The 57,671-nt window shown below is 54.6% G+C and carries 52 protein-coding genes, 3 tRNA genes and 1 pseudogene (1 of these 56 running past the window's edge); 22 read left to right on the top strand and 34 right to left on the bottom strand.

Annotation, left to right across the window (positions count from 1 at the left end; genetic code table 11):
* The 3 genes in view from ACFPDR_RS17305 to ACFPDR_RS17295 are tightly spaced (each overlapping or abutting the next) and all read left to right on the top strand, a layout consistent with a single transcriptional unit that may run on beyond the window.
* Nucleotides 1-1,360, top strand: partial view of an aspartate aminotransferase family protein gene (locus ACFPDR_RS17305; protein WP_035269489.1) — the 3' portion only. The gene continues 20 nt to the left of window position 1, outside the view; only the last 1,360 of its 1,380 coding nucleotides appear in the window; the start codon falls outside the window, past its left edge; its stop codon occupies nt 1,358-1,360.
* Nucleotides 1,357-2,418 carry a peptidogalycan biosysnthesis protein gene (locus ACFPDR_RS17300; RefSeq protein ID WP_035269491.1) on the top strand — a complete coding sequence of 354 codons (1,062 nt, stop codon included), beginning with the start codon at nt 1,357-1,359 and terminating at the stop codon, nt 2,416-2,418. Before ACFPDR_RS17305 ends, ACFPDR_RS17300 begins: the two co-directional genes overlap by 4 nt.
* Nucleotides 2,400-3,302, top strand: coding sequence for a hypothetical protein (locus tag ACFPDR_RS17295; protein WP_239054926.1), 903 nt, complete (start codon nt 2,400-2,402; stop codon nt 3,300-3,302). Before ACFPDR_RS17300 ends, ACFPDR_RS17295 begins: the two co-directional genes overlap by 19 nt.
* 201 nt (nt 3,303-3,503) lie before the next feature.
* Here the strand turns inward: ACFPDR_RS17295 and ACFPDR_RS17290 are convergent, their stop codons facing one another.
* From ACFPDR_RS17290 to ACFPDR_RS17245, 10 genes are all read right to left on the bottom strand, one after another.
* Nucleotides 3,504-3,896, bottom strand: coding sequence for a DMT family transporter (locus ACFPDR_RS17290; protein WP_035269494.1), 393 nt, complete (start codon nt 3,894-3,896; stop codon nt 3,504-3,506).
* Nucleotides 3,897-3,905: 9 nt separating this feature from the next.
* Nucleotides 3,906-4,265 (bottom strand): EamA family transporter, encoded by a 360-nt coding sequence (locus ACFPDR_RS17285; protein WP_035269496.1) that lies wholly within the window; start codon nt 4,263-4,265, stop codon nt 3,906-3,908.
* The gene (locus ACFPDR_RS17280) at nt 4,262-5,188 is read right to left on the bottom strand and encodes an alpha/beta hydrolase (RefSeq protein ID WP_239054925.1); all 927 of its coding nucleotides are present in this window, start codon (nt 5,186-5,188) and stop codon (nt 4,262-4,264) included. The genes ACFPDR_RS17285 and ACFPDR_RS17280 overlap by 4 nt, the downstream gene beginning before the upstream one ends.
* On the bottom strand, nt 5,185-5,892 hold the full coding sequence (locus tag ACFPDR_RS17275) for an MtnX-like HAD-IB family phosphatase (RefSeq protein WP_239054924.1): 708 nt from the start codon (nt 5,890-5,892) through the stop codon (nt 5,185-5,187). Before ACFPDR_RS17275 ends, ACFPDR_RS17280 begins: the two co-directional genes overlap by 4 nt.
* Entirely contained in the window at nt 5,885-6,796 is a 912-nt protein-coding gene (locus tag ACFPDR_RS17270) for an efflux RND transporter periplasmic adaptor subunit (protein ID WP_052159257.1), read from the bottom strand. Before ACFPDR_RS17270 ends, ACFPDR_RS17275 begins: the two co-directional genes overlap by 8 nt.
* A gap of 1 nt (nt 6,797) precedes the next feature.
* A complete protein-coding gene (locus ACFPDR_RS17265; protein WP_376911606.1) occupies nt 6,798-7,526 on the bottom strand; it encodes an ABC transporter ATP-binding protein in 729 nt (242 codons plus the stop codon).
* Between the two features lie 16 nt (nt 7,527-7,542).
* The gene (locus ACFPDR_RS17260) at nt 7,543-8,676 is read right to left on the bottom strand and encodes an ABC transporter permease (RefSeq protein ID WP_376911605.1); all 1,134 of its coding nucleotides are present in this window, start codon (nt 8,674-8,676) and stop codon (nt 7,543-7,545) included.
* Complete coding sequence (locus ACFPDR_RS17255) at nt 8,673-10,046, bottom strand: efflux transporter outer membrane subunit (protein ID WP_376911603.1); 1,374 nt, start codon at nt 10,044-10,046, stop codon at nt 8,673-8,675. Before ACFPDR_RS17255 ends, ACFPDR_RS17260 begins: the two co-directional genes overlap by 4 nt.
* A gap of 108 nt (nt 10,047-10,154) precedes the next feature.
* Entirely contained in the window at nt 10,155-11,315 is a 1,161-nt protein-coding gene (locus ACFPDR_RS17250; RefSeq protein ID WP_376911601.1) for a sensor histidine kinase, read from the bottom strand.
* Complete coding sequence (locus ACFPDR_RS17245) at nt 11,300-12,070, bottom strand: response regulator (protein ID WP_080747977.1); 771 nt, start codon at nt 12,068-12,070, stop codon at nt 11,300-11,302. The genes ACFPDR_RS17250 and ACFPDR_RS17245 overlap by 16 nt, the downstream gene beginning before the upstream one ends.
* A 55-nt stretch (nt 12,071-12,125) precedes the next feature.
* Here ACFPDR_RS17245 and ACFPDR_RS17240 point away from each other — a divergent pair, with 55 nt between their 5' ends.
* The 3 genes from ACFPDR_RS17240 (at nt 12,126) to ACFPDR_RS17230 (ending at nt 14,404) form a co-directional block, all read left to right on the top strand.
* On the top strand, nt 12,126-12,362 hold the full coding sequence (locus ACFPDR_RS17240; protein WP_247966221.1) for a hypothetical protein: 237 nt from the start codon (nt 12,126-12,128) through the stop codon (nt 12,360-12,362).
* Between the two features lie 105 nt (nt 12,363-12,467).
* Nucleotides 12,468-13,910, top strand: coding sequence for a catalase (locus tag ACFPDR_RS17235; protein WP_063690085.1), 1,443 nt, complete (start codon nt 12,468-12,470; stop codon nt 13,908-13,910).
* Nucleotides 13,911-14,014: 104 nt separating this feature from the next.
* Entirely contained in the window at nt 14,015-14,404 is a 390-nt protein-coding gene (locus ACFPDR_RS17230; protein ID WP_060186797.1) for a VOC family protein, read from the top strand.
* Between the two features lie 112 nt (nt 14,405-14,516).
* On the opposite strand, the gene ACFPDR_RS17225 is transcribed toward ACFPDR_RS17230, so the two are convergent.
* The 15 genes from ACFPDR_RS17225 to argE all read right to left on the bottom strand — a co-directional run bounded on the left by ACFPDR_RS17225 (nt 14,517) and on the right by argE (nt 29,294).
* The gene (locus ACFPDR_RS17225; RefSeq protein ID WP_268378748.1) at nt 14,517-15,224 is read right to left on the bottom strand and encodes a TetR/AcrR family transcriptional regulator; all 708 of its coding nucleotides are present in this window, start codon (nt 15,222-15,224) and stop codon (nt 14,517-14,519) included.
* A 36-nt stretch (nt 15,225-15,260) separates the two neighbouring features.
* The gene (locus ACFPDR_RS17220; protein ID WP_035269503.1) at nt 15,261-16,136 is read right to left on the bottom strand and encodes an oxygenase MpaB family protein; all 876 of its coding nucleotides are present in this window, start codon (nt 16,134-16,136) and stop codon (nt 15,261-15,263) included.
* Between the two features lie 23 nt (nt 16,137-16,159).
* Nucleotides 16,160-17,368, bottom strand: a complete 1,209-nt coding sequence (locus ACFPDR_RS17215; protein WP_376911599.1) for an FAD-dependent monooxygenase — start codon at nt 17,366-17,368, stop codon at nt 16,160-16,162.
* A gap of 93 nt (nt 17,369-17,461) precedes the next feature.
* Nucleotides 17,462-18,079, bottom strand: coding sequence for an isochorismatase family protein (locus ACFPDR_RS17210; protein WP_376911598.1), 618 nt, complete (start codon nt 18,077-18,079; stop codon nt 17,462-17,464).
* Nucleotides 18,076-19,116: a 2,5-dihydroxypyridine 5,6-dioxygenase gene (locus tag ACFPDR_RS17205; protein WP_226349076.1), complete on the bottom strand. Its 1,041-nt coding sequence runs from the start codon at nt 19,114-19,116 to the stop codon at nt 18,076-18,078. The genes ACFPDR_RS17210 and ACFPDR_RS17205 overlap by 4 nt, the downstream gene beginning before the upstream one ends.
* A 19-nt stretch (nt 19,117-19,135) precedes the next feature.
* Nucleotides 19,136-19,963, bottom strand: coding sequence for an alpha/beta fold hydrolase (locus ACFPDR_RS17200; RefSeq protein WP_376911597.1), 828 nt, complete (start codon nt 19,961-19,963; stop codon nt 19,136-19,138).
* Between the two features lie 8 nt (nt 19,964-19,971).
* On the bottom strand, nt 19,972-20,700 hold the full coding sequence (locus ACFPDR_RS17195) for an ABC transporter ATP-binding protein (protein ID WP_035269507.1): 729 nt from the start codon (nt 20,698-20,700) through the stop codon (nt 19,972-19,974).
* Nucleotides 20,697-21,455 (bottom strand): ABC transporter ATP-binding protein, encoded by a 759-nt coding sequence (locus tag ACFPDR_RS17190; RefSeq protein ID WP_115634665.1) that lies wholly within the window; start codon nt 21,453-21,455, stop codon nt 20,697-20,699. The genes ACFPDR_RS17195 and ACFPDR_RS17190 overlap by 4 nt, the downstream gene beginning before the upstream one ends.
* The gene (locus tag ACFPDR_RS17185) at nt 21,448-22,407 is read right to left on the bottom strand and encodes a branched-chain amino acid ABC transporter permease (protein ID WP_321291130.1); all 960 of its coding nucleotides are present in this window, start codon (nt 22,405-22,407) and stop codon (nt 21,448-21,450) included. Before ACFPDR_RS17185 ends, ACFPDR_RS17190 begins: the two co-directional genes overlap by 8 nt.
* On the bottom strand, nt 22,408-23,283 hold the full coding sequence (locus ACFPDR_RS17180; protein WP_035269511.1) for a branched-chain amino acid ABC transporter permease: 876 nt from the start codon (nt 23,281-23,283) through the stop codon (nt 22,408-22,410).
* Nucleotides 23,284-23,327: 44 nt separating this feature from the next.
* Complete coding sequence (locus ACFPDR_RS17175) at nt 23,328-24,458, bottom strand: ABC transporter substrate-binding protein (protein ID WP_226349074.1); 1,131 nt, start codon at nt 24,456-24,458, stop codon at nt 23,328-23,330.
* A gap of 625 nt (nt 24,459-25,083) precedes the next feature.
* Nucleotides 25,084-26,055 (bottom strand): tripartite tricarboxylate transporter substrate-binding protein, encoded by a 972-nt coding sequence (locus tag ACFPDR_RS17170; protein ID WP_026483987.1) that lies wholly within the window; start codon nt 26,053-26,055, stop codon nt 25,084-25,086.
* A gap of 30 nt (nt 26,056-26,085) precedes the next feature.
* Complete coding sequence (locus tag ACFPDR_RS17165) at nt 26,086-27,090, bottom strand: ornithine cyclodeaminase family protein (RefSeq protein WP_321217695.1); 1,005 nt, start codon at nt 27,088-27,090, stop codon at nt 26,086-26,088.
* Between the two features lie 2 nt (nt 27,091-27,092).
* The gene (locus ACFPDR_RS17160; RefSeq protein WP_035269514.1) at nt 27,093-28,067 is read right to left on the bottom strand and encodes a threonine ammonia-lyase; all 975 of its coding nucleotides are present in this window, start codon (nt 28,065-28,067) and stop codon (nt 27,093-27,095) included.
* A 30-nt stretch (nt 28,068-28,097) separates the two neighbouring features.
* Nucleotides 28,098-29,294, bottom strand: coding sequence for an acetylornithine deacetylase (gene argE, locus ACFPDR_RS17155; RefSeq protein ID WP_257112746.1), 1,197 nt, complete (start codon nt 29,292-29,294; stop codon nt 28,098-28,100).
* Between the two features lie 109 nt (nt 29,295-29,403).
* Between argE and ACFPDR_RS17150 the strand changes: the two genes are divergently transcribed.
* The 4 genes from ACFPDR_RS17150 to ACFPDR_RS17135 all read left to right on the top strand — a co-directional run bounded on the left by ACFPDR_RS17150 (nt 29,404) and on the right by ACFPDR_RS17135 (nt 33,252).
* Entirely contained in the window at nt 29,404-30,006 is a 603-nt protein-coding gene (locus ACFPDR_RS17150; protein WP_022983402.1) for a helix-turn-helix domain-containing protein, read from the top strand.
* A 316-nt stretch (nt 30,007-30,322) separates the two neighbouring features.
* Nucleotides 30,323-31,696 (top strand): tRNA uridine-5-carboxymethylaminomethyl(34) synthesis GTPase MnmE, encoded by a 1,374-nt coding sequence (gene mnmE, locus ACFPDR_RS17145; RefSeq protein WP_376911594.1) that lies wholly within the window; start codon nt 30,323-30,325, stop codon nt 31,694-31,696.
* A gap of 101 nt (nt 31,697-31,797) precedes the next feature.
* Entirely contained in the window at nt 31,798-32,673 is an 876-nt protein-coding gene (gene dinD / locus ACFPDR_RS17140; protein WP_376911593.1) for a DNA damage-inducible protein D, read from the top strand.
* Between the two features lie 189 nt (nt 32,674-32,862).
* Nucleotides 32,863-33,252, top strand: coding sequence for a DUF6180 family protein (locus tag ACFPDR_RS17135; RefSeq protein ID WP_060186804.1), 390 nt, complete (start codon nt 32,863-32,865; stop codon nt 33,250-33,252).
* Between the two features lie 126 nt (nt 33,253-33,378).
* On the opposite strand, the gene ACFPDR_RS17130 is transcribed toward ACFPDR_RS17135, so the two are convergent.
* Nucleotides 33,379-33,849 carry a hypothetical protein gene (locus tag ACFPDR_RS17130; protein ID WP_376911592.1) on the bottom strand — a complete coding sequence of 157 codons (471 nt, stop codon included), beginning with the start codon at nt 33,847-33,849 and terminating at the stop codon, nt 33,379-33,381.
* Nucleotides 33,850-34,080: 231 nt separating this feature from the next.
* On the opposite strand from ACFPDR_RS17130, the gene ACFPDR_RS17125 reads away from it, so the two are divergent.
* Complete coding sequence (locus tag ACFPDR_RS17125; protein ID WP_376911590.1) at nt 34,081-37,383, top strand: autotransporter outer membrane beta-barrel domain-containing protein; 3,303 nt, start codon at nt 34,081-34,083, stop codon at nt 37,381-37,383.
* Nucleotides 37,384-37,410: 27 nt separating this feature from the next.
* On the opposite strand, the gene ACFPDR_RS17120 is transcribed toward ACFPDR_RS17125, so the two are convergent.
* From ACFPDR_RS17120 to ACFPDR_RS17105, 4 genes are all read right to left on the bottom strand, one after another.
* Complete coding sequence (locus ACFPDR_RS17120; RefSeq protein WP_035269538.1) at nt 37,411-38,163, bottom strand: DUF4880 domain-containing protein; 753 nt, start codon at nt 38,161-38,163, stop codon at nt 37,411-37,413.
* A 280-nt stretch (nt 38,164-38,443) separates the two neighbouring features.
* Nucleotides 38,444-39,469: a hypothetical protein gene (locus ACFPDR_RS17115; protein ID WP_060186806.1), complete on the bottom strand. Its 1,026-nt coding sequence runs from the start codon at nt 39,467-39,469 to the stop codon at nt 38,444-38,446.
* 157 nt (nt 39,470-39,626) lie between these two features.
* Nucleotides 39,627-40,415 (bottom strand): PhzF family phenazine biosynthesis protein, encoded by a 789-nt coding sequence (locus tag ACFPDR_RS17110; protein WP_060186807.1) that lies wholly within the window; start codon nt 40,413-40,415, stop codon nt 39,627-39,629.
* A 270-nt stretch (nt 40,416-40,685) separates the two neighbouring features.
* Nucleotides 40,686-41,039 carry a MarR family transcriptional regulator gene (locus ACFPDR_RS17105; protein WP_021447165.1) on the bottom strand — a complete coding sequence of 118 codons (354 nt, stop codon included), beginning with the start codon at nt 41,037-41,039 and terminating at the stop codon, nt 40,686-40,688.
* Between the two features lie 562 nt (nt 41,040-41,601).
* Between ACFPDR_RS17105 and ACFPDR_RS17100 the strand changes: the two are divergent.
* Nucleotides 41,602-42,509: pseudogene (locus ACFPDR_RS17100) on the top strand (pyridoxal-phosphate dependent enzyme).
* Between the two features lie 217 nt (nt 42,510-42,726).
* Here ACFPDR_RS17100 and ACFPDR_RS17095 read toward each other — a convergent pair.
* From ACFPDR_RS17095 to ACFPDR_RS17085, 3 genes are all read right to left on the bottom strand, one after another.
* Complete coding sequence (locus tag ACFPDR_RS17095; RefSeq protein WP_170978580.1) at nt 42,727-43,728, bottom strand: DUF4105 domain-containing protein; 1,002 nt, start codon at nt 43,726-43,728, stop codon at nt 42,727-42,729.
* Nucleotides 43,729-43,925: 197 nt separating this feature from the next.
* Nucleotides 43,926-44,774, bottom strand: coding sequence for an archaetidylserine decarboxylase (gene asd, locus ACFPDR_RS17090; protein WP_009458320.1), 849 nt, complete (start codon nt 44,772-44,774; stop codon nt 43,926-43,928).
* A gap of 220 nt (nt 44,775-44,994) precedes the next feature.
* Nucleotides 44,995-46,362 (bottom strand): diguanylate cyclase, encoded by a 1,368-nt coding sequence (locus ACFPDR_RS17085; RefSeq protein WP_035269543.1) that lies wholly within the window; start codon nt 46,360-46,362, stop codon nt 44,995-44,997.
* Between the two features lie 1,475 nt (nt 46,363-47,837).
* Between ACFPDR_RS17085 and ACFPDR_RS17080 the strand changes: the two genes are divergently transcribed.
* Complete coding sequence (locus ACFPDR_RS17080; protein WP_376911587.1) at nt 47,838-48,896, top strand: metallophosphoesterase; 1,059 nt, start codon at nt 47,838-47,840, stop codon at nt 48,894-48,896.
* A gap of 486 nt (nt 48,897-49,382) precedes the next feature.
* Nucleotides 49,383-49,598, top strand: a complete 216-nt coding sequence (locus tag ACFPDR_RS17075) for a hypothetical protein (RefSeq protein ID WP_115634645.1) — start codon at nt 49,383-49,385, stop codon at nt 49,596-49,598.
* A gap of 466 nt (nt 49,599-50,064) precedes the next feature.
* On the opposite strand, the gene ACFPDR_RS17070 is transcribed toward ACFPDR_RS17075, so the two are convergent.
* Complete coding sequence (locus tag ACFPDR_RS17070; RefSeq protein WP_203145277.1) at nt 50,065-51,237, bottom strand: methionine aminotransferase; 1,173 nt, start codon at nt 51,235-51,237, stop codon at nt 50,065-50,067.
* Nucleotides 51,238-52,125: 888 nt separating this feature from the next.
* Here ACFPDR_RS17070 and mnmG point away from each other — a divergent pair.
* The 8 genes from mnmG to ACFPDR_RS17030 all read left to right on the top strand — a co-directional run.
* On the top strand, nt 52,126-54,042 hold the full coding sequence (gene mnmG / locus ACFPDR_RS17065) for a tRNA uridine-5-carboxymethylaminomethyl(34) synthesis enzyme MnmG (protein WP_376911584.1): 1,917 nt from the start codon (nt 52,126-52,128) through the stop codon (nt 54,040-54,042).
* Nucleotides 54,039-54,710 carry a 16S rRNA (guanine(527)-N(7))-methyltransferase RsmG gene (gene rsmG, locus ACFPDR_RS17060; RefSeq protein ID WP_035269551.1) on the top strand — a complete coding sequence of 224 codons (672 nt, stop codon included), beginning with the start codon at nt 54,039-54,041 and terminating at the stop codon, nt 54,708-54,710. The genes mnmG and rsmG overlap by 4 nt, the downstream gene beginning before the upstream one ends.
* Nucleotides 54,711-54,712: 2 nt before the next feature.
* Nucleotides 54,713-55,528 (top strand): ParA family protein, encoded by an 816-nt coding sequence (locus ACFPDR_RS17055; RefSeq protein WP_021447168.1) that lies wholly within the window; start codon nt 54,713-54,715, stop codon nt 55,526-55,528.
* Nucleotides 55,529-55,557: 29 nt separating this feature from the next.
* Nucleotides 55,558-56,496 carry a ParB/RepB/Spo0J family partition protein gene (locus tag ACFPDR_RS17050; RefSeq protein WP_009462421.1) on the top strand — a complete coding sequence of 313 codons (939 nt, stop codon included), beginning with the start codon at nt 55,558-55,560 and terminating at the stop codon, nt 56,494-56,496.
* A 486-nt stretch (nt 56,497-56,982) separates the two neighbouring features.
* A tRNA-Tyr gene (locus ACFPDR_RS17045) sits at nt 56,983-57,069 on the top strand.
* 56 nt (nt 57,070-57,125) lie between these two features.
* Nucleotides 57,126-57,199, top strand: a tRNA-Gly gene (locus ACFPDR_RS17040).
* A gap of 37 nt (nt 57,200-57,236) precedes the next feature.
* A tRNA-Thr gene (locus ACFPDR_RS17035) sits at nt 57,237-57,311 on the top strand.
* 43 nt (nt 57,312-57,354) lie between these two features.
* Nucleotides 57,355-57,671, top strand: a 317-nt coding sequence (locus ACFPDR_RS17030; protein WP_376911581.1) for a GTP-binding protein, incomplete at its 3' end; no start/stop codon positions are given.

Raw genomic sequence — 57,671 nt, 5'->3', positions numbered from 1 at the left:
CCTGCTGGCTGACGAAGCCCGTTACTGCTCATTTGGCGATACCGTTCACTACGTAGACCCACCTAAAGTCTTTACTGGCTGCGACGGCAGCTATTTGTTTGACGACGACGGCAAATCCTATCTGGACTTGCAAATGTGGTATTCGGCCGTGAACTTTGGCTACCGCAACAAGCGTCTGGACGATGCCCTGCGCAATCAGCTGGACACTTTGCCACAGGTCGCCAGCCAATATCTGCACCCCACCAAGATCGAACTGGCCCGCTTTATTGCTCAGGACGCCGAGCAAAAATGGGGCCAGGCTGGCCGCGTGCACTTCAACGTGGGTGGCGCACAGGCGGTGGAAGACTCCCTGAAACTGGTACGCAACGCCTCCCAAGGCAAGAGCCTGATGTTCGCCTTTGAAGGGGGTTACCACGGCCGTACCCTGGGTGCCTCGGGCATTACCTCCAGCTACCGTTACCGCCGCCGCTACGGCCACTTTGGTGACCGCGCCCAGTTCATTCCCTTCCCATACCCTTTCCGTCGCCCCAAAGGTATGACGTCCGAAGAGTACGCGGACTCCATCGTGCGTGATTTTGCCCGCAAGTTCGAGAACGAGTACCACGCCATCTGGGACCCCAAAACCAACCAGTGCGAGTACGCCGCGTTCTATGTGGAGCCCATTCAGGGCACCGGCGGTTATGTAGTGCCACCTGCCAACTTCTTCAAAGGTCTGAAGCAGGTCCTGGACCAGCACGGCATTTTGATGGTGGTCGATGAGATTCAGATGGGCTTCTGGCGTACCGGCACGCTATGGTCAATCGAGAACTTTGGCATCACGCCTGATGTGCTGGTATTTGGTAAGGCCCTGACCAACGGTCTGAACCCACTATCCGGTATCTGGGCTCGTGAAGAACTGATCAACCCCACCGTGTTCCCACCCGGCTCCACCCACTCGACCTTTGCCTCCAACCCGCTGGGTACGGCCGTTGGTCTGGAAGTCATGAAGATGACGCACGAAGTTGATTTTGGTCGACAGGTCCGTGACTCCGGCGCCTACTTCCTGGACGGGCTGCGCGATCTGCAGAAACGTCATCCCGAAATTGGTGATGTGGACGGCCTGGGGCTGGCCCTGCGCGCAGAAATCTGCACGACCGATGGCTTCACTCCCAACAAGGCACTGCTCGATCGCATGGTGGATATCGGCCTGGCAGGTGATCTGGATTACCAGGGCGAAAAGCGCGGCCTGGTGCTGGACGTAGGCGGCTATTACAAGAACGTAATCACCTTCGCTCCATCGCTGAACATTACGCGCAGCGAGATCGACGAAGCCATGGTTCTGCTCGATCAGCTGATCACCCGCGCCAAGCAGTCTCAATGAAGCCACGCTTGCTGAACGCACTAGAACCAGCAGGACTGGTGCAGCGCTTCCTGTCCTATCCCCCCGAGGGGTTTACGGCACTGGACGAGCTGCCCATGCCTGCCTTCCAGGCACCGTTTGAGCTGTTGACCACGGCTGATGATGCACTCAAGGAACGGGTGCGTCGTTGGCCGGGTCACTCGTGGTGGCAGCGTTTCCTGACGGTACGTACTGCCTTTGTCGGCACGACCGTCAGCGAATACGCCTGGCTGCCTTCCGAGCCCGATGTGCAGGGGCTTGCCAAAACCGTGCGCGACAAGCTTGGGCGACACTATGCGCTGACTATCATCAAGGACTTGCCGGCAGACTCGCCCTTATTAAGTGCCCACGCCAATGCGCAGACCAATGCCCTGGTCAGCGCTTGCGTGGAACAGGGTTTTATCCCGCTGCAAGGCCAGGCGCTGGCCTATGTACGCATTGATTTCCCCGATACGGATACCTACCTGTCCCGCCTGCCCAAAGATGCGCGTCGCTACCTGACCCGCAAGCTGCGCAAGCGCAATCAGCTTCGTATTGAACAAGTCCAAACCGGCAAAGCTTTTGCCAGCGAGCAACGAGTCGATCAGTACTACACCTTGTACCGCAGCGTGTATGCCCAAAGCGAGATTCACTTTGACCTGCTCAGCAAGGAGTTTCTGGCGTCGGTGCTGCGCGATGAGTCATCCAAAGGACTGGTTTTCGAGTACTACCGCGCGGACTCCAATGAGTTGATTGGCTGGAATCTGTGCTTTGAGCATGAGGGCCGATTGGTCGACAAATACATAGGGCTGTCCTATCCCGGCTCGCGGGAGCTCAGTCTGTATTTCGTCAGCTGGATGGTGAACCTGGAATACGCACTGGCGCAGGGCCTTAGCCACTACATTGCGGGCTGGACGGACCCCGGCGTCAAAGCGCTGCTGGGCGCGGACTTTACCCCAACGCGTCATCTGATTTACGTGCGTAACCCGGTCTTGCGCGCCCTTGCTCGGCGCTTGCTGGGACACTTTGAAATGGACAAAACATGGCTGAAAGCGACCTGATCCGCCCGCCTGTCGTACTGGATACGGACAGCTCGGTTGGCCCCTTGCCCGGTGAAATCCGCCTGGCACTAAGCGAGGACTGGCGCGAGGCATTACGCTTTGGATGCAGACGCCACACCCTGTTTGAAGGTATGAAACAGCTGACACCCGCCATGCCCGAACCTGGAGCACATGGGCCTGTGTTTCTGGGTAGCGGGGACTTCCATCACTTGAGCTGGCCGCTGATTCTGCGCTGCCTGTCCAAGCAGGAACAGCCAGTGGATGTCGTGGTGCTGGATAACCACCCCGACAATATGCGCTTTCCCTGGGGCATCCATTGCGGCTCCTGGGTGCATGAAGTGGCCAAGCTGACGCAAGTGGCCCAAGTGCATGTGATCGGCATTACCTCCGGAGACATAGGCTTTGGCCATGTTTGGGAACACCATCTGGGTGCGCTCTACGCCCGCAAGGTCACGTACTGGAGTAGTGGGGTAAACGTGAAATGGGCCAGCCGGCTGGGGCTGGCCTCCTGCTTTCGCCGATTCCCGGATCTGGACACGCTGGTACTTGCAGCCAGCGAACATCTGGCCCAGTCCCCCAGGCAGGTGTACGTCAGCATTGATAAGGACGTCTTCGCCCCCGAGGTTCTGCGCACCAATTGGGATCAAGGGAAAATGCAGGAGCCGCATCTGCGCAGTCTGCTCAAAGCCGTGCGCGGACGCATCATAGGCAGCGACGTGACGGGCGATGTCTCTACCTGGCAGTACCGCAGTGCCTGGAAGCGCTGGCTAAGCACAGCAGACGGGCAAAGCACCGAACGCCAGCAAGCTGATCTGCCACGTTGGCAGGCACGCCAGCATGAGTTCAATCTACAGCTGACTCGCTGGCTGCACGAGCTCCGGTAAAAATCCTCCAGATCTCCCTTACGGCCTGCATGCTGCTCGGAATCGACTGGCTCATAGCAGTCCGCAATGGGCACTGTGTGTCCGGGCTCCTGCCTGAGGGGAGCTTTTTTGCCAGGGGCGCCGAGCCTTGGTGCAGCCCGGCGGTCCCCAAGCTTCACCTTCGGTTTGTGCCCCCAAGGGGGCTTCTTGTATTGCAGGTACTCAAACTGACTTGTGTTGCTGCGCCTGTTTGGACTCGCTAAGTGCCAGACACACAATACCGCCCAAGATAAAGAGGGTTCCCAGAATCTGTGGCCAGGCAATTTGCTCGTTGAACAAATACGCCGATACCGCCAGCACCGCCACAATCTCCAGATGTGACGCGGCAAAAGCCGGGCCTATGGGGGCCTTCTTGAGCAAGGTCAGCCAGCAGAAAAAGGTGCCGATATAGCCGATGAAGGCGCCATAAATCCACGGCTGGCTAAAGACCCGCGCCAGCCATTCCCAGGATGCCTGCAAAGGCAAAGCATGCTCTCCGGCCAGCTTGAAGCTGATCTGCGCCAAAGTGTCGAAAGCCAGCAGAACCAGAAAACCGATGATATAAAAACGCCGCATATCGGCCTCCTAGCCTTTCAAGCCCACAATACCCACACCAATCGACACCAGCAAAATCCCCAGCACCCGTAAAGGCGTCAGGCTTTCCCCAAACAAGATGCGGCCAAACAGCATCACGATCACAATGCTGATCGAGCCCATCAAGACACCATCGGACAAGGGCACTAAAGACAAGAAGGCCAGCCACACAACAAACTCAACGAGGTAGCAGGCTATTCCCACCCAAAGCCAAGGGCGGCTGAACATGCGCTGCCAACGGTCCAGCCCCTGCCTGTCACCTGGATCCGCGGCAGCCGCTTTGAAAGCCAATTGCCCACCGCTATCGACCAGCACATTGCAGATCCACAAAGCAATCACCAAAGGGCTCATGACCGCCGGGTCCCACAGCCAGCAGCATCAATAGCCGTCACAAAATCCACCACGCGCGCAATCACCTGCCTGCGTTCGCGATCAATGGTAATCATGTGATAGCTGTCCTGCAGCAAGCACAATTCCACCGGCGCGTGACGCACGCCATCCACGATCTCGTAGGCATTTCCGACTGCGGCAATATCATCATGCTGGGCATGCATGACCAGGCAGGGTGCACGCACCTTGTCCAGGTTCTTGCGTACCCGCGCCGACAAGGCATGCATCTCGATCACGGCCCACCAAGGGTTCCCGGGTAAACCGGCAGCGGCACTGTCTCCACTATTCATCTGACTGACGATGCGTGCCCGCAAGGCTTCGTCCTTGATGCCATAAGGAGGCTGCTCCATGAACACACTGCGTCGGCCAATACCCAAGGCCCGTAACCAAGGCAGGATGAAAGAGAACTTGGTGTACGTGGGCATGCTCCAGCCGTCATAACGAAAGGTGGGGGACAGAGCCACCACCCCCGATATTTGCTCGGGACGCCGCTGAGCCAGCCCCAGAGCCAGTACCGCCCCCATGGACAGGCCACCGGCCACCACACGATCTACATAACGCGCCAGCAAATCGGCACCACGACAGACGCTGCTCAGCCAGTTTTGCCAGCGTGTCGACACCAGTTGATCCATGGACCCGCAATGTCCTGCCAACTGCACCGCGTAGACCGTAAAACCCTGACGATTCAGCCCTCGGGCCAGCACACGCATTTCATTCGGTGTGCCCGTCAAGCCATGAATCAGCAGCACGCCAGTGCGCGCATGTGCGCCGTGGCCCCACAGCAAATACTCATGCGACAACAGTTCGTCCGGTCGAGACGTCAGACCTTGTTCAGCCAATTCAGGCAGGCTGGAGAAAGCCGGGTGCAAAGCCGCGTCACTCATACCACTGACCTTAAATCCGGAGTGTGCAGCAAGGAGGGCAGCAGGGCGATCGCCTGGCTGAAGTCCTCGAAAGGGGTATGCGCAATACCGCGCTCCTGGCAATAGTCCTGCAAACGACCTTTAGCCAGAACAAAATCCGCCTTGGCCGCCACACAAAAATCCGAGCTGCCATCGCCGATGTACAGCACGCGCTGGCTCTGAGCATGTGCCTGGGACAGATGGCCACACTTGCAATTCGCACTGGCGCAATCCAGCCTGTGCCAAGGCGTATCCAGCCGCCAGCGACGTGGCCCCTGCACTTCCAGACAATTAGCCAGCACCGGCAAGCCGCGTAAGCCTTCGCGGCCCAGCAGGTAGTGAATGGCATAATCCAGACCATCACTGACGATCTGCAAGGGCACACCCAAGCGCTTGGTGACAGCAACAAACTGCGCAAAAAACGGGTCAATTCCAACCTCATCCAGACAGCTGTGCAGCTCGGCCACACTCATGTCCAGCAAGGCAACTTGCCCGCACATGCAATCGTGCGAGCCAATCTCGCCACGCTCCCACGCCTCCTCCAGCTCCTGCCAGCCGGGCATGCCGTGCCGATTCAGCAAGGTGTCGGCCACATCCTGCAGGCTGATCGTGCCGTCAAAGTCGCACTGTATTCGCCACTGCCCTGTTTGCATGGCGGATTTGTAATTAAGGAGCATTTCATTCATGGAAAATCACCCTGACGTTCTGTCCTACCCGAGCCTGAGCCGCTTCATCAAAAGCCAGCACGGCCTCGACCACACGCACCGGGCCGCGCTGGGAGTCGTCCTGCAAACGGCCTTCACCGTAGACCGGGCTGATACGCAGCACATGGGCCGAAGGCAGGGCAGTCGTTTGACCACTGCCTTCGGTATCAAAGACCACACGGGCTTTCATGCCCACCTTGACCTGTTCCACATAGGCCGCATTCAGCTCCACTCGCAATTGCAAGGGACGGGCGGGCAACAGCGTGGCCATCACCTCCCCGGCTTGTACAAAACTGCCCTGACGGACAGCAAGACTGACAATCTCACCGGCCTCGGGAGCGAGCAATGCAAACTGCGCCAATTGAGCCTTTTGCTGCTTGCCCTGAGCGCGCGCCAGCTCCACATCTGCCTGGGCAATCTCGACTTCGGTACGGGCCTGCCGCAATCGTTGCTGAGCCTGGTCCGCCTGTTGGGGCTGAGCCGCGCCAGCGCGTGCCGCCGTGGCATAACGCTGAGCAGCTTGCTGCACGGCGGGCAGGGCAGCCTGGGCGGCACGCAAACGTGCCTGGGCCAAGGCCAGACGGGCCTGGGCAGTCTCTACTTGCGCCAGCTCTACACCATCACGCAAAGCAAACAAGGATTGGCCCACTTGCACCGTATCGCCTTCACGCACCGCCTGTTCGGACACCACGCCGGATACCGGCATTGCCAGCTTGAGCAGGCCGCCTTCCACCTCTACCTTGCCACGCGCAATGGCAATGTCACGCAATCCACTGGAAGCGGTCTGTACAAGAGGTTCCGGGGGGCGTTTGGAGCACGCTGCCAACATCACACATGCCGCAATCAAGGCCCAGCGCCAGCGTCCTGGAGACGCATTCATCATCATTTCACTCCTGTGTATGTTCCGGACTACGCCGATCACTGCGAATAGCCCCGTCTTCCATGCCCACCACCCGATCTGCGTGACGAACCACACGTGGGTCATGACTGACACACAGCACGGTGGCGCGATGCTTGCGGGCGAAGCGGTGCAAGATGTCCACGACACGCTGCCCGTTCTCGGCATCCAGAGCACTGGTAGGTTCATCGGCAAACAGGAGCTGCGGCGTCTTGGCAATCGCCCGGGCAATGGCCACCCGCTGCTTTTCCCCGCCCGATAGCTGCGCCGGACGCATATGCGCGCGATGCAGCAGCCCTACCTCTTCCAAAGCCTGATACGCCAGCTCTGCACTGGTAGGGGCGTTCATGCCCAAATAGCCCAAGGGCAATTGCACTTGCTCCTGTGCGGTCAGCGCGGGAAACAAGTTGAAGCCCTGGAACACAAAGCCGGTGTGCTGCAGGCGGAAATCATCCCGTTCACGGCGGCTCATTTCTGCCAGGTTCTGGCCCAAGGCAAAGGCCTGCCCCTCATCGGGTTGCTGCAGCCCGGATAGCAAGGCCAGCAAGGTACTTTTGCCGCAACCGGACGGGCCGGACACCAAGGTCAGCTCGCCTGCATGAACCGCCAACGACAGGCGATTGAGCACACGCAGTTGCACTACCCCCGTCAAAAAGGATTTACCCAGGGCAAGGGCATTCAGGCTGGGTTCGCCACTCGGGGGCAAGGACGTAGTCATGGTCTGTTTTCCTGAATCAGCGCAAGAGCAGGGACGGATCGGTACGCCACAAGACACGGACTGCCATCACACTGGAGAGCAAGGACATCAGGCCTACCAGCACGGCGCAGGCCAGTGCCACTAAAGGGGTCATCGCGACCGGTACGTGATACAAAGCTGCCAGGGCCAACAGTGCTGAACTGATCACCGCGGCCAGCACCATACCCATTCCACCCACCATGCACGACTGCTCGATCACCACCCTGGCCAACGCCGTACGGCTGGCTCCCAAGGCATTCAAGGTGGCGTATTCGCGGGCAGACCCGGCCACCACTGCGGCAAAGGACTGGTTCGTAATCACGGCGCCAACAAGACACACAATCAAGGCCATGAACAACACCGCCATGCCTGCGCCGGTATCCAGCAACCAGTAGCGTTGCGAGCGTGAGGCAAACTGGTCAGCCGTCCAGACTTCATAGGGACCAAAAGCCGTTGTGCCATCGTTAAGCCTGGCCTGCACCAGCTCGGGGGCGATGCGAGTGCGAGCCACGTAATACGTACTGCCACGCATATCAGGCTCCCCCTTGACCTCTCGGGCGGTATCCACTGAAGCCAACACATTCACACCACCCAAACCCCGCAAACCGCGCAGCAAGCCCACGACACGAACCGGTTTGCCATTGATCCAGGCGCGGCTGACATCTCGATTCAATCCCAAGGTCTGCAGATCCGCCTCGTCCACAATCACCGCACCGGGTTCCCGTAAACGAGCGCGCATATCGGCACCTAATAGCTGGTCAAACATCATGGCCCCGTCACTGACCGACACGCCCGACAAATAAACCGAAACGCTGCCGCTATCACTGGCTTGGGCCCGCCAATCACCATCCACCCATTCATAGGGTTCGACGTCAAGCACATCGGGGTCCATGCGCAAACGCATGGCCACATCGGGGTCAATGGACTGCCCGAAATTCACGCTTTGTGTACCGGGATAGCCCACCCACAAGTCCGCCGACGAGGCTTTGACGTAAATGGCCGCTGTCCCAAAAATCCCCAGCACCAAGGCCGCTTGCGCCACCAGCATCAAGCCGGAAAAGCCCACAGCCAGCACGACGGGGACAAAGCGCCGCCACTCGTAAACCAGGGTTTTACGTGCCAGTGCGATCATGGCTCTTGCTCTTGCGGCAAAGGCGCACCGCCCAAAGCCTTGTACAAAGCCACAAACGCCAGCACACGGCTATCCTGTGCCAGTTCCAGATCAGCCTGCGCCTTCAAATGGGCACGGCGCGCCTGCAGTAACTCCAGTTCGCTGGACAGGCCCAGGCCTACCAAGGTTTGTTGACGTATTTGCCCCTGTCGCAGCACCTGGCTGGCTTGCTGCAAGGTTTGAATACGGCTTTGCTGATTCACCAACGCTGCCAAGGACTGCTCCACTTCAGATACCGCCGTGACCACCGCTTTGCGATAGCCCAGCAAGGCGGCATCCAGCTCCTTTTCGCTAGCCCGCACACGGGCACGACGTGCCCCCCAATCCCACAGAGGGATATCCAGCATGGGACCAATAGACGGCACCGAATCCGTGCTGGTGCGCATATTGCGGGTGATGTTGTAGGAATACAGGATGGAGCCGCCCAAACGCAGTCGAGGGTACAGAGCCGAACGCGCTACTCCGACTTGGGCGGCAGCCTGCAACACCTCGGCCTGGGCCATGCTGATGTCGGGTCGAATACGAACCAGATCCGCCGGTACTTGGCGCAAGGTAAATGTTTGAGGCAAGCGCGCCTGGGCACCCATTGCCCACAGAAAATCAGGTTGATCACGCCCCAACAGCAAAGCCAGGGCACGAGCGGCTCGATCCGCACGCTCTTGCAAGTTCAGGTACTGATCCCTGGTTTGAGTCTGGGTCAGGCGGGCCTGCTCCAGCGCCTCGTATGAACCCAGATGGGTTTGCCAGCGCACTTGAGCCAAGGACAGGGCCTGTTCATCCAGCTTGGCCGTCTCTTCCAGCAAGGCTTGTTGACGACGGGCTTGAGCCAGGTCCATGTAATTGCGTACCACGGAGGCGATGACCGTCACGCGCATGCTTTGCAAGTCAGCCTGTGCATAGCCCAGATCCGCCATCGCTTTCAGCCGGGCATTTTCCATGGCACCAAACAGGCCCAGCTCCCACACCATATCCAGGCTCGCATGGAAATACATATCCTGTGCGGGTACGTCCTGCACCGGATGGGCGTCCGCATTCAAAGCGGGCAGAAATTTGCTGCTCCAGCGCTCGGTGATCTGGCGTTCACCCTGAACACGGCTGAACATTTGCGCCAGATCCAGATTCTGGGCCAGGGCCTCTTGTACCAAGGCGTCCAGCTGCGGGTCGCCCAGCACATGCCACCAGGCACGTAGCTCAACCACTGGCCCTTCATTGGCGACCTGGCTATCCCACTCCTGCGCCTGGGGGCGCGACAAATCCGGGACGAGAGGCGCAAAGCAACCCGACAGTAAGGCGGCACACCATAGCGCCGGAAAAAGACGAAGAATGGACAACAGGGCAGCCACTCCCAAGCACGAAATAAGAGATGGCTACAGCATGCACGGGCCACGTTGCGTAGCCGTGCACAAATGATGGAGAAATGATGGAGATAGAAATGCGGCTTAATTCGCCGTGCTGCGATTCACCAGCGGAAAGCGCATTTGTACGCTGGCACCACCCCGTTTGGAGGTTCCAACGATGACAGTGCCGCCTTGCTGTTCAACCAGCGCCTGCACAATCGACAGGCCCAAACCCGAAACATGGCGTTTGCTGCCCGGTTCTTGAGCAAAGCGTTCGAAAGGGCGGTCACGCATGGATTCAGGCAAGCCGGGGCCCGCATCATTAATCGACAAGGTGGCATGGCCTTCGCTAAGCTCCAGCGAAATCCCCACCCAGCGCCCTTGGGCGGCGTAGCGAAGACAGTTCTCCAGCAAATTGCCAATAATCTGCCGCAAACGGTCCGGGTCCACCAGGACGCAAGCAGGCACTGGCGGCAAGTCAGCCTCCAGCTCAAAACCCTTTTCCTGCAGGCGGGCATCAAAACGATCCAGTTCTTCCGCCACCAGCGGCACCAGATCCAGTTGCTCGCAATACAAGGACAATCGCCCCGCAGAGGCCAGGGAAATCGTATGCAGATCGCTGACCAAACGGCCCAGATGCAAAGATTGCTGTAACAAGCCGTGCATTTCCTGCTCGGTGCCGGGAATGACCCCATCCACAATAGCGTGCAAGCGGGCACTTAACACCGCCAAAGGGGTGCGCAGCTCGTGCGACAAAGAGGCCACCGTCATGCGCCGTTCACGGTCCAACGCTTCCAGCGAATCAATCATGTGATTGAAGTCGCGCACCATCTCGGCCATTTCACCGCGTGCCTGGCCTTCATGCGCACGCACGGTAAAGTCGCCTACCGCCACCCGGTTGGCCGCCTCCGCCATGGACTCCAGAGGCTGCATTACCCGGCGCGATACCCAAAACCCCGACACCAGCCCAAAGGGCAGGCCTATCATCAGAGTAAAAAGCAAGGTCAGGTATTCGCGAGTCCAGGGATCACCCTGCCAGTACTCGCCATAAATCTGCATGGCACGTGGGCCTTCTTCCAGACCCTGCACCACAAGCTGGTCATACTCCAGGCGAATATCGGTGGGAAGAGAGCGGTAAAAGCGATCCTCCTCGTACTTCCAGAACAGCAGCTGGGTGATGGCCAGCACAGACAGGGTGACCACAATCGCGATGGCCACCGCCAAGCCAAAGCGAACCCAGATTCGGTCTAGTATTCGCGCCATAAGCGATAGCCCACTCCACGTACGGCCTCGACCAGCTCGCCCTGGCCTACCACCTGCAGTTTGCGTCTTAACTTGGAGATGTGGGAGTCAATCACCCGCTCCATCGCATTACTTTCAGGCAAACATTGCTCAATCAGATAGTTACGGGAAAAGCAACGACGCGGCTGGGCCGCCAGGCAGGCCAGCAAGCGAAATTCCGTGACGGTCAGCGGCAAGGGCACAACCCGATCCCCCTCCACATGCACCAAGGCCACGTGATCCTGCTCATCAATTTCCAGGCTACCCACACGGATACGAGTGCTGGGTGCAACAGCGCCGCTGCGTCGCAGCACGGCGCGGACACGGGCCACCACCTCCGCCGGATTAAAAGGCTTGATGACATAGTCATCCGCCCCCAAACGCAGGCCCAGAAGCTTGTCCACATCATCGGCCAATGCCGTGACCAGGATCACCGGGGTTTGACCCGCGTTACGGATGGCACGCAATACATCCAACCCGTCCACACCGGGCAGATGAATGTCCAGCAACACCATGTCCGGGCGCAGATCCCGGAACAATTGCAAAGCCTGAAACCCATCACCCGCTATCGCTGTACGCAAGCCATCGCGGCGCAGATAGGCATCCAGCACACTGGCAATATCGGGTTCGTCTTCCACCACTAGCACCAGTTTTTGCAAGGTGGCATCACGTGTAGATGCTGTGTGAGAGAGGGTGTCGCCAAAGGAATGGCCACCGGTCTTGGGGGGAAAATTCATAAATTATCGTTGTCCTGAGTCCTGCTAGGCGGCACCCCGACCAGGGGCAGAAGGCATGAAAACGGGCTTCTCAAAGCTGGGCCCATTTAGTACACCGCAGTACGCCGCAGGCGGCTGGGTGGATGATACACCTGCCCGAAATACTCTGTCCAACGGCGTAAAAGGCCCGTATTTACAAACATTTATCAACTTTTCAGATTCTGCTCATAGAAATTTCATGCGCAGCGTTTCTACTTACCGCTATGATCGGGATGAAAACCGTCTTGATAGCAAAAAGCTATACGTTCACTAAAATCATTTGATTTAACTATTTCGACCAAGGCAAGTAGACTGATCTCAACTTCTTAAAACGACCCGCCCCCCCCTCGGTTCGGGTCAGCTTCAACGGAGAAACACAATGAGCAATAAAACCCTGACGACCGCCGCTGGCCGCCCTGTTGAGGAGAACCAGAACTCCATGACGGCAGGCCCTCGTGGTCCCGTCCTGATGCAGGATTATTGGCTGCTGGAGAAGCTGGCTCACTTTGATCGAGAACGCATCCCGGAGCGTGTCGTACACGCCAAAGGCTCGGGCGCTTTCGGTACCTTTACCGTCACGCACGACATCACGCAGTACAGCATGGCCAAGGTCTTCAAGCCAGGCAGCCAGACCCCCGTTTTCTTACGTTTTTCCACCGTAGCTGGTGAAGCAGGAGCCGCCGATGCAGAACGCGACGTTCGAGGATTTGCCCTCAAATTCTATACAGAAGACGGAAACTGGGACCTCGTGGGCAATAACACTCCTGTCTTCTTTATACGGGATCCACTGAAGTTCCCCGACTTCATCCACACACAGAAACGCGACCCTCGCAGCCACCTGCGCAATATGAGCGCCGCCTGGGATTTCTGGTCCTTGTCGCCCGAATCCTTGCACCAGGTCACCATCTTGATGAGCGACCGCGGTTTGCCCTGTAACCTGCGCCAGCAGCACGGCTTTGGTTCGCACACCTACAGCCTGATCAACGACAAGGGCGAGCGCCACTGGGTGAAGTTCCACTTCAAATCCCAGCAGGGCATTGCCAACTACACCAATGAAGAAGCCGCCAAAGTCGTGGGCCAGGACCGCGAGAGTTCGCAGCGCGATCTGTACGAGAACATTGAAAAGGGCAACTTCCCTCGCTGGGCGCTGCGCATTCAGATCATGACCGAAGAGCAGGCACGCACCTACCACATCAACCCCTTTGACGTGACCAAGGTCTGGCCACATGGCGACTTCCCGCTGATCGATGTGGGCATGCTGGAGTTGAACGAGAACCCCACCAACTACTTTGCCCAGGTGGAGCAAGCCGCCTTTACGCCTGCCAACCTGGTGCCCGGCATTGGTCACTCGCCCGACCGCATGCTGCAAGGTCGTATCTTTTCCTACGGCGACACCCAGCGTTACCGTCTGGGCGTGAACCACGGGCTGCTGCCAGTGAACGCACCGCGTTGCCCGTTCCACAGCTACCACCGCGATGGCGCCATGCGTACTGGCGACAATAACGGCGGCACGATCAACTACGAGCCCAACAGCCAAGGCGAATGGCAACAGGCTCCCCGTAGCGAACCGCCTCTGGCGCTGGACGGCCAGCCGGCAGATCACTGGGATCACCGCGTGGATGAGGATTACTACTCGCAGCCCGGCAATCTGTTCCGCCTGTTCAACGACGAGGAAAAGCAGCGTCTGTTCAGCAATATTGCCGACGCCATGGCGGGTGTTCCCAAGGAAATCATCGAGCGTCAGCTGGGCCACTTCACCAAGGCAGACCCTGCCTACGGTGCCGGTGTAAGGGCAGAACTGACAAAACGCGGTCAGCTTTAAACCCTGACCGGGCTGTTTAAGCCATCAAAGAATCGGCTCCCCATCTACAATCGGGGAGCCGATTTTTTTTGCACTGGCCCTGCGTTTTCCTATCGAGCCCCACCATGAAATTTGGCTACACCATCATCTACGTTCCCGACGTCGGCCAGGCACTGGATTACTTTAACCGCGCGTTTGGTTTGTCCACCAAAATGCTGCATGAAACCGGCTTGTACGGTGAGCTGGAAACCGGCCAAACCACCTTGGCCTTTGCGGGGGAAATGCTGGCCTACATGAACTACCCCAAAGGGCATTTGTCGACTCACGCATCCGACGTGCCGTTGGCCATTGAAATCGCCCTGGTCTGCGACGATGTGCCTGCAGCTCATGCCAAGGCACTGGCGGAAGGGGGCACGGAACTGGCGCCACCACAGAACAAGCCATGGGGGCAGATGGTGTCTTATGTGCAGACGCCAGAGCGTGTTGTGGTGGAGTTGTGTACGCCGGTTAAATAATCGAAAACGCCAGCAAAATTTGCTGGCGTCGGCCCTGATGGCGAGAAAGGACAAGTGTCATTTCAATGCAAAGAGTTCAACAGGGTCCCTGGTCGACATGCAGGTGCCCGGTTCAAGCCTTGCCAGGCAAGACAACCGGCGCAGCCAGCAAACCGGCAGAGACAAAGGCAATGATCTGCTCAAGAATCTCGTCGGTATTGTTGGGGTCACAGATACCTGGCGCCAGCTCTTCCAGCCGGTGGGTATCGGAGAAGGCATACATATAGGCCCCAATCATCAGGACCACACGCCAGTACACATCTTTAGCCTGCAACTCCGGCAATATTTCTTCCAGGATCTGCACATACGCACGTGTTGAGCCGTCGTAGGCTTCATTACGCAGTTTGTAGGAAATCTCGGCCGGCTCGGTGTGCAAACGTGCTTGCAGCCGCAAGAAGCGGCGGCCTCCGGGTGTCTCGCGCAAGGCTATCGTGGGTGCCAAAAACGCGCGCACCACATCATCGACCAGAACCTTGCCCTCTTGATCGCGCAGAACATGCAAGCGCCGTAAACGTTCATCGGAAATGGTTTTGCCTCGGCGGATGAACACGGCCTCAAACAGGCCGTATTTGGAACCAAAGTAGTAGTTGATCAAGGCTTGGGTCACAGCCGCCTTTTGAGCGATGACGCGCAATGTGGTCCCGGCATAGCCAGTCTCGGAAAACTCTTCCTCGGCGGCGTCCAGAATTCGCTCTGACGTGTTGTCACCTACCCCTTCCGGGCGTCCAGGCTTATCCCGCTTGACCCAGGAGCTATCCGACGACAAAGTTACACGACCCATATTTGCCTCAAAATTTGATTCATTCTTATCTACCAGCTAAGCCAGATTGGCGACGCGACGCCGCGCCCGATGCACGGAACCGTTACGTGTGGCCCAACGCAAGACGCCAGCAACGCTGTTCACCACCTTGCGACGCCACCACATGGATGCCGTGCTGGGGCGATGCTCAAAACAGCGTTGAGCCCACTCTGGCAACATATCCAATGCCGCTAACAGAAACACCCTGGCAACCCAAGCCTTGGGCCCCTTAAACAGGGTATGTGAAGACATTAAAATTGTAGCCACTTCCCGGGTTCGCGCATCAACCCGTAATTGCGGACCGGCCTGGGCAAACAGCTCCCTCAAGCTTGCCGCATCCATGACCAGCCCATCCGCCCCCAGCAACACAGCAACTTTCGAGTATTGTGCAACATAGCGATCCTGCTGCTCCGGCGCCAGTCTGGCATTACGCCAGCGCATATGGGATTGCAGAAAACAGTAGGCCTGCGTGTGATGCACCCAACGCAGCAACTCCGGGTCATTGGCATCGTAAGGCGTGCCATCCGGCAAATACCCGTGTACGTGCTCGTGCACCCGCCGTACCTGATCAATGCAACGCTCAGCCTGCTCCGTACCCGCATAACTGACTGCCGAGATGAACTGCGCCGTTCGACTCAAGCGCCCCTGCATATCCTGGCGAAAGCGGGAATGATCCCAGACCCCGGCCAATACCTTCGGGTCCAGCATCTGCAAACACAATGCAGAAATCCCCCCGAGCATCATGGAGGTGAAATCTGCATGCACTTGCCACACAGCCGACTGTGGGCCAAACAAGCCGGGGTCGCCCGCAGGCGTCGTAAAGTCTACCGGGCTGCCTTGCAGACCGGTAATGATGTGAATCTGGTTCTCAACATACTGACGTATCGACAACAAGACGCTCCCTCCGGCCCTACCCATTAAACCTGTAATGCTTTCGGCTGAAAGTCAGTAGCATTATATGAATAAACCCAGTCCGTCTTGATGCCGCCCGCGTGCGGGTTTTTCTTCTGCTGCTCACGGTATTCGGCATCACGCTTGGCCTTGGCTTCGCTATCGGACAGGTGATAGGTGCGGCCGCGCTCACGTGCTTCCAGTTGCACCCGGCTGGTACGTGGCAAGCGTTCTGCTTCATAAAGCGACAAGGCGGTGTCCAGATCATCTGGCAAAGCGGCTAGCGCAACCGCCAACACGTAGGCGTCCTCGATAGCCATTGCCGCACCTTGAGACAGGAAGGGCAGCATGGGATGCGCCGCATCGCCCAGCAAAGTCACACGGCCCGACGACCATTTAGTCATAGGGTCACGATCGAACAGCCCCCAGCGATAGACATCCGTCACACGCTCGAACAGCTTGACGATATTGGGGTGCCAGTCCTTGAAATCCTGCAGCATTTCCTGCTGGGTACTGCGCGCATTCCAGGACTCCTCCACCCAGCTGGCCGTTTCATTCACCGCCACAATATTGACGGCCTTGCCGCCGTTCACGTAATAGGTCACCACGTGGCTTTTAGGACCCAGCCAGAAGGAAGACTCAGGTGCGACGAAATCAGGCATTTCATCAAAGGGCACAACGGCCCGGTAGCACATATTGCCGGTGAACTTGGGTTCTTCCTCCCCGAAGATGGAGCGACGTACTTCCGAACGTACGCCATCAGCCCCCACAATCAGATCGGCCTCAAAACTAGAGCCGTCAGCAAAATGCGCCACCGCCTTGCCGTCTTGCTGCGACACCCCGGTGCACTGCGTGTTGAAGGTGACCGTTGTTGTATCCAGAAGCTCGGTCAGCAAATGATGCAGGTCCGCGCGATGCACGTGAAAGAACTCTGCGCCATACAGCTGCGGGCAATCGCTCTTTAAAGGGATACGGAAACTTTCCTCTCCAGTGGACCAATCACGCCCCACCAAAGCCTCGGGCAAGAAACCCACCTTGGCCAGCGCATCGTGGGCGCCCAAAGCGTTGAGCACCTTGACCGCATTCGGAGTCATTTGAATCCCGGCACCGACCTCTCCAAAGGCGGCGGCACGCTCAAACAAATGTACTTCGATGCCGCGTTGCTCCAGGGCTGCTGCCAAAGTCACGCCGCCAATACCACCGCCTATCACACCTACTTTCAACGTTTTTTTCATGCTGTACATCCTCGGTGTTTGGGCCTTGGGCAGCCCAAACCTCCTCAATTAATTAAACAAATAAATAATAAATAAGCAAAAAAACAGATAAGCCTAGATCACCAGCAAGGGGCGCAAGTCTGCATACGGACGAACCTCGCCGTACTTCTGTTGAATATCAAACAGGCTCGCATCATGAGGCTCCTTGGCTCGGTCACCCACGCAATCTGCCAGGACAAAAGGGCGCAAGCCGCAGGACATGGCATCTACGACGGAGGCACGTACGCACCCGCTTGTGGTTGCGCCAGCAATCAGCAAGGTTTGCACCGCCCGTTCCGCAAACCAGGCAGTCAGAGCCGTTCCAAAGAAGGCCGATGGAACCGTTTTACGCACGACCAGCTCACCCGGTGCAGGCTTCAGGGCATCGACAATGGCACTGGCTGGATTGTTCTCTCGCAACTGCACCAAACCGGGGACTTTCAGGCCGAATACATTACGGTCGGCGCTGTCATCGGCAAAGACGATGCGGCTGTGCGCCACCGGCCAGTTCTGTGCCCGCGCATCCGCCAGAACCGTGCGCGTTTGCTCAATGGCTTCCAGAATATTTCCACCGCCAAATGCTTGAGGGTCCGCAAAACCGTTAACGAAATCCACAATTAACAGCCCGACATTGCCTTCAAGCTCCAGCCCTTGCCCAAATCCCTGTCGCTCGTAAACACTCTGGCTGCTCATGCCAACTCCTCCACAAGCTTGCCCTCCCGAACGGTCTCGCAACCATCTACGGTCACGGTGCAAGCACGCAGCGGAATATCGATGTGGCAAGCCGTCGTGCGGTCGCCCCCGACCTCATTATTGGGGCCAAAAGAGAACAAGAAATTGCCCGCATAGGCACGGGCATCCATGCCCAAGGTTTGCTCTTTGTCGTAAAGGCCAAGCGTGGACCAGTGAGCACGGGGCTGCAAACCCCAGCCTATGTGGGACATGGCGTAAGCCTCAGGATCATTGAACGAGGCCATGTATTCGCGCAGCAGCTCGGCATCCAACCCACCCTCAATCGAGGTCACCACACCATTCTCGACTGTCATGGTGATCGGGTCAGCCGCATAGGACTTCATGGGCAACAAGATGTCGCCACGATCAATCACGATGCGGCCATGAGCCTGACCTTCGTTTGGCCAAGTCAGGATAAAACCGCTGGGCCAGTGATCCCAGCGCCCCGGCTCATCCACAAAGCCGTATTCCTTTACTACCGGGTACTGCCCCAAAGGCATGACCAGATCCGTACCTGCCCTGGACGTGGCCCGCATTTCACGAGCGCCCTGTAGCACCTGTGCCGAACGCTCCACACGCTCCTTGTCCTGCAAGGATGGCACCATACGCACCAGCACCTCGGGCGGTTCGGCTGCCAAGAGAATTTTGGTGCCCGACTTCAAAATCTCATGCTGTTCGGGAGAGAACAGCAAGGTCATCAGATCCAGCACCAAATCACTCGCCTTGAGGGCGGCAATCGCTGCTGGATTACCCGTCAGCGGAGTCGTGCCCAAGTAAGCCAGAAGGTCGCGGCTCAATGCTTTTTCTGCGTTTACAGGCAGCAAGTCCACCTGCATCTGGGTTGCCCCCAAAGATGCCACGGCCAGCTTGGCGGTAGCCAAGGTTTGAGGATGGGTATGCGAACTGGTCAGAATGGTGACCATCTGCCCCGGCTTCACTCCAGAAAGACTCAGCACCTCATTCCAGGCCTGAACCATTTGATGATCAGATACAGCCATCTTCCACTCCTGTTTCTTGTTAAAAGGTAAGGCCCAGAAAGGTGCCCAATGCGCGATAAAAGCCTTCCTCGTCATCCCAGGGGATCATATGCCCAGCGTCTGGTACACGTAAGATCTGCAAGTCAGGCTTCAAGGACTGCGCCTCTTCAATATCCTCATCGCGAATGACATCCCCCTTGCCCGCCACCATCAGGGCCACCCTCCAATCATTAAGCTGGCTGAAGTCCGGGAACGCATCGTCGGTGTGGAACCACTCATAGCTGTCCGTCACCGCGCGCACATCGCAGGTGTGCAGCCACTGGGCGCGCAGCGCCAGTTGCTCGGGAGTCCAGGTCGGGCAAAACTGCCGCATCTGCTCGGCGCTCATACCTTGTTGAGCCTGTGCAATCGAATCGGTGTACCAGGCGATATTCGCCGGATAGGGGCGTCGCCCTGGGCCGGACACTGGCGGATCCAACAGCACCATGGCGGCCCCCTTGGCCAACCCTCGGCTGGCCGCACGCAACAGAATGCGCGCCCCCATGGAGTGCCCCACATAAATGGGCGACTCCAGTGCCAGCTCCCGAACGAACTCGCACAGATCATCCGCGCAAGCATTCACGCCGTAATCCAGATCTGCGCCTGCTTGAGAGAGACCACGACCACGGACATCAAGCACATACACATCAAAATGCCGGGCCAGACGCTCTGCCACAAACCCCCATGTGGGAGCAGGGCTGGTGATACCCGGCACCAGCACCAAAGCGGGTCCGGGACCGGCATAACGCAAGTAGTGCTGCCGGATGCCGTTAGCGTGGACATGAGCGCCATAGCTAAGTCGCGATGGGAGTTCAGTCGTCTTGTTCATGCTCATCATCAGCCTCCCAGGTAAGCACTCAATAGTTCAGGATCTTTCAGCATGCTGGCGCTGTCTTTCTCTGCAATAACGCGCCCTGTTTCCAGCACATAGGCTCGACTGGCTACGTTCAGCGCGTTATGCACGTTCTGTTCCACCACCAGAATGGACACGCCATGCTCACTGATGTCCCGCACCACCTGAAAAACCTCCAGAGCCATCTTGGGGCTGAGCCCCAAGGAGGGTTCGTCCAGAATCAACAGCTCCGGTTCTGACATCAATGCCCGAGCAATCGCCAGCATCTGCTGCTCCCCGCCGCTAAGCGTGCCTGCCAGTTGCCTGTATCGCTCTTTCAGGCGCGGGAAGCGATGAAAGGCAATGCCTTTACGCCGCTCCACTTCAGTCTTGGACTTGATCAGGTAAGCGCCCAGATCCAGATTGTCTTCAACGGTCATTTCAGGCCACACATGCCGTTCTTCAGGGCAGTGAGCCAAACCCAGCTTCAGAATATGTTCAGGGCTACGACCACTGATCACCTGTCCCTTCCAGGTGATCTGGCCAGAAGTAGGGCGGATCAGACCGGAGATTGCCCGGAGCGTGGTGGATTTCCCGGCGCCATTGGCTCCCAGAATGGCTACAACTTCACCAGGCTGCACATGCAAGCTGACGCCATGCAGGGCCGTCAAATTGCCATAACCCGCCACCACATCCTGCAACGCCAATAGAGGTTCAATGTCCTGTTTACTCATGCCGCTTTCCCCATATAGGCTTCCAACACTTGCTCATTGGCCTGAATCTCTGCCGGTGTTCCCATTGCCAGTTTTTTGCCAAAGTTCATGACCACGATCTGGTCAGACACACGCATGATCAAACCCATGTTGTGCTCTACCAGCAAAATGGACTCCACCCACTGCCCAGGCAGCTGTTTGAGCAAGTCGGCCAAGCCTTCTGCTTCATGTGTATTAAGTCCGGCGGCTGGCTCATCCAGCATCAACAATCTGGGTTTAGCACCAAGAGCAACGCCCACCTCCAGCAGTCGCAACTCGCCACAAGACAAGGAGCTGGCCAGGACATCAGCACGCTTGGCCAAGCCAATCTGATCGAGAATACGGCGGGCCGAGACGATGATTTCCTGTTCGGTTTTTGCCTGCTCTTTGCTAGGCCAGAAAGTGCGCCACAAGGGTGCCCGATCAGCCAAATAATGGGCATGGACCAGATTGTCGAAAACACTCAGAGCCCGCAGCACATTAGTCTTTTGAAAAGTGCGAATGACGCCCTGCTGTGCCATGCGATACGGCTTGCTGGCCGTGACCTCTTTGCCATCCCATAACACCCGCCCACGAGTAGGCTGATAAAAGCCGGTGATAAGGTTGAAGCACGTTGTTTTGCCAGCCCCATTGGGCCCGATCAAGCTGACGATTTGCCCGGCAGGAACGGTGAAATCAATATCCTGAACCGCATGAATACCGCCAAAGGATTTGCTGAGACCGCACACTTCAAGCATGACGCGTCCTCCCAAATAAATGATGAAAACGCTGCTGCACAAATCCCATGATTCCATCCGGCGCAAACAGCACCGAAGCCATGACGATCAGTCCAAATAAGGACAGACGCAACTCCTTGAATTCGCGCAAATACTCTTCCAGCAAGGCCACCACAATGGCCCCTGCAATAGGCCCCAGCAAGGTGCCCTTACCGCCCAGCAAAACGATAATGATCATGGTCGCGGTAAACGGAAAACCGAAGACTTCCGGCCCTACAAAACTGATGTAGCTGGCGTAGTAAGCCCCGGCAATCCCGGCCAGAAAGGCCGCCACCACAAAGACAAACTGCGAGTAGCGAAAAGGATCAATACCGACCGATTGCGCCACGTAGTTGTTCTCTCGCAGAGTGACGGCAGCACGGCCCGCACTGGAATGCACCAGGCGGTAGCAGATGTAGAAAGTGATGGCGGCCAGCACAATGCCCATCACCACAAAACCCCGCTTGCCAGCCAGCCAGGGCGACATGTCCAGCAAGGCAGGATGAGCCACACCCGAGATGCCCATCGGGCCATTGGTCAGCTCCACCCAGTTATTGGCCAGCAGGCGCAAGACCTCGGCAAAGGCCAGCGTCACAATGACAAAGAAGGGTCCATTCAAACGCAAAGTCACACGCCCAATCACGTAGCCGGCTGCCGCAGCAATCAAGGCCGCCGCTGCAATCGTGATCGTGACGGGCCAACCCACTGCAGGTGAACTCAAAATCGCGACCGAATACGCCCCCAGGCCAAAAAATGCCACATGACCCAGCGGGAACTCTCCCACATAACCAATGATCAAGTTCAGGCTGCTGGCCAGCACGCTATACATCAGCACCAGCACCAGGATGTGCAGCAAATAATCGTTCTGCACAAAACAAGCGAGCAACGCCGACAAGGCCAGGAAGCCCACCATAAAGTGACGTTCTATTTTCATTTACGCGCGCTCCGCTCGAACCGAAAATAAGCCATAGGGGCGGAAGAACAGAATCAAGATAACCAGGGCAAAGCCCACCATGTCCGCTGTCCCCGTTTGCACATAACCTCCCCACAGCGCTTCTGCCACGCCCAGGATCAAGCCACCCAGAATGGCACCACCGAAATTGCCCATCCCGCCCAGAATGACCACCACAAAGGCCTTCAAACTGATCAGGCCACCGATCGAAGCCTGCGCGACATAAATGGAGCTGAGCAACATGCCCGAGGTTGCCGCCAGGACTACACCCAAGGCGAAGGTGGAGGCGTAGATAGTGGCGGTATTGATACCGACCAGACTGGCCGCCGTCGAGTCCTGGAAGGTGGCCCGCATGGCTTTGCCCAAACGGGTTTTCTGGATCAGAAGGCGTGCGCCGACGATGGCCGCAATAGACATCCCGATCGCAAAAACACGCACCTCGGTGATGAATATCGGTCCCAAAAACAGGGGAGTATTAGGCACCGGCGCCACCACTTTCAGAGGTGCCGTACCCACGATCATCAAGGCGGTATTTGTCAGGAAAATCGACAAACCGATAGTCAGCAAAATGCCGGGCTCCGGGCCCTTGTCCCGGATACGGGCAATCAGGAAGCGATCCAGCAGCCATCCAAACACCGCGACGATCACCATGACCAGCGCCAGGCCCACAAAGAAATTCAGCTCCAGCTGCTGGGTCACCAACCATCCCAGCAGGCCACCGATCATGTAGAACTCGCCATGGGCAAAGTTCACCAATCGCATCAAGCCAAAAATCAGGGTCAGGCCCAGGGCCGACAGCGCGTAGAACGTCCCGTTCACCAGTCCATTGGCAATGAACTGCAGCAATAAATCAAACACAATGCCCCCTCATCAAACGATAGAATCCGCAGCTCATCGTGCTCTTAGTCCGCCGTTACCTTGGCCTGAGCAACTATTTCCGGCTGCCCGCCTTGAAGCTTCACCAACACGGCATCAAAGCCGTAGCCCTGGCGTTTTTCGTTGAATTTGAAGTTGCCATTGGGGCCGTTGTAATCCGTGGCCGGCAGTGCCAGACGAATCTTGTCCGGATCGGCTTCCCCTGCGCGTTCGATCGCGTCCATGATGATGTTCATCGCGTTATAGCCAGCTACCGAATACTTGCCTGGCAGCTCGCCATACTCTTTCTGATAGGACTGCACGAACTCCAGATTTTCGGGACGCTGCAAAGTGTGGGCATAAGGAACGGCAGCATGAATGCCTTCTGATGCAGAGCCGGCCAGATTCACGAAGTCCGCCGTCGCCCAACTGCCTACGCCAAAAATCAGACTCTCCAGACCCACTTCCTTCATCTGTTTGACCAGAATCGAGCCATCCTGGGTTTCGGCTGCCACAAAAACACCATCTGGTTTGGCGGCTCGTACCCGCGTCAACAGCGTGTAGAAGTCCGTGGTGCCATGGTCGAAATACAGCTTTTGCACGGTTTCACCGCCCAGGGCTTCGATCTGGCTGGAGAACTCCTCCATGCCGCCCCGGCCCCAGTCATCATTCACCCCGATGTAGGCGATTTTTTTCAGCTTGAGCTGCTCGACCAGAATCGTGGCAAAGGCATGAGCCAGCAAACCATCGGTTTCTGCGGTGCGGAAGAACCACTCATTGCCACGCTCGGTTAAATCACTTTTTGACGACACGCCCGAGAGCAGGGGCACTTTGTACTTTTGCGCCACGCTCATGGCTGCGATGGTGGCGGAGCTGCAAAAGGCGCCGGAGATAATCGGCACCTTGTCTTTCTGAATCAGTTTTTCAGCCGCGTTCACGGTTTTGGAGGGCTGACATTCTCCATCCTCAATAGCCAGTTCAACCTGTTTCCCCAACACCCCGCCACGAGCATTACGCTCTTTGACAGCCAACTTGGAACCGTTCACATCGGCCTCCCCGTTGTAGGCCACCGACCCGGTCAAAGGCTGAATCACACCAATCTTGATGGTTTGCGCTTGCACGGCCCCCACAGCACCCAGCGTCATGAGCAACCCCATCGTCAATATCGTCTTGCGCACCTTGTATCTCCTTCCTTGGTTTTTAATTAACTGATTGATTATTTCTAGTTTGAAATATTATTAACTGACTAGCCAATAAATAAAATATAGGGAATTCCCTACAGACTTAAAATAATTTTTTATTGTTATCTATCAGTCACTTAATGGAATTAACGCAACTTGATCGGATGTTCGTGGCCGGGAGAAACACGTTTGGCAGCCCCATCTTAGGAACAACTTCCAAGTGCTATTTGAAGGGGTGAACCAGAGGCACTTCGGCTACTCCGAGGCTGGCTACGAAACAAGAATTCGATAGCCCGGCACAGAGATGATCAGCTCCCTTTCGGAGGGTAAAGCCTCTTTCCAATGGTGATGTTCTGTCCATGAGCTGAGTTCCCACGACGCACAGGCAACATGCTCTGTCAGTGCCCGTTACCTTCTTGAAATCGCCATAAAAAAAACGGACCTGACTCCAAATCAGGTCCGCGTCCAGCTTTTCTGCGCTCACAAATTTTGCGTTGTTAGCTACTACTAGTCGTTTCTCTACATACCCCATAAGAACTGGGTTGAAACGCCAGTCTGTACTCATTCAAGTTTGAAAAGCACGACACAGCACAACAAAGCGTCTGCACCGACGCCTTGAGTTTTACTGCTGCAAATACCCCGACTCCTTGATGATGGGTCCCCAAGTATCCAGATCATCCTGAACAATGCGCGATAGCTCCTGCGCATCGCCCGACTCGGGTCGGAAGCCGATCGGCACAATCGCGCTTTCAATGCGTGGCAGCTTGGCCACTTCATTGAAGGCATCCTGGAACTGTTTGACCATCTCCGGCTCCATGCCCAGCGGGGCAAAAATCCCCATCCAGCCCGACGCTTTCAGGTCGCCATAGCCCATTTCTGCAAAGGTGGGCACGTCTTTCAAGATAGGCAGGCGTTCCGCACCGGTAATTCCCAGCACCCGCACCGAACCGGCGGCAACGTGTTCGGTAATCATGCCCACCGCATCCACGCCAGCGGGAATATGGTCACCCAGCAGGTCGTTGATCAAAGGGGCACCCCCTTTATAAGGCACGGGGGACATCTGGATATCGTTCTTCTTGGCGATGCTGTAGCCAATGAACTGAGGGGCGCTGCCGGGGGCGGGAATACCATAGTGGCCGTACTTTTCCGGTTCTTTGCGCACCAGCTCCACGTACTCCTGCAAGGTATTGGCAGGCGTGGTTTTACCCACCACAAAGATATGTTCGAACTTGGCAATCACGGCTACCGGCGCAAAATCCTTTATTGGATCGTAGCTGACCGTTTTTACGGTCAGGGGCAGGGTGGTCATCATGTGATTATTAGCGACCAACAGCACCGAGCCATCGGTAGGCGAGCGCAAAAAGCCTTGAGCAGCAACCTGCCCGCCCGCGCCTGCGCGGTTATCCACCACCACATTCACACCCAGCTTTTCACGCAATTGCTCGGCATACACCCGCGCGACGGCATCCGCTGTTCCTCCGGCCGGATAACCTACGACCAAACGTATGGTGTCCGGCAATTTGCTGGCAACAGACATGCCTGTTGCCAAGGCCAACGCCGTTCCCAGCAAAACCTGCGCCCATTTCTTTTTCATTACTTGTCTCCCTACCTCTTGATGACGCTATTAAAGTTCTACTACTCGTCCATTTCCTTGTGCGGCATGACGGCTTAACAAAGCGGCCGCCGTCAATACGTCTTCGAATGCCAAGCCCAAGGATTTAAAAATCGTGATTTCTTCATTGTTGATGCGGCCTGCGGCTTGCCCCTCCAGAACGGCACCCAGCTCGTTCAGCTCGGTATCGGCCGACAAGTAGCCCTGCTTGCACGCATTCAAGAACTCGCCCGACTCGTTACGAGTGGATTGCGCACGGTCCACAAACAAACGGCCTGCCGTCATGGTGGGGCCATCCAGTTCACTGCTGGCGGGTGTGCTGGAACCCATGGCGGTGATGTGCGTGCCAGGGCGCAGCCATTCGCGCTGCAAGACAGGCGTGGCAGAACTGGTGGCCGTCAGTACCATATCCGACTGGGACACGGCTTCCTGGGCCGAGACTCCGGCTATCAAGGGGCAATCCAGATACGCCTGGGCTTCTTCAATGAAATGCTGAGCCGACTGTGCGGAGCGGGTAATCACAAATACGTTGCTCAAGCGACGCACTTGCGCCACGGCACGCAACTGCCACAAGGCCTGATGCCCGCCACCAAACAAGGTCAGCACGCTGGCATCCGGGCGCGCCAGCATGTCGGTGGCCAGGCCACTGACCGCTGCGGTACGCAAGGCCGTCACGCTGCTGGCATCCAGAATGGCACGTGTTTCGCCGGTCAAGCCGCTCATCAAGAGCACGCAGCCTTGATGGGGGTCCTTACCCAGGCGCACATTGTCTGGAAACAGGGTGCCCATCTTGGCACCGTACAAAGGCTCGGGATAAATCTCCGGCATGTCGATGCAGGCAGGCATCATGCCCAGAAAGCCGCTGGACAAATGGCTGCGCACAATCGTACGCAAGGGCTGGTCAATACGCCCTTGCTGCATGGCGATAAAACCCTGGCGCATCAGATCAATCGCCGCCCCCATATCCAGCCCTTCATACACTTCCCGGGCTTTTGCTACATAAACGCTTAGCTGCATGATTAGCCTTGCGCCAGTGGCGTGGTGATATGGCGGATAAAGGTGTCGGTATCCGTATTGGAGCCGCAGAACAGCACGCCCACTCGTTGCCCGGCCAGATGTTTGCGCAAGGGAAACATCAAGGCAGCCGTTGCCACAGCGCAAGCCGGTTCAGTGGCCATCTTGAATTCGTTGAACAGGAAGTGCATCCCTGCACGGATCTGGTCGTCGTTGACGGTCACCAGAGTATCGATATTGTCCTGACACACACGGAAGCTGAACTCGTCAGTATGCGGGGCCATCAGACTGTCTGCGATAGACTGCATGGCACCGATTTTTTGCGGCTCGCCAGCCTGGCGGCTAAGCGCCATGACGTTTGCTCCCACAGGCTCGATGCCATAGACCACGCAATCAGGCTGCCACAGCTTGACGGCAGCCGACACACCGGCGGCCAAGCCACCGCCCCCAATGGGCACCAGCACCGCGTCCAGCTTGCCCGCTTGCTGCAACCATTCGTAGCCCAGCGTGGCGGTTCCCAGCACGGTGGGGTAGGTGCTGAACGGATGAATGAAGGTCTTCTGTTCGTCCTTTTCTATCTGACGCACCAGTTCAAACGCCTGCTCGCCATTGTCAGCAAAGACGATCTCGGCCCCATATTCGCGGCACAAGGCTACGCGCGCCGGGCTGGCCGTCTTGATCATCACGGTCTTGGCTTTCACCCCCATTTGATGGGCGGCATAGGCCACGGCCACGGCGTGGTTACCTGCAGAAACGCAAGTCACCCCTTGCTGGCGTGCCTCTTCGGACAAGCTCAGCAAGTTGTTGAAAGCACCGCGTGCCTTGAACGTGCCCGAGGCCTGCAAATGCTCAAACTTGAAATTGACGGCGCTATCCAGACGCCCGGTCTGGTAATCGAACACGGGCGTCTGGCGCACATAGGGACGCAGACGCTCATGCGCCTGCACCACATTTTCCTTGGTAACTTTTTCTGTTGTCATGGGTTTGCCTTGAAACCTGATTGTCTATTTTTAAGAGGCTACGGCCTGGCTGCGAATCAGAGCGCGCAAGAAGTGCTCGCACTGCTCCACTTGCGCCAGTTCTACGTACTCGTCGGGACGATGGGCCTGCTCGATATTGCCGGGACCACAAATAATCGAAGGGATACCGGCTTGCTGGAACAGACCTGCCTCTGTGCCATAGGCCACTTTGCGCACCGTGTCGTCCCGCGTCAGTTCACGCACCAGCTTGGTAATGGCTGCTTGTTCTTCAGGATTCAGGCCGGGGGCGCTGGCCAGCTTCTCCAGCTCCACCAAAGCGTCCGGATGCTCGCGGCGCATGGCAGGCAGGACTTTCAGGTCGATGAACTCACGGATTTCCTGCAAGATCGGCTCGGGGTCCACGCCGGGCAGATTGCGATATTCAAATTCAAACTCGCAAAGGTCAGGTACGGTATTCAAGGCGATACCGCCACGAATCATGCTGGTCTGCAAAGTGGTGAAGGGCACGTCAAAATCATGGTCATAAGGGCCCATGCTCTTGTAGTCGTCGGCCAGATCACGAATAGCCGTGATGATGCGTGCCGCATGCTCAATCGCGTTCACACCCTTGGGGGTCAGCGAGGAGTGCGCGGCATGACCGTGCACCCGGCAGCGATAGGCGTTAATGCCTTTATGCGCCACGATGGTGCGCATGCTGGTGGGTTCACCCACCACGCAGCCTTCCGGTTTCACGCCACGGCGGACCAAGTCATCAATCATGACTGGCGCGCCGACACAACCGACTTCTTCGTCGTAGGAGTAAGCCAGGTGGATGGGTTTGGCCAGCTTGGTCGCCAGCATTTCAGGAACCAATTGCAAGGTCACACCGACAAAGCCTTTCATGTCGCAAGTACCGCGGCCATACAGGCGGTCGTCGCGAATCTCGGCTTTGAAAGGGTCACTACTCCAGTTCTGGCCATCGACAGGCACCACATCAGTATGGCCCGACAAAACAATGCCACCCGTACGCGTGCCATCGGCAGCCGGAATCGTAGCGAACAGATTGGCCTTGCGGCCGCTGGCGTCATGCGTCAGCACAGTTTCCAGCCCTTGCTGCTGCAAATAGGCCTGCACGTCATGAATCAGTTCCAGGTTGGATTCCCGGCTTGTCGTATCATAAGCAATCAGTTTTTGTATCCATTCCACCGAGGTAGAGGGATAAGCAGTAGGATCAAACAACGCAGTCATGCCTTCTTTCTCCCAGCGTAAAGCGTGTAGTTCTATACAATAGGACAGAGTTTTCTTATAAGAAAATTAATATTATTTATAAGAAGATGGTTTTTTACTTCTTTAGGTTATGACAAAAGACTTAGCCAACACCGCCCCCAACTTATTGAGCAAAACAGCCATGGGGGCGCGCATACGTGATGAACGCAAACGACAGGGCTTGACCCTGCTCATGTTGGCACGCTTATCCAATGTGTCTTTGTCCACCCTGTCCAAGGCAGAGCGCGGCCTGATTGGCCTGAGCTACGAAAAATTTCTGGCCGTCAGCCGGGCCTTGAAGATGGATTTGTCCGACCTGTTCAAGACGCCTCGCGATCAGAATGAATCCGGCATGGATATTCTGGTAGGACGGGCTTCACGTACCGTGACCTACCATGCGCATCGTTATGAATATGGCATGCTGGCATCGGAATGGATCAACAAGAAAATGACGCCCATGCACGGGCGTGTCCTGGCCGGTAAACCACGCGATGCCAGCGACTTCAGCCAGCACGAAGGCGAAGAATTTATTTTTGTGATCGAAGGGCAGTTGACCATGCAGTTTCAGGACGGGCGCCGCCACGTGCTGCAGGCGCGCGACAGCATCTACTTCAAAAGCAATCTGGGCCACTTGTACCTGTGCGAACACGGGGAAAGCGTGGAGATCTTGGTGGTTTGTGTAAACAATCACTAGGCCCAAGAGACGTGGACAGCTAACTTTTGACGCTTTGGTGACATACCAAAGCGCTTGTTTATTTGCTTTGGCCCCGGTTAGATAACCCAGATGTCTGCTAGGTTGCCTGATTGCCTGATTGCCTGATTGCCTGATTGCCTGATTGCCTGATTGCCTGATTGCCTGATTGCCTGATTGCCTGATTCTCAAGAGCCTAGGCCACAGGTATATAAACACCAGCGTTTCAGATACCAACAAGGGCTAGTGTGCCAAGCCCGAACCATCCACCTGCTCCATTACAATACGGCTCTGTTCTGCCTCTTTGATCGATCTGCCCATGTCCAGTTCTTCCCCTATTGTGGCTATTGCCACCGCCCCCGGCCGGGGTGGTATTGGTGTCATCCGTGTGTCCGGCAAGGAGCTTGATGCTCTGATCCAGACCCTGTTTGGCCGCACGCTGCAAGCGCGTCATGCGCACTTTTTGCCCTTCAAGGACGCACAAGGCGAGGCAATCGACGAGGGCATCGCGCTGTTCTTTAAAGGCCCGCATTCTTATACCGGCGAAGATGTGCTGGAGCTGCAGGGCCACGGCGGCCCGGCTGTTCTGCGCCGCCTACTGGATCGCTGCCTGGAAGCGGGTAAAGATCAGGGCCTGCGCCTGGCCGAGCCTGGCGAGTTCACCCAGCGCGCCTTCTTGAATGACAGACTGGACCTGGCCCAGGCCGAAGCCGTGGCCGACTTGATTGACGCTTCCTCGGAAGCCGCAGCCCGCAGTGCCGTCGCGTCCCTGTCCGGCGTGTTTTCCAACAACGTCAACGCCCTGGCCGACCGCATCATTCACCTGCGCATGCTGGTAGAAGCTACGCTGGATTTCCCCGAAGAAGAAATCGACTTCCTGGAAAAGTATCAGGCGGCGGCCACCCTGCAAGGCATACAGGACGAGCTGGAACGCATCCTGCAGCATTCGCGTCAGGGGGCGATCCTGCGCGAGGGGCTGCACGTTGTACTGGCAGGCCAGCCCAATGTGGGCAAATCCAGCCTGCTCAACGCCCTGGCCGGTGAAGATGTGGCCATTGTGACCGACATCGCCGGCACTACCCGCGACCGCGTCATGCAGCTGATCCACATCGATGGCATCCCGCTACATATCGTGGACACCGCTGGTCTGCGTGAAACCGAGGACACCGTAGAGCGCATCGGTATCGCCCGTACCTGGGACGAAATCGCCAAAGCCAACGTGATCGTGCACCTGCTCGATGCTCGCAACCCGCAAGACGAGCTGGACAGTGCCATTACCACTCGCCTGCCATCACACGTACCCGTGCTGCGCGTCTATAACAAGATAGACTTGCTGACAGCTGAGCAGCAGGCGGCCTTGCCGGCACAAGAAAGCGGCGCCACCGTGCTGCCAATTTCTGCCCGTAAGGATATCGGTCTGGACACGCTGCGCCACACCTTGCTGGATATCGCAGGCTGGAACCCCGGCAGTGAGTCCCCCTGGCTGGCACGAGAACGACACCTGCGGGCCTTGGAGCGCGCGGAGTACCACCTGGGCCTGGCCGCAGAACACGCCACACACAGCGATCAGGTGCTGGATCTGTTTGCGGAAGAGCTGCGTCTGGCACATCTGGATCTGTGCTCGATTACCGGCGAGTTCAGCAGCGATGATTTGCTGGGGGAGATTTTCTCCAGTTTTTGTATTGGGAAGTGACGCAGGCCTGAACGTCCTCGGTGTCTCATCGCACGGGCCCCAGAACCAGACAAGGCTTTTGGCGACGTGATGACACGTGTCATACAACCCGGAGACATCAAGTGGAATCTCAAGACATTAAGCAGCTAACAAACCAGTTCGACGGCTTGAGCCACACCATCCCCGAAGAGGGCGTGGAGTTCTGGTTCGCCCGCGACTTGATGGAACCCTTGGGCTATATGCGCTGGGAGAACTTCAAGACGGCGATAGATCGGGCGGTGGAGTCTTGTAAAACAACGGGTTACGAAGAAGGGGACCATTTTCGTGGCGTCACGAAAATGGTCCAGATTGGCAGCGGAGCAGATCGTTCAATAGAAGACATCATGCTCACCCGCTATGCCTGTTACCTCATCGCCCAAAACGGCGACCCACGCAAGCCGGCCATTGCCTTTGCTCAAAGCTACTTCGCCATCCAGACCCGCAAGCAGGAGCTGATTGAAGATCGCATGCGTCTGCAAGCCAGACTGGATGCCCGCGAACGCCTTCGCGAGTCCGAAAGGACACTATCGCAAAACCTCTATGAACATGGGGTAGACGACAAAGGCTTCGGCCGCATCCGATCAAAAGGGGATGCGGCGCTATTTGGTGGGCACACCACCCAGATGATGAAAGACCGCTACGGCATTATTCAAACCCGCCCCTTGGCTGACTTTCTGCCTACGCTAACCATTGCCGCCAAGAACCTCGCCACGGAAATGACGAATCACAACGTCACGCAAGAGCAGCTACATGGCGAGACGTCGATCACCCGCGAGCATGAACAGAACAACCGCAGCGTGCGCGATATGCTGGGTCAGCGCGGTATCCAACCTGAGCAGCTCCCTGCCGAGGAAGATATTAAAAAGCTGGAACGTCGCGTCAAAACAGAAGAAAAGAAACTGCTGAAACAAACAGGGAAACTTCCAGCCCACAAGCAGAAAGACCAAGAGCCACACTAGCAGCTAAAGGAAGAAGGCCTGAAACCCTCTTCAAGCCGACGGCCGGATACTTGCCTACCCCGACTACTGCGAGCAGGCCCCCACCTCAGTAAAAACCCGAAATTCATCCCTGAATTAAGCCCTATCAAAGCTCGTCCTCATCGATCAGGACTATGCTGAGCATTCCATCGTCTCCTGCGGGAGGACACCATGCACACACTCAACAAGTGGGTTTTGATGGCAGCTTTGCTTCATGGCGCTTGGGCAGTACAAGCTCAAGAATGGATGCCTCTGGAATTGGAGGCGGAACAGCGCTCCATCTCCCGTCTCAGCGTGGCCCAGTGCCTGGATACCGTTCAGCAAACCGCCGCGGGCGAAGGCTACCAGCAGCGCAATGACTCGGCAGCCAGCGAACAGTTAGGGGTTTATATTGGTGCCGCTCCCCTAGGGGGCGGATCGCTGGTGGTGTATTGCATTGATTTGAATCCTTCAACTGCCTACATCATTCGTACCAAAGCACAGGTCACGGCGGATTTGATGTCTCCACATCAGCTCAACCACAAAATTACGCAGGCCTTGACGGTGGCAAACCAGCCCTGAGCATCAGTGACGGCAGCCCCTGGCTGTCCAGAGTCAAAAAAGGGCGCGGTCAATGGTTCATACAGGCTTGCGCCCGAACAAACCACCCGCGCCCCCAAGGACTCCCGAAGCCAGTCGAACGGCTTCTTACTTCATCAACAAATCTGCCACTTCCATACGGCTATCTCCATCCAGCTCAACGTCGTCCATAACCTTGTTCAACATGGCGTGGGCACTGGACAGAGCACCGTTCAAGCTGGTTAGCTCGCCTTGCACGCGCTCCAGCTCCTGTTTCTTTTCGGCTTCACTACCTTTGTCGCTGGCCTGGATACGTTGCAACTCCATCAGTTTTTGCTGAATTTGCTCTTTCAGGTCGCGGATACGTTTAAGTATGTCCTTGACTCCGTCAGGCAAAGAGCTGTCATCAATGTCCTTGTCGCGGCCTTTTTTCTGAGCTTGCTGACTGGTCAACGACAGATCTTTGCCCATGGGAGACAGGTGCACCTTGATACGTCCCGATGAGTCTATGGAACCAGACTCTTCCTGCTCGGGTACCACAGGGGGCGTCTTGGCCGACGCGTTTAATGGTTCGGCCACAGGCATAGTTTGTCTATGCATTAAACCCTGTCCACTGATCTCTATGGTCATACTTTCCTCTCTTGTACACATCATCCCCTAGAGGGTTACGGCTGAAACCCGGTAGTTCTTTACCGTGATGTGTGCACAAGTGTTGCGCCTTTTACTCAGCTGTTCGGCACAGCTCAGAAATAAGTAGCAAGAAAAGACACTTTTATTTACTTTTATACGAAAAGTGCCCCCTAACCATTGTCTTCTCTTTATCTGAACCCCATGGACTTCAAAATCAAAGCACTACTAGGCCACACCCTGTTGGCCTTGAGCTGGGCCGGCAGCGCTTATGCCTACGAGACAGAATTCATTCTGAACAAACAAGGTCAACAAGCCTTTGAGCTGCGGATCTATGGGCCGGATGATGGCGGTTACGATACGTCGGATCAATCTAATCCACGCGTTTCCCCCTGGAATATTGACGAGAATGGTCGGCTGAAAATTCGTGCCGCACTGGAGCGCTGGGCCGAAATCCTGAATCTGCCGGCGGGCTACACACCGGCTGTGATCAACCTGGGCACCATGAATGACAAGAACGCCAATGCCTATGGTGCCCAACTAAGTAACCCTGATCATCCCAACTTCGTCCTGTCGGCCTTGCAAGCACGCTTGCACGGAATCTTCCAGGGTGACCCAAACAACCCCGATGCGGTTATCAGCGTCGGAAAGCTGGATCTGGATACCGCCCCCGTCAATCCAAGCCAACTGCCCTTAACTGGCAAGGCGGACTACAACGCCGTCATTTTCCACGAGTTGGCGCATGCTTTGGGCATCAGCAATACAGTCACCGACAACCTGCCTGAAAACAGCTTTGATCCACCCGATCCCTTTTTCCTGAATGACCTTAGCCCCTGGGCCTTGGGCTTGCGCGATGACCAGGGTCGAGCCCCCAGCCCCGGACAGAAAATCCTGTGCTCGGTCTGCACCAACCCATATGATCCTGCCGCTTTTGACCTGCGCGAAGACAAGGGCTACTTCACTGGAGATCATGTACAGGAAGTCCTGAATGGCGCCATGCCGGGCATCCCCGTCAGCATCCTGAACGTTCATGACCAACCGCGATACGGAGTGGATCGCAACTACATGAGCCACACCGAGCTGCGCAACAGCTTGATGAGCCATCAGACCTATCGCAACTATGTGAATCTGATGGAAGCCGAGCTTGCCGCCCTGCAGGATATTGGGCTGAGCATTGATCGCCGCAACTTCTTTGGCTATTCGGTCTATGGGGACGGTGTCACCCTGAACAATACCAATGGCTACTTTGCCCGCAATGCAAACGGCACGGCCTACCTGCCCGGCCAATACAATATGGCCACGCAAGGCTTGGGGCTGCACATTTATGGCGAACGCAACACCATTACCCAGGCGGCGGATTTACTGACAGCCGGGCCAGGAGGCGTAGGCGTACGTGTGGATGGTAGCGAAAACACTCTCCTTATCCCCGAAGCCACGCGTATTCATGCCCAGGGCTGGTATGGCCGCGGCCTGCAATTCAGCTATGGTCGTCATCACAATATTGTTCAGCAAGGTGAGGTCCGGGCAGATGGCCAGGATGGCATCGGAGCCCTGTTTGACTTTGGCCAGAACGCCATGGGTAGCGACGATGAGTATCACGGCTCCTGGCTAGTCGTAGTGGATGGCCGGCTACAAGCTGTACCGACCATTTTGCAAGGTGCCTTGATCAGCAATTACGATCTGTCCGGCACCTTGTCGGGCCAGAAAGCAGCCATCCATATCGCAGACAATGCCTGGGTACAGAACATCAATATCTTGCAGGGCGCGCAAATTACTGGTGACATCACCTCGAACTACAACCGTCGCGGTTCTGACCAGCAACTGCTCCTGACCCGCATCAGCTTCGGTCAAAAGGCCGATGAAAACGGTCGTGCCACCAAGGCGGCTGATCCTAATTTCCAGATGCGTTATGACGGCAATATCAAAGGTCAAAACAATCTGGCTGTTGTCATTGCCGGGGGCTCAACTTCCTTGAATGGGCAGCACGAGCTGTATGGCTTGCGAGTAGATCAGGGCGCCACCCTGTACGGCAATAGCGAATTCACGATCAACCCTGAATACAACTTCACCAATAACGGCACACTCAGCCCTGGGAATTCCTACGGGAACATGACGATCAAGGGCAACTTTGTCCAAGGTGCCGATGGCCGGATTCTGGTGGAGGCCTCGACCACGCAGAACGATCATATTGATGTGCAAGGCTTGGCTCAGCTGGATGGTGAACTGCACGTGGACCTGCAGCCAGACTGGTATCAGAACGGCTGGACACTGAATCAGAACAAGGTGTTCACTGCCAGCCAGACACAAGGGCAGTTTTCTGCGCTCAATGCCACGCTGGCATCCCCCACTCTGAATGTAAAAAGTACCGGCAATGGCTGGTCCGTCAGCCGTAATCAGGACGCTTATGCGCAATATGCTGCTTCGCCCAATGCAGCCTCGGTAGGTACCAGTCTGGCACAAGCCTCCTCGGGCAATCAGTCCCTGGCAGCGGTGTATCAGGCCATGGACTTCTCTCGAACTGATGGCAGCGATATTGGCCTGGCTTTGGACCAATTAAGTGCAGGATCTTACGCCGCCCAAACCGCCGCCGCCTTGCGTCGCGAACAACTGGTATCCGAGCAATTGCGCCAAACCGACGGTATCAACAAGAGCGGCTGGCAAAGCTTCATCCAGACCTATGGGGGCCGCTACCACTGGCAACTGGGTAACAACGATGTTGACCACCGCAGCGAGACCTATGGGGTAATGCTGGGGGCGGAACACCGGGCTGAAGGCAGTGACTGGAGCCTGGGGGTGCATGGTAATGCCAACGAGCAGCGCGTCAACGTAGACGCCCCCTTCCAGGCCAAGAGCAAGCTGACCGGTCTGGGCCTGGGGGTGCATGCCCGCTACCGTGGCTACAGCCAGGAAGGCTGGAATGGCTTGGCCCAACTACGTGTGGGTATCGAACAGGGCAAGATGAACCGCAACATCAGCTTTGCGGGCTATCAAGCACGTCCCTCCTCGGATTGGACAGGGCATACCTTCTCGCTCGGTGTACAGACTGGCTACAACTGGGCGCTGGGCGAGAACGGCAGCATCGGGCCAGTTCTGGCTCTGGATTACCTCCATTACCGGCGCCCTGGACTGGAAGAGAGCGGCGATGCCGCCAGCCGTCTGCGCCTGGACGCCAGCCGCCAAAATGCCTTGCAGGCTTCCATTGGCCTGGCCCTGCGTCAAAACTGGAATTTAAGCCAGGATCGCCAACTGCACACGTCCTTATCGATTGCTTGGGAGCAGGCTTTGCTAAGCCGTAACCAGAACCAGGAGGCGGCCTTCGCCAGTGCCCAATCCGTGAGTTTTGATGGTCGTTACGCGCGGGTAGATAGCCATGCTTTGGCGCTGGGCACCAGCATCAGCTTGCAGCAATCCGAACGTCTGCGTTTAGGTCTGTCGGCCAGCACCCGTTTATTAGGGGATAGCCGTGCCGATATAAACGGTAAATTGTTCCTGAACTGGATGTTCTGAACGTTCCGAAACGTAAGAGGCCGACTGTTAGTCGGCCTCATTCGGAGATACAGGAGCGGGTTGAACCCGTTTCATTCCAGACCATCGATCCACATCAATATGTTGACCGGGAATCAAGACCCGAGTCTGTCGACGCCACCATGTCCCGCTAGATACTTCGACCGATCCAGTATCCACAGCAAATTTCATTTGATCGCTGTCCAGAAAAGCCGAGAACTGCCCCTTGTTACTGCGGGCCTGCGCAAAGCTGGAAAAGACCGTCACACTCTTTGGTGTGGGATCAGCCAGCAACAGCGTGACCTGTCCACGTAAAAGCTGCAGATTCAATCTGTCCTCATATTCACGGATTTCAAGGGCTGAATCCGGGCCCAAGCGCAGCACGGCCCCATCGACAAACCGTTGCTCCAGCATTTGAGCCCCCGATACCAAGTGCTCTTCTCGCAATACCGGCTCGGGCCAGGAGAAAAACACGGTCAGCGCCAAGGCCAACACCAGAAAACCCGCCAGCAAACCACGGTGATAGGGCTTGAGCAACACTGGCTTTTCCCCCGAGCCAGCCAATAAACGGCGTATCTCATGCTCGGGCGCATCCAGGCTGGCGTCACAAAAATAGCAAATATATCGATATGAACGTTCATTTTCAGGATTGTCACGGCGCCAATCCTCAAATTCCCGTAATTCAGCTGCGGTAGCCTCGCCCGAGTTCAAGCGAGTAAACCAGTAAGCAGCCTGTGCGTGGGCCTGCGTATGCTCCAGCAGTTCCCCTTGATATGTCGTCATAGCGGCATCTAACCTTGTTCAGTTAAGCCAGCAATAGGGCGGTTTCAGTCCGACGGATTGTCTCTTCCGCTCAAGGCCAAAACCTTAAAAAACGAAACCAGCAGCCACCAACCCTCTAAATTCCACCTTTGAAAACGATACGTTTTTATTTTATACATTCGCTTCAAATGCTTACATTAACTCAAATTGACCCATTCCAAACAAATTCGCCTTATTTAATTACACCCACCACAAAAAAACTGCAGATTACAGGTAAAAAAAGCCGGTATCAGGTCGTTAACTAGTGAAATCCGTCCAAAATTTGGCCACTAAGCAGGTCATGAACCTGTTCTTTTCTTTGATCCGATTCGCCATCCGCAGGCAATACCATTCTCAATAAAAGTGGCCACTGCGGGTAAAAGCGATAGTTGGGCGTCGACACACGCGTACCGGCTGGATAACTAAATCCGCCGAATTGAAATTCTCGAGCCAATTGAGCATGCGAGAGATAAAGCAGATTTTTATTTTTATCGACTGAGAAATAAGCACGTTCCAAAGGCAGATTCCATGCCTGAACCTGTAAACCCTCTTCCTCTACACGTACCATCCAACGGTCCTGATCCCGCTCACCGTTGACATACAAAGTCCCATCCGGCCTGGCCTGAACCAAAGTGCCGGCAGGTAGATCCAGAACAAAATCCGGGGCTGTATTCATATTGGAAGCCGCCGCATAGGGACTCCAGCCCCTGATCTGATTCCCTTTAGCCAAAAAGCAGCTGACAAAACGAAAACCGTGCTCTGCCATGGAATCTTGTTCCATTTCAATCACTTGGCTGCCATCACACTGCCAGCCCTCCAATTCCGTATCGCCTGCCAGATGCAGCTTCCAGCTGGAGTTCTGCAAATCGGGCCGGGGGCGCTTGAAAGACAGCACTGGAGCATTGCCTACCATGACCGCCCCCGGGAAACGAGCCCAGGACACGCTGTCCGGGTCGCCCCACACACTCAACTCCAGCTCTGTTCCGGCTGGCATATCAATTCCGGCAAAACGGCCAGGCTCTTTTAAAACATGCTGCCGACTAGCCAGCTCCTGTGCCTGACGTTTATCGAACTGATAGACCTCCCACTGGAAATAACTGTAGTAGAGCGCCAATACAAGCAAAGGAAGCAAAACCAGTAGGCGTGGCCAGGGTTTTTTCTTAAAGTTTTCCCGGCGATGTGGCTGTACTAAAAGCAAAACCACCCAGACCAGCACAATAATTAAGGCAAGCGGCCCGAGCGTAATAATCAGCAGAAACAGCAAAGAAAATGGAGCGACAGGAATCATAAGAGATCAAAAAACCATAAAAAGTCGCAATAAAGAAGGCCGAAAAAATGTACAGCCTGTCTTGCTGACTACTGTGCTGATCGGGCAAAAACAAGGGAAGGGCCTTACCAATACAGGCACGGCACCGCCATGCCCGTTTAAACCGCTTGGCATCGTCTCAGGCGATCTGGATGTGTCCTTCCATATACAGGACGGCCTGGCCTTTCAAGAACACGCGGTCACCCGTTAAGGTGCAGTCCAGTACACCACCACGGGCAGAAGCCTGATATGCCAGCAAATGAGTTTTGCCCAGAATAGGAGCCCAGTACGGCAGCAAAGCACAATGGGCCGAGCCCGTCACCGGATCTTCCTCAATACCGTGACCAGGAGCAAAAAAGCGGCTGACAATGTCAAACTGGCCCGAGCCCGGCGCTGTCACAATGCATCCGTCACAGCCACTGGCCAGCATGGCTGCCGCATCCACCTGCAGCTGTCGCACTTGCTCTTCCGTTTCCAATACAGCCAGATGGGTGAAGTCATTACGCCACAGTTGCGTAATCTTGGTGCCCAAGGCTTGCTCCAGCAAAGGATTGTCATCCACACGGTGAACCGGGCGCACAGGCAAATCCATGACATAGCTGTCTTGGTCACGACGTACCGTCAAAGCACCACTTAGCGTATGGAACACCACCTGGCTGTCCTGGGGACGCACATGCTGCAGCACAACGGCGGCGCTGGCCAATGTTGCGTGTCCACACAAGGGCACTTCTACCGTAGGGGTGAACCAGCGCAGGCGAAAGTCCTGGCCTTGTGGCACCAGAAAGGCGGTTTCGGCAAGATTGTTCTCCTGCGCAATCGACTGCATCAAGGCATCGTCAGGGAACTCGGGCAACAACACCACGGCGGCAGGATTGCCTGCAAACAAGGTGTCAGTAAAGGCATCAAGCTGATAGATGGGTAAGCGCATTCTGCCTCCAGGCATGGAATTCAAGGTGAGTCCCCAGTATAGAAAAATAGACTCTTTGAAGGCAGGTAAATCCGCGGAACAGGGGCATTGTTTTAATGCCGCCTATCTTTTCCGTTTTTTAAGCACCAGACACGCGAGCGCTTTTTGCAAACGCCTGTTTGCATTCCATTAGTTGGACCCGAGCTCTTCCCGCTTATTTACCTGATGCCAAACGCTTCTTTTTGCGGGTTCAGCAATTACAACGGGTGCCAGGCCACTCCATTTGATCAATCAAACATTTGCCGCCTCTAAAAGACAGGCGGAAAGACGATCAAAATGCAGCAGGGCAGCCTGGCTCAAGTCCACTTGTTTGCGGCGAGTGTCCTCCGTATCACTAAGGACGATCCAGCCTTTCTCGCGCATGGATTTGAGACGGGTATGAATAGTCGCGGGCGATCCCAGCCGTTCTACGGCCATGACATCGCGCACCGACAAACGCAAACAGTCTTTCGATGCCTTGGCAACCAGCACCAGGATCCGCTCTTCAAGAGGGTCCAGGCAAGGCAAGCAAGGCAGGGTATGCAGCGAATCGGCGAGCTGCAAAAAACGCATATAAATATCAGCAGGTCTGGTGGCAGTTTTCATAACAAAATCTTTATTCCTTTAAGAACCGCTACCACAGCGTCCTTTCTAGAAATAAGTTCTGGTTATTATTGTTTTTATTCCGCCCAGGCAAAGCAAAAAACAACACTGCTTTATGGCCCGAGTGATTGGAATGAGTTTCGGTGCTTATCATGCACTTAAAATTAAACGCTTAAGACCGGGCCTGAATTCCGTACGGAAAGGGGTCTTGAGTCGGGCGATTTATCTGGAATTTTATCAGATAAGCCCTTGATTTAGCTTGAACACTACAGTCCTGACGAAGCAAAATTGTAAGTAGGTGCAGACACGTAGTTAGTTAGTAAGCTGCCTCACATTAAACGCTAATAAAGGGACTTAGCGCAGAGAACAAGAACAGTTACAAAATCCAGGCCCGATGATATAAGCATCCTTTCCAAACAATTTTCTGCCCGCTTGTCCTGGTCGTCACAAAACCATGCCCAGGATCTTTAGCCACACGTGTTTCAGACCGATAAAATGTGGTGAACAGCGCTCGGAGCGCCCAACGCGCCCCCTCAGATCACTATAAAATCTGGAACGATAAGAAATGATTCTTCACCTTGAGACACCGCTCATTTTTTCACACGCCTTGAGCGAGCAGCTTGGCAAACAAATCTGGTTAAAAATGGATGCGCTGCAACCTAGCGGATCATTCAAAATTCGCGGTATTGGCCACTTGTGTCAGCACCATGCCCAGCAAGGAAAGAAGCGCTTTATTATTTCTTCGGGAGGCAATGCCGGAATTGCCCTTGCCTATGCCGGACGCCGCCTGACCATGCCCACCCTTGTTGTCGTCCCCGAAACCACTAGCGAACACGCCAGACGCTTGATTCAACGGGAAAAAGCCGAGCTGCACGTAATCGGCAAGAACTGGCAGGAAGCTCATGAGTATGCGCTGACCCTGGTGCAAGAAGACGACGCCCTGATTCACCCATTTGATGATCCTTTGCTTTGGGAAGGCCATGCCAGCCTGATCGCAGAAGTGGCCCAAATGGGCGTACAGCCGGATGCCGTCTTGCTGGCTGTAGGCGGGGGTGGCTTGCTATGCGGTATGGCTCAAGGCCTGCGGGAGCAGGGTTGGGACAAAACCCCGATTATTGCGGTAGAAACCCAGGGCACCGCCAGCCTGGGCGAGTCGGTAAGGCAGCGCCAGCACATCACACTTAGCGAAGTCAGTGGGGTTGCCACCTCCTTGGCTGCACCACGCGTCTGCGACCAGGCTTACGCCATCAGCCAATCTCATCCGTTCAGGTCAGCGATGCTCAGGCCGTCAGCGCATGCCTGCGCTTTCTGACCGATCATCGCGTTCTGGTGGAACCCGCATGTGGCGCGGCTTTGTCGACTCTCTACCTGGATCATGAGGCCCTGGCTCCCTACAACAACATTCTGGTCGTTGTGTGTGGTGGCAACACCACGACGCTGGAGCAGTTGGTGCAGTGGCGGGTCGCTCCTTAAACTGTCCGTGATCAGCCCTGACGCATTTGGAAAAAATAATTATTTTCTATCGCATCTGCAATCTGGAAAACAGGGTACAGGGATTAAAAAACCCCATCACATGATTTTCATATGATGGGGTTTTTATTTATTCTTTTTATTCCTGATACGCTCTAATTTTCAGAGCGTATCAAGTAAAACATATGTTTCACGTGGAACAAAAGCGCCTAAAACAGCCTTAAAAAGGCTTTACAAGAGGCAAATCCTGTCGAATCAAAGCAGAAAAATCCTGCCCCTCCTGCTGCGACAAGGCTCTCGGGTTGATGTAGCCCAGTTGCTTCAGTTCCTGGAAACTATGGCCTGGCGCCAAAGCATTCAGACCATACACATACTCGGCCAAATAGCCCGAAGCCAGCACACGCCAGTCCCACGGTATCCCGTCCACAATCCTGGAGACCATGTCATAAACAATGGTGGTGCAATTAGCCGTCAAGGTGTTGTAGAAACGAGGAGTAGTCTGCAATTGCTGGCCCTGCTCCACATAAGACAAGAACAAGGCCTGCATGGCAGGTTTCGCCAACTTCACGCTGTACATATACACGTCTTCGCCGCGCGCATTGCTACGGGTACGCACAATGTCCTGCTCTGTTGCCGCAATCAAGCTCAACTCAAACTCTTTGAAAAAACCGCCTATCGCAGAAAATGCCTCGTGCTTTTCCTTGCGTATTTCTACCGAAAACACCACATGGCGGCCATCCTCAAACCCAAAAGACACCAGGGTATGAGCGATCACCGGGCCCATCCAGTACGAAAGGAACATATCTACCGATTTGAGCGTCTGCAGATCGTAGTCCTGGCTAATCCAATGCTCATCAAAATCGGTCTCGCTGCGCCAGTTAAAGTCACGCACATTGTGCAGAGTCACCACTGAACCATTTACCTCGCCGTAACTCATTCTGGCCACATCAGGCGCCCATTCCCGGTCGTTGCTGGGCGCAATACTGCTCCACCAGACCACCAGCACCAGAAAACCCAACGCCTGGGGTGCAAAGAGCCAGTTCTTGCCCTTGCTCAAGGCATACAGGCTCAATCCAGCCACCGCGACCCAGCCAGCCAATGCCAGCCAGCGCCCCAAACCTGCTGACAGCTGAAACTGTAGTGCCAGCGCGCCCCAGGCCGCTACCGCCAAGACCAATAACAGGACCAAAATCTTGATCACCATCGCCCCCCACCTTTTCATACTCACTCCACAGACCTCTTGAATACAGATTACTTTTAAGCGCTGAACCGTCAAAAAAGGCTCCACGCAACGCCTTCGGCTTGCTGCCTCCCCAAAGGGGGAGTTTTTGCCGGAGGCGCCGAGCCTTTAGACGACCCGACGACAAAAAAAAACCTGTGTCCACTTGAACACAGGTTTTATTCATTAGAAAACAGGGTTTAGCCCTGATAGCCCATCGCTTGACCTTGGCGGATTACGCCTTGCGGCTGCCAGCTCGGATCAAAACGATAGGCGCTTTCTTTGGGGAACAACATCACCACCGTGGAACCCAGCAGAAATCGGCCCATTTCCTGCCCCTTTTGCAAGGCGATATTCTGACCTTCGTAGTTCCACTCGTGGATCTTGCCGTCACGCGAGGCATTTACCACACCATGCCAAACCGTGACCATACTGCCCACCACCGTCGCCCCCACCAGCACCAATACGAACGGGCCTTGCTCGGAGTCAAAAAAGCAGACCACACGTTCATTACGGGCAAACAGGCCGGGAACACCGCGCGCCGTCGTCGGATTGACCGAGAATAAATCGCCTGGTACATGAATCATGCGCTTGAGCACACCCGCACAAGGCATATGTACCCGGTGATAGTCGCTAGGACTCAAGTACAGGGTCGCAAACAGCCCATCCTGATAGCGGGCAGCCTCCTGAGCGTCTCCGCCTACCAAAGCCGTCGTCGAGTAACTATGCCCCTTCGCCTGGAACACCTCGGCACCCTGGATAGGCCCCAACTGGCTGATGGCACCATCAACCGGGCTGACCAAGGCCGTCTCCGCGATAGGGCGGGCCCCCGGACGCAAGGCACGACCAAAAAACTCGTTAAAGGTGGCGTAGCTGGCTGGGTCGGAGTTTTCTGCCTCGCTCATGTCGACCTGATAACGGTCGATAAAACGCTTGATAGCCCAGGTCGTGCGCCCGCCCATGGGCTTGGAGGCCAAGCCGCCTAGAAACTGGGTCAGAGCCTGTTTAGGGAGCAGGTACTGGGGAAGAACAGCCAAACGGGGATGCATAAAATCAGCTCGCAAACAAATCCTGCTTCAGCCTGGGGCCAAAGCGTTTATGCCATTCAATGTAATTGTGTTTCACGCGCCACATCCGGCCGGAGCCACCACTTCAAAGGCCGCGCAACCGTCAGGAATCAGGCACCAAACACTGGCAGGAACAAAACAATACGCACTTGTAGCACAGGTTGCCGCCATACGACATAAAAGGGCGGGCAAGCCCGTCCCATCAGACGTAGACAACCCGGTCGCGGCCCTCTTCTTTGGCCTGATACAAGGCGCGGTCAACCCGGCGCAGCGTGCGCTCGTAATCCGGGTGACCGTCATACAAGGCCACGCCAATACTGGCGGTAATATTCATGCTTTCGCCATCCACAACCCGGAAGGTCTCCGCATGAATACGAAGACGCAAATTACGGGCGGCACGCATCGCACCATCCGCATCCACGTCGACCAAGACCAGAAGGAACTCTTCGCCCCCAAGGCGGAACACGTAATCACCGGCACGCGCGCTATTGCTGAGCAGCTCAGCAAACTGACGCAAGATACGATCACCGGCATCATGGCCATGAGTATCATTAACCCGCTTGAAGAAGTCTATATCCACGGCCAGCAGCGCAAAACGCGATCCCCGCTGCTGGGCATAGCCCACTTCACGGCTAAGCACGACAGGCAGGTATTTGCGGCTTAACAGGCGGGTCAGCACGTCCCGGCCCGACTCCAGCTCGTTTTGCTGCTCAAACAAGCGATCCAGGTGCAAACCAATGGCTCGGGTTCGATCACGCAGCTCATGCAAGCGTAGAACCTGTCCTTTCGCGTCCCCTTGCTCGAAAGCCGGCATCAGCTCGGTATCAATCAGATTCATCAAGTCCAGGATCTCACGACTCTCTACCGTGCCCTGGAAGGCATGCGCACCCTTATGCTTGAACCAGATACCAAAGTCCGAATCTCCAATCCGCGGGGCAGGCGTCACACCATTGTTGACCGCCATCGCAAACATGAAAAGATTTTCCCAATCCAGCAGCGCGGCTCGCTGTCGGCCACGCTCGGCCGCCACGTTCTGCACAATGGCAAACAGGCGATAGGACTCTTCGGCACGGGATTTACGCTCACGCGAATTGGCATAAGCATGGCTCATCAGTTCCATCGCCAGATCAATGAAGTTCTGAATGTAGCGATAGCACTCCCAGGCCTGCTCGGAACTAATAGTCGAAGATTCAAACAGGAAGCGGGCATAACGCCCCTTGAGCAAGCGAGCACCACGCAGCACCAGGTGAACCGGCACCCCAACCCGAGCATGAACCTCGCCAACCTGATTTTGCAGCTTGACCTGATCTTGCATATCACTGTGTTCATCCACCGAAAACAGCTGTACCAACCAACTGCGCAAGGAGCGATGCAAGCGCTTATGTACCTGATCATGCGAGAGATACACCTGTGCGGCAGGGTGCTTGAGCATATGCGTATAAAAGTGGGTCGCAAGCTCGTCCTGGTTATCTTGAGTGATAGTCAGCACATGAGCACGGACCGCCAGGGGCACTTTCTGGAGCAAGCCGTGCCAGTCCTGAGCGGCTTCTTCGATATTCGGTTGAGACATGAAGTACAGGGAGAGTAGCGAGACGATACTTAAGGATTAAACAGCCTTGGCGGCAATTGTTACATGAGGGGAGATTTCGCGCTATTTCTTATAGCGATACAAGCCACGGGCTAGCAGGAGAATACCCTTGCTGCCCACAAGGAAAAAACATACCCCTTAAAGATAAGTGGGTGATTCCACGGGCCAAGGCAGAAATACGTTGTCCATGTACTGGAGCAAGTGCTGGTTTCGCCTCACTTTGACAGCAATTTGCGATTCAAACCCATGGCTTTGTCGACCCAAACGCACCGAAAGTTCCACGGTGAGCAGATTGTCCTATCAAAGTAGATAGCTGACAAAACGAATTACCCACTATCGCCAAAAAGCCACGTTTAGCATCCGGACAGAGAACGATCAATAAAGCATGCTAGTGCTTGGGCAAGGGAGGGAGTGCCGGGAAACGGGCACATAGAACTGGGTTTATATCCAATACTGAATAAATATCCAGTTTTCCATAAGACAGCCTGGCCGCCGCAGTCGGGTCGGGTCGGGTCGGGTCGGCAGATAGGTTCCATCGCTAAACCCGATCATTCAATACTTACTACTCTGCTTCAAGTTATTTTTTTATTAAAAATAAGTCAACTTTATCTAAAAAACTCGGAAAGGAATCAAGAAATAATCAAAGAAAGCGACTGGAGAATAGAGATAAACAGACTCAAATGTTTGATTAGTTTCTATTTTTTCTAAGGAAACACATTAACCAAAAAAGAGGCCAGTCCAAATAAAAGATAGATAGGTAAGAAGAAAGCAATCCAGACAACAATTAAAAATGATAATTCGGACTGCTAATTTTTTATTTTTTGAATACAGAAATAAAAAATGAAAGAAAACAAAATCACGGCGTTGAATTACAAGAACAGGATTATGTTTGGAACTGGAAAACAAATAACAGTCGTGATAATCAAACTTATCCACAGATCTGGATAACAAAGAAATCCACAACTTTATTAACAAAATAGATTAAACCAGAAATGGAAATATAAAATCCGGAGAAATCAGCAGTTAATAAGAAAGTGAATAATTTGTGGATATTATAAGGACTTAATTCGCACTTCAACATGGTGTTGGTGCAAACACCGACATCCGCTCATCCAGACGCTCCAGGCGGGCGAGATCCGGCCAGAAAATCGGTCAAGAACGGGGCAAAAAAGCTATATTTAAGGCAGCTACTGGCTCTGGCCCCCTGTGGATAAGCTCCAAGAAGGCCTGCTGTGGACCTGCTGTGGATGAAAGGGGGATAAGTTGCCGGTCTGGCCAGGCCTCAAATTTTGTCCAGTTTCGGTCCACCGACTCCATCGGGGTGGTGCACAGGCGAAAGTGGTCAATAAAGTACTGAAATTAAAGGTTAATTTCTATCTATGCCACTTATCCACAGACACTCATTATCCATTACCAGTTATATATATAGTTATTATTAAATAAAGATCTCTTCACCCATGCCCAACTTTCTTGTACAGCCTTTACCTGCTGGTTCTTTAGACATCATCGGTGATGTACATGGAGAGCTTCAGGCCTTGCAACAACTGATCCAAAATTTGGGTTACCAGGAAGATGGCTCTCATCCAGAGCAACGTAGCCTGATATTCGTGGGAGATTATTGTGACCGAGGTCCAAATAGCCCTGCTGTAATTGAATACCTTAAGTCCTTGATAAATAATAATAAAGCAAAAGGGATATTAGGTAATCATGAAATCAATCTACTGATAGATGATGCAAAAGATGGATCAGGTTGGTATTTTGATCAGCGATATCATTCAGATTTAAAGAATTACTCGCCATTTATACGTGCAAAACCTCAAAATAGAGACAAAATCCGAGAGTTTTTAAGCTCACTACCCATTGCATTAGAAAGAGATGACCTGAGAATTGTGCATGCAGCCTGGAATAATCCTGCTATTGATGCAATTAGATCGGTTAAAAACGAAGATTTTCTTGATTTTTTCTTTGAATGTGAGCGTAAAGCTGATACTTATGCAGAAAAAAAAGGAATTCTGAATAAATATCTAGCTGCAAAACAAGAATGGAAAGAAAAAATTGAAGACCCAAAGGCCTTGATACCTTTGTTGCAGGCCTACATTGACTACGATTTGGTCAAAAATGACTTCAACCCCATCCGTTTGCTGACTTCCGGCACTGAAGGACCCGCAGATCGTCCGTTTTTTGCTGGCAACCGTTGGCGTTTTTCCGACCGAACTCCTTGGTGGAACAGCTACCAGGACGATATTCCTGTCGTTTTTGGCCACTATTGGCGCCAGCTTTTTCCTCAACCAACAGCGAAAATGTCTAAATATTCCTTATTATTCAAAGATATAGATCCATTTTCCTGGCATGGAGCAAAGAAAAATACATTTTGCGTGGATTTTTCCGTAGGAGCTCGTTGGCGCGATCGCCGCAAGGACCAGGCACCTGAAGGCTCTGCTTTTCACCTGGCCGCTTTGCGTTGGCCAGAAAAAATCATCATGACAGACACCGGATTTACCCAAGCAACCCGGTAAATTCACTTTCTATCCCGCTGTTACAATTTTCTTTGCTGTGGATAAGCTCTAGGAAGGGCATTGTGAACAGGGTGTGGATACATAAGGCATAAGTAGGTACTTCTTTGTGAAGTCTAAAAGTTGTACCTAAACCATCCACCGGTAAGCGTTAGATCTATCCCCGGAAAAAAAAGCGCTAAGCTCTTGTTTTAACGCTGCTAAAGACACTTGTTCGACTTATCAACAGGGCTCCATCCAATAATTCCAATAAAAGATTTAAGTGCTTGTTATATAAGATAAGTTCAACTCTCTGCAGGCCAGCTTCATGCCCTTTGCAAGCTAAAAGTTCTCGACTAAGATGCAGTCCATGAACAAAAATCACGATCTCGCTCAAAGCTGGCTTATGCGGCTTTTGCATACAGAAATCTGAGTGTCAAAGGCTGAAAATTTATTTTCAGAACCGTACAAGATCGACTTTGTCGTCTGTTCCCGGAGTTTTCTTTCAACATGAGAAAAACTCAAACAAAGGGACGGGATGGCAAAAGAGGGGTGTTCTACCTGGACGACATGTTTGGCCAAGAGTTTGCTATGGCTGCAGGGATTGCTGCGCCTGGAGCTTGTACTAGGTCAATCCTGTTTGAATTTTTGACTTATCCACATTTTGTGGGTAAAGCGTTGGTTTGTGCTTGCTCGTATCTTGTGGTGCTCGAAGAGGCTTGGTGACCTGTGTATTTTCACAGTTGCAAAGTCTGTTCAAAGCTTGTGATATTGAAATAAGTCCTTGTTTTATATCTATATTTTTTGTGGTTTTAACTTTGAGGCCTGTTTTTTGGCAAGCCACATGAACTGAAACAGGAAGGCCTGCGAGCTGGCTGATTTTTACTTTTCTCAAAGGAAAAGAAGCGATAACTGGGCAAAAAATCAGGTTTACCCCCAAAGTTATCAACAGGACAGCGCTGGAAGGTTATATTGCCTGTTTCACGTTTGGTGTTCTATGGGGCACAAGATGCGGGTTTTGTGGTTTACGGTGGATGGTTTGTGCTTCGGACAATGCTTGCTGTTTTACGTCGCCGTTGCAGGGCTTGTGTGACAGATTTAGGCAAGATTGCGACGACTGCACTTGTCCACAAAAATCAGGACACAAAAAAACCGCCTGACGGCGGTTTGATGAAGGTAGGGAAAAAAGCCTTTAGACCTTTTTCAGGCGTTCAATAGCCTGGTCCAGGGTGTTGAGCTGCTTGGCAAAGCAAAAACGCAGCAAACGATGGTTAGCCTGCTCAGAATTGGGATTCAGGTAGAAGGCAGACACGGGGATCGCGCCTACGCCATAGTTCTGGTTCAGATGCTTGGCAAAATCCAGCTCGGACAGCTCCGAAATGTGTTCGTAGCTGGCTAGCAAGAAGAAAGTCCCTTCACTGGGCATAGGAGTGAAACGGGTGTTCTGCAGACCTTGATGCAAATGATCGCGTTTTTCCTGGTAGAACGCGGGCAGACTCTCCCAGGTGGCTGGATCCTGCATATAGGTGGCTAAACCAGCCTGTAAGGGGCTAGGAACGGTAAAGACGGTGTATTGGTGGACCTTGCGAATTTCCGTGCTGAGACTGGCAGGAGCACAGCAGTAGCCTACTTTCCAACCTGTGGCGTGGAAGGTTTTGCCAAAGGAAGAAACGATTACTGCTCGTTCTGCCAGGAGAGGGCGGGTAGCAAGACTTAGATGCTCTTTCTGATCGAAGGTCAGGTGTTCATAGACCTCATCGGACAAGATGATCAAGGAAGGATGCTTTTCTACAATCTGCTCTAACGCGTCCAGATCCTGGGGCTGCAAGATGGTGCAGGTTGGGTTGTGTGGGAAATTGATCACCAGCATACGGGTCTTGCTGGTGATGGCTTGTTCCACACGGTCCCAGTCGACGCGGTAGTAGGGTACAGCCTCGCCAGGCGCTGTCATGGGGACAGCAACAGGGGTACCTCCGGCCAGCTCGATGGCGGGGATATACAGATCGTAGAAGGGCTCGATTACGACGACCTCATCGCCTGTGTGCACAAAGGCCTGGAAACTGGCCATTAAGGCCTCAGTAGCGCCACTGGTGACGGTGATTTCCGTATCCACGTTGTAAAGGCGGCCATACCGAGCCTGCGTCTTGCTGGCAATGGCGGCTCGCAGGGCAGGGTAACCAGCCATGGCAGGGTATTGGTTGATGCCATCCAGCATGGCCTGGTGCACAGCCTCAATCAGGGCTGGATCCGGATTGAAGTCTGGAAAGCCCTGGCCCAGGTTAATGGCCTTATGCTCCAGAGCCAGCTGGCTCATGGTGGTAAAGATGGTGGTGCCCACAGAAGGGAGCTTGGATGTGATCTGCATGGGTCTACTGATATGAATAATAAAAATGCACCCGCGCTTCAGATTTGAGTAAAAAGTTGGGTGGCGAAGTATCAGACAAATTCTTGTCGAAAATACCATAGATTCTGCGCGTATCTGTTGATCGTGGAACTGAGCACTCAGGATCGGTTTCTTACATTGATATAGCTATTGCCTATATAGGTTCCGAGCCCGGCTTCTCCTGCTGTTTTCCTTCCTCAGCTCTCGCGCTGCAGGTTCGTGTTGTAGCCGCGGGAATTTTCTGGCTAGACCTGTGTCTTAACTTCGGCCTCTCGATTAAGTCCCAGGTTTTAAGCTAGGCGTTAAAGGTGCTGCTGTTGTTTCTTCAAAGTATCTGTCGTCTCAAGTAAATCCTGTTCTATCTGGATAGCTGTCTTTTTGCGCATAGGACACTTTTTTCTTGTAGCCAAGGTAGTCGGATTACATAATCGACGCCTTATATTTTCCGCAGGCCAGCCGAAATTTCCTTATCGCCACACTGTAGAACGGTGGATGTGGTCCTCAGGCAGTATTTCTTTTTATTGCTCTGTTATCCACAATTTTGCTGCCTGCTTGGGCTGCTTTTATCCACCTGTTGTGAGGTACTGGCTTAGATAGCCCCTTTTAGGGGATTTAAGAGTGATAAGCGCGCCTTTTATGGCTTCGCTCCCTAGGGAGTTCTGGCTGAAGAAAATCTTTGCAAGCGCAGCCTGTGCTTCCCAAGGTGGCCTGGGGATAAAAAAGCGTCCCTTTCTCCACAAAGTTATCCACAGTGGTATTTACGCAAAAAACTGTGTTCCACGTGGAACAGATATTGGTTCCATGTGTTTCACGTGGAACATACTCCGCTGGTAATCGTATAATTGATTTTTATTTTTTAGCTGTTCTGACATGATTTATCCCGAAGAGTTTGACGTTATTGTCATAGGCGGCGGACATGCTGGTACCGAAGCGGCTTTAGCGGCAGCTCGAACCGGCGTGTCTACCTTATTGTTAACCCATAATATGGATACCTTGGGGCAGATGTCCTGCAACCCTTCTATTGGGGGGATTGGGAAGGGGCATTTGGTCAAGGAAGTGGATGCGCTGGGCGGGGCAATGGCGTTGGCTACCGACCACGCCGGTATTCAATTCCGTACTCTGAATAGCTCCAAAGGCCCGGCCGTGCGCGCCACTCGTGCTCAGGCGGACCGTTCTTTGTACCGCAAGGCTATTCGCGAGGTTCTACAAAACCAACCCAACCTGATGGTGTTCCAGCAATCAGTCGAAGACTTGATTGTGGAAGGAGATCAGGTTGTGGGTGCCGTGACCAAGATTGGCTTGGAATTCAAAGCCAAATCTGTGGTTCTGACAGCAGGAACTTTTTTGAATGGTCTGGTCCATGTAGGCCTGAATAATTATTCTGCGGGCCGGGCAGGGGATCCGCCGTCCATCAGCTTGGCGCATCGTTTGCGGGAACTGCAGTTGCCGCAAGGGCGGTTGAAGACAGGAACCCCTCCGCGCATTGATGCCAACACCATCGATTTCTCCCGCCTGGAAGTCCAACCTGGCGACAGCGATCCGATTCCGGTGTTCTCTTATATGGGTGATGTTTCCATGCATCCTCAACAGATGCCGTGCTGGATTACGCATACCAACGAGCGTACCCACGACATCATCCGTTCCGGGCTGGATCGCTCGCCCATGTATAGCGACCAGGGCACTATCGAGGGCATTGGTCCGCGTTACTGCCCGTCTATTGAAGACAAGATTCATCGCTTTGCGGACAAGAGCAGCCATCAAGTGTTTTTAGAGCCTGAAGGCTTGAGCACGACCGAGATCTACCCTAATGGTGTCTCGACCAGCTTGCCTTTCGATATCCAGTTGGCTATGGTGCGCAGCCTGCCTGGTTTGGAAAATGCCCGCATCATGCGTCCAGGTTACGCGATTGAATACGATTATTTTGACCCTCGATCCCTGTACCCCACGCTGGAGACCAAACAGATTCGTGGCTTGTTCTTTGCCGGTCAGATCAATGGCACGACAGGTTACGAAGAAGCCGCCGCTCAGGGCTTGTTGGCCGGGGTGAACGCAGCGCGTTTGGCACAAGAGAAAGAGCAGTGGTATCCACGTCGCAACGAAGCCTATCTGGGTGTGTTGGTAGACGATTTGATTACCCGTGGGGTGACCGAGCCTTACCGTATGTTCACGTCTCGTGCCGAATACCGTTTGAGTCTGCGGGAGGATAATGCCGACCAACGATTGACTGAAATTGGCCGAGAGTTGGGCCTGGTGGATGATGCCCGTTGGGATCATTTCAATCGTAAACGTGATGCGGTTGCACGTGAAATTGAACGCTTGAAGGGCACTTGGGTGAACCCCCGCAATTTGCCTGCCGAACAAGCAAATGCACTGTTAGGTAAAAGTATCGAACGGGAATACTCCTTCTTCGATTTGCTCAAGCGTCCCGAAGTGGACTACGCCAAGTTGATGGCTGTGCTGAATGATCAAGGCATGCCTGTAGCAGGCCCAGGTCTGGAAGATCCGGTGCATGTTGAGCAGGTGGAAATTCAGGTGAAGTATGCGGGCTATGTGGCGCGTCAGCAGGATGAGGTAACTCGTCAGGCAGCACTGGAAGAGCAAGCCATTCCAGAGGACCTGGATTACGACGACATCAAGGGATTGTCGATTGAGGTGCGCCAACGCTTGAAGGCTGCCAAGCCTTTAACCATTGGCCAGGCCGGGCGTGTTCAAGGTGTGACACCTGCGGCGGTTTCTTTATTGTTGGTACACCTGAAGCGCAAGCAAAAGAACAAACAAACGGCATGAGCGATATTTTTTCAAAACGCCTGAATCAGGCCCTGCTGGATTTGGGTCTGGATCAGGACCCTGTCCTGGTACGCAAGCTACTGGATTACATAAATCAGTTGCAGCGTTGGAACCGTACCTATAATCTGACCGCCCTGCGTGACCCAGATCAAATGCTGGTGCAACACATTTTTGATAGCCTGTCGATTGTCCGTCCGTTTCAGAACTATCTGGCCGGCAACAATACACAGACACAAGAATCGGTAAAGATTGTAGATGTAGGTTCAGGGGCAGGTTTGCCGGGAGTTGTTTTGGCAGCATCATGTTCCACGTGGAACATTACCTGTATCGATGCTGTCGAGAAAAAAATGGCATTTGTTCGACAAATGGTTGGTGCTTTGGCTTTGCCCAATTTGTCGGCGATGCATGTGCGTGTAGAGCAGCTGGAACCCATGCAGGCTGATATTGTGGTTTCCCGAGCTTTTTCTTCGCTGCTTGATTTCGTAAATTTGGCAGGCAGGCATGTTCGTCCAGGTGGACGCATTGCGGCTATGAAGGGTAAAGAACCTGATCAAGAAATAGCGGCATTGCAATCTGAAAGTAACTGGCGGGTCGAACGAATAGAATCATTAACCGTACCGGAGCTAGAGGCACAGCGTTGTCTAGTGTGGTTGGTGCAGCAAGGATAATCATGAGTAAAAAAGACGATAAATCTCCCCGTGCCTATGTGTTTTGTATTGCGAACCAAAAGGGCGGGGTAGGCAAGACGACCACAGCAATTAATTTGGCAGCTGCTCTTGCTGTACTGAAGAAAAAGGTTTTATTGATTGACCTGGATCCTCAGGGCAATGCCACCATGGGTAGTGGTATTGATAAAAACAGCCTGTCTGGTAATTTGTACCAAGTCCTGATTGGCGACGAAAGCATTGCTAACGTAAAGATACATTCAGAAACAGGCGGCTATGACGTCTTGCCTTCCAATAGGGAGCTGTCGGGCGCCGAAATCGACCTGATCCAGATGCAAGAGCGTGAGCAACAACTTAAACAGGCTCTGGCTCAGGTGTTGGACGATTACGATTTTGTGCTGATCGACTGCCCACCCACCTTGTCGTTACTGACGTTAAATGGTTTGGCCAGTGCTCACGGGGTCATCATCCCCATGCAGTGCGAGTACTTTGCGCTGGAAGGGCTGTCGGATCTGGTCAATACGGTTAAACGGGTCTATCGCAATATCAACCCGGATTTGGAGTTGATTGGTTTGCTGCGGGTGATGTTTGATGGCCGCGTAACTTTGCAGCAGCAAGTCTCCAATCAGATCGAGACACACTTTGGCGATAAGGTGTTCAAGACGGTGGTGCCACGTAACGTACGTTTGGCTGAAGCGCCAAGCCACGGTATGCCAGGTATTGTGTATGACAAGAACTCCCGGGGTGCCAAGGCCTATATGGACTTTGGTAAAGAGCTGATCAAGCGCTTGAAGAAAGAATCCCGCAGCGACAAGGCATAAGGCACACAAGAATCAATAGGAATGTAAGCATGGCTACACGAAAACCAAAAGGTCTAGGTCGAGGCTTGGATGCCTTGCTCGGCGCAGACGCAGGCGCTATCGCAACCATCGGGAAAAAGGGCGAAGCGACGGTGAGCGATGGCCCACCTTCCAACCTGCCCGTCAAACTGCTCAAGGCTGGGGTGTATCAGCCGCGTACTCGCATGGACGAGGGCGCCTTGAACGAGCTGGCCGAGTCCATTCGCGCACAAGGCGTGATGCAGCCTATTCTGGTGCGTCCTCTGTCGGGTAAGGACAAGGGCAAATACGAAATCATCGCCGGTGAACGTCGTTTCCGTGCGTCGCAAATTGCTGGTCTGGAAGAAGTGCCCGTTCTGGTGCGCGAGGTAGGCGACGAGAACGCCGCCATCATGGCACTGATCGAGAACATCCAGCGTGAAGATCTGAATCCGCTGGAAGAGGCGCAAGGTGTGAAGCGTTTACTGGACGAGTTCGGTCTGACTCATGAGCAGGCCGCTCAGGCGATTGGCCGTTCGCGTTCGACCACCAGCAACCTGCTGCGTCTGATCAACCTGGCAGAGCCTGTGCAGATCATGCTGCTGGCCGGCGACATCGATATGGGTCACGCTCGTGCCTTGCTGGCTGTGGACGCTGCCCGTCAGATCATGTTGGCCAACGAGGTGATTGCCCGCCGTCTGTCGGTACGTGAAACCGAGAAGCTGGTCGCCCGTGCTTTGCACGAGGATGACGAGCCTGCCAGCAAGCAGGCCCAGAGCAAGGCGAACCGCAATGGCGACGTACAGCGCTTTGAAAAGGTGCTGTCTGACCACTTGGGTACCAAGGTGACCTTGAAGGTCGGTGCCAAGGACAAGGGCCAGTTGCAGATCGCTTTCCATGGCTGGGAGCATTTGAATGCTTTGCTGGAAAAGCAGGGGCTATCGTCCTTGCTGGAGCAAACGGACGATTAAGTCAGGCCCGCGCCACGCTGAAAGCGATGCAGTTGATGTAAAAAAGCCGACCTAAGGTCGGCTTTTTCCTTGCCATGCCCCGTGTTTTGCTACTGAGCAGTATTTGGCTGCATGGTTTTCAGATTGCTTGCTTGTGCCCTGGCCAGTGGAAAACAGCAAGAGGAACTCCAGGCAAGTCAGGGAACAGAGCAGGGAAGACGTCCGAGAGCCGAATTAAAAGCGAAAAATCCGGTTTCGTATCTTTTGCTTACAAAAACAAGCGCTGAAAACAGAAAAAAATCTATGTGTTTACCCGTATTTCACCGTGATTCCCTGGTTTTGAAAGCATTCAAAAGCGGCATGTCTGACGCCTGAAAACAGTGACAAAACCGGTAAGAAAAGCGCCCCAAATCCGGTTTTTCTAAAAAATTCATCGAATTATTCAGTTTTCTTCCCAAAAGGCTTGACGACCTCTTAAAACATGTCCATAATTCGATTTTCGCTTCGGGTGGGATGTCCGAGTGGTTAAAGGAGGCAGACTGTAAATCTGTTGGCCCTGCGCCTACGTTGGTTCGAATCCAACTCCCACCACCAGCACTTTTCTAGAGTCAGCCAGCAAGGCGACTTTAGGAGAGGGTGAAGAAAAGTCTGCGGGTGTAGCTCAATGGTAGAGCAGAAGCCTTCCAAGCTTAAGACGAGGGTTCGATCCCCTTCACCCGCTCCAGGTAAAAATCTTTAGCCACTCTCGGCTGAAGTTGAATGCCCATGTGGCTCAGTGGTAGAGCACTCCCTTGGTAAGGGAGAGGTCACGCGTTCGATCCGCGTCATGGGCACCACATCTCTCTTCTCTATATCGTTCTATCCCTTCAGGAGTCTGCCATGGCTAAAGGCAAGTTTGAACGGACTAAACCGCACGTCAACGTCGGTACTATCGGTCACGTTGACCACGGTAAAACCACTCTGACCGCTGCAATCTGCACGGTTCTGTCCAAGGCATACGGCGGCGAAGCACGCGATTACTCGCAGATCGACAACGCCCCTGAAGAAAAAGCACGTGGTATCACCATCAGCACGTCGCACGTTGAGTACGAAACGCCTAACCGTCACTACGCACACGTTGACTGCCCCGGCCACGCTGACTACGTCAAGAACATGATTACCGGTGCTGCCCAGATGGACGGCGCTATCTTGGTTTG

The sequence above is a fragment of the Alcaligenes sp. GCM10023179 genome, from assembly GCF_042653705.1.
GTDB lineage: Bacteria > Pseudomonadota > Gammaproteobacteria > Burkholderiales > Burkholderiaceae_B > Alcaligenes > Alcaligenes phenolicus.
This window is presented reverse-complemented; position numbering and strand designations above follow the sequence as displayed.

Bases quoted from the DNA above. Each gene is read 5' to 3' on its own strand.
- ACFPDR_RS17135 (WP_060186804.1), top strand. From the start codon at position 32,863: ATGCACACACTCAACAAGTGGGTTTTGATGGCAGCTTTGCTTCATGGC.
- ACFPDR_RS17285 (WP_035269496.1), bottom strand. From the start codon at position 4,265: ATGAGCCCTTTGGTGATTGCTTTGTGGATCTGCAATGTGCTGGTCGAT.
- ACFPDR_RS17095 (WP_170978580.1), bottom strand. From the start codon at position 43,728: ATGAAAAGGTGGGGGGCGATGGTGATCAAGATTTTGGTCCTGTTATTG.
- ACFPDR_RS17260 (WP_376911605.1), bottom strand. From the start codon at position 8,676: ATGATCGCACTGGCACGTAAAACCCTGGTTTACGAGTGGCGGCGCTTT.
- ACFPDR_RS17085 (WP_035269543.1), bottom strand. From the start codon at position 46,362: ATGTCTCAACCGAATATCGAAGAAGCCGCTCAGGACTGGCACGGCTTG.
- ACFPDR_RS17230 (WP_060186797.1), top strand. From the start codon at position 14,015: ATGAAATTTGGCTACACCATCATCTACGTTCCCGACGTCGGCCAGGCA.
- ACFPDR_RS17150 (WP_022983402.1), top strand. From the start codon at position 29,404: ATGACAAAAGACTTAGCCAACACCGCCCCCAACTTATTGAGCAAAACA.
- ACFPDR_RS17170 (WP_026483987.1), bottom strand. From the start codon at position 26,055: ATGAAAAAGAAATGGGCGCAGGTTTTGCTGGGAACGGCGTTGGCCTTG.
- ACFPDR_RS17075 (WP_115634645.1), top strand. From the start codon at position 49,383: ATGAGAAAAACTCAAACAAAGGGACGGGATGGCAAAAGAGGGGTGTTC.
- ACFPDR_RS17050 (WP_009462421.1), top strand. From the start codon at position 55,558: ATGGCTACACGAAAACCAAAAGGTCTAGGTCGAGGCTTGGATGCCTTG.
- ACFPDR_RS17205 (WP_226349076.1), bottom strand. From the start codon at position 19,116: ATGGCTGTATCTGATCATCAAATGGTTCAGGCCTGGAATGAGGTGCTG.
- ACFPDR_RS17055 (WP_021447168.1), top strand. From the start codon at position 54,713: ATGAGTAAAAAAGACGATAAATCTCCCCGTGCCTATGTGTTTTGTATT.
- mnmG (WP_376911584.1), top strand. From the start codon at position 52,126: ATGATTTATCCCGAAGAGTTTGACGTTATTGTCATAGGCGGCGGACAT.
- ACFPDR_RS17270 (WP_052159257.1), bottom strand. From the start codon at position 6,796: ATGATGATGAATGCGTCTCCAGGACGCTGGCGCTGGGCCTTGATTGCG.
- ACFPDR_RS17240 (WP_247966221.1), top strand. From the start codon at position 12,126: ATGAAAACGGGCTTCTCAAAGCTGGGCCCATTTAGTACACCGCAGTAC.
- ACFPDR_RS17295 (WP_239054926.1), top strand. From the start codon at position 2,400: ATGGCTGAAAGCGACCTGATCCGCCCGCCTGTCGTACTGGATACGGAC.
- ACFPDR_RS17300 (WP_035269491.1), top strand. From the start codon at position 1,357: ATGAAGCCACGCTTGCTGAACGCACTAGAACCAGCAGGACTGGTGCAG.
- asd (WP_009458320.1), bottom strand. From the start codon at position 44,774: ATGCATCCCCGTTTGGCTGTTCTTCCCCAGTACCTGCTCCCTAAACAG.
- ACFPDR_RS17225 (WP_268378748.1), bottom strand. From the start codon at position 15,224: ATGGGTCGTGTAACTTTGTCGTCGGATAGCTCCTGGGTCAAGCGGGAT.
- ACFPDR_RS17275 (WP_239054924.1), bottom strand. From the start codon at position 5,892: ATGAATGAAATGCTCCTTAATTACAAATCCGCCATGCAAACAGGGCAG.
- ACFPDR_RS17110 (WP_060186807.1), bottom strand. From the start codon at position 40,415: ATGCGCTTACCCATCTATCAGCTTGATGCCTTTACTGACACCTTGTTT.
- ACFPDR_RS17105 (WP_021447165.1), bottom strand. From the start codon at position 41,039: ATGAAAACTGCCACCAGACCTGCTGATATTTATATGCGTTTTTTGCAG.
- ACFPDR_RS17120 (WP_035269538.1), bottom strand. From the start codon at position 38,163: ATGACGACATATCAAGGGGAACTGCTGGAGCATACGCAGGCCCACGCA.
- ACFPDR_RS17125 (WP_376911590.1), top strand. From the start codon at position 34,081: ATGGACTTCAAAATCAAAGCACTACTAGGCCACACCCTGTTGGCCTTG.
- ACFPDR_RS17160 (WP_035269514.1), bottom strand. From the start codon at position 28,067: ATGACAACAGAAAAAGTTACCAAGGAAAATGTGGTGCAGGCGCATGAG.
- ACFPDR_RS17195 (WP_035269507.1), bottom strand. From the start codon at position 20,700: ATGAGTAAACAGGACATTGAACCTCTATTGGCGTTGCAGGATGTGGTG.
- ACFPDR_RS17190 (WP_115634665.1), bottom strand. From the start codon at position 21,455: ATGCTTGAAGTGTGCGGTCTCAGCAAATCCTTTGGCGGTATTCATGCG.
- ACFPDR_RS17200 (WP_376911597.1), bottom strand. From the start codon at position 19,963: ATGAACAAGACGACTGAACTCCCATCGCGACTTAGCTATGGCGCTCAT.
- ACFPDR_RS17130 (WP_376911592.1), bottom strand. From the start codon at position 33,849: ATGCATAGACAAACTATGCCTGTGGCCGAACCATTAAACGCGTCGGCC.
- ACFPDR_RS17245 (WP_080747977.1), bottom strand. From the start codon at position 12,070: ATGAATTTTCCCCCCAAGACCGGTGGCCATTCCTTTGGCGACACCCTC.
- ACFPDR_RS17215 (WP_376911599.1), bottom strand. From the start codon at position 17,368: ATGAAAAAAACGTTGAAAGTAGGTGTGATAGGCGGTGGTATTGGCGGC.
- ACFPDR_RS17080 (WP_376911587.1), top strand. From the start codon at position 47,838: ATGCCCAACTTTCTTGTACAGCCTTTACCTGCTGGTTCTTTAGACATC.
- mnmE (WP_376911594.1), top strand. From the start codon at position 30,323: ATGTCCAGTTCTTCCCCTATTGTGGCTATTGCCACCGCCCCCGGCCGG.
- ACFPDR_RS17280 (WP_239054925.1), bottom strand. From the start codon at position 5,188: ATGAGTGACGCGGCTTTGCACCCGGCTTTCTCCAGCCTGCCTGAATTG.
- ACFPDR_RS17235 (WP_063690085.1), top strand. From the start codon at position 12,468: ATGAGCAATAAAACCCTGACGACCGCCGCTGGCCGCCCTGTTGAGGAG.
- ACFPDR_RS17115 (WP_060186806.1), bottom strand. From the start codon at position 39,469: ATGATTCCTGTCGCTCCATTTTCTTTGCTGTTTCTGCTGATTATTACG.
- ACFPDR_RS17165 (WP_321217695.1), bottom strand. From the start codon at position 27,090: ATGCAGCTAAGCGTTTATGTAGCAAAAGCCCGGGAAGTGTATGAAGGG.
- ACFPDR_RS17290 (WP_035269494.1), bottom strand. From the start codon at position 3,896: ATGCGGCGTTTTTATATCATCGGTTTTCTGGTTCTGCTGGCTTTCGAC.
- ACFPDR_RS17210 (WP_376911598.1), bottom strand. From the start codon at position 18,079: ATGAGCAGCCAGAGTGTTTACGAGCGACAGGGATTTGGGCAAGGGCTG.
- ACFPDR_RS17185 (WP_321291130.1), bottom strand. From the start codon at position 22,407: ATGAAAATAGAACGTCACTTTATGGTGGGCTTCCTGGCCTTGTCGGCG.
- rsmG (WP_035269551.1), top strand. From the start codon at position 54,039: ATGAGCGATATTTTTTCAAAACGCCTGAATCAGGCCCTGCTGGATTTG.
- ACFPDR_RS17265 (WP_376911606.1), bottom strand. From the start codon at position 7,526: ATGACTACGTCCTTGCCCCCGAGTGGCGAACCCAGCCTGAATGCCCTT.
- ACFPDR_RS17070 (WP_203145277.1), bottom strand. From the start codon at position 51,237: ATGCAGATCACATCCAAGCTCCCTTCTGTGGGCACCACCATCTTTACC.
- ACFPDR_RS17250 (WP_376911601.1), bottom strand. From the start codon at position 11,315: ATGGCGCGAATACTAGACCGAATCTGGGTTCGCTTTGGCTTGGCGGTG.
- argE (WP_257112746.1), bottom strand. From the start codon at position 29,294: ATGACTGCGTTGTTTGATCCTACTGCTTATCCCTCTACCTCGGTGGAA.